This is a genomic window from Rhodoblastus acidophilus (assembly GCF_025961575.1).
Classification (GTDB): Bacteria; Pseudomonadota; Alphaproteobacteria; order Rhizobiales; family Beijerinckiaceae; genus Rhodoblastus; species Rhodoblastus acidophilus_C.
On record NZ_JAOQNX010000015.1, the window covers coordinates 1 to 53,668 of the forward strand.

The following is a 53,668-nucleotide window of genomic DNA, read 5'->3' on the forward strand; positions in this document are numbered from 1 at the left end:
ACACTCGAGCTTCACAGCTCAAAAGTATCGCGATGAACTTAAGATACGTGATCGTCGGTTTGTTCCTCATGAAAGACCTTCAAGTTTCCTCGAAGATCAACGCAAGGACTTCCGCCGTCCACGTTTCTCTTTCTTCCGATGCGATTGTCAAACAGCAGGGCCAAAGAATTTAAGCCTCACACCCTAAGGTGTCAACCCGATCCTTCAGCGACACGTCATCCCCGGCGACCTAGCCGGCCAAACCAAGAAGGTTCAGTTGAAGACGCGTCAGCGTCCGCCGCCAGTGACCGGCAGCGACGCCGTCGATGTCCGGCTTATAGGACCTCCCCGATCGAACCGTCAAGCGCCTTTTTCAAAAAAGTTGCATTATTTCGAAATTTGCAGATTAATGCGTTTGGAAACATGCACTTACGCACATCATGAAGCCCTTACGCTCCCGCTGCGCAAAAAAAAACGGCCGCGTCAGCGGCCGGATCAATCAGCGATCGGGATCGTTCAGTAACCGCCAAGCCTGAGGTTCTGCAGGCTCATCAGCGTGCTGGAGCTCATCATCGTGCCGGAGGAACTGGAGGAGTCGAACAAGCTGAGCACCAGATTTGCGCTTGAGGTCCCCGCCCCCGGGTTCTGGACGTCATACTGCGCCGTGAAGCGCTCAAGGAATTTCTGCACCTTGGCGCTGTCCTTGAAATCCGAATATTTGAGCAGCTTGTCAAAGCGCGCCGCCTGCGTGTCGACGTTCTGCACCGACGTATAGGACGAAATGCCCAACGTCGTCTGCACGACCTTCAGCAGGTTCGTGTCCGCGAGAATACTGTAGCCATCGGTGATGCTCGACGCATGGTCGCGAAAATAGAGGGCCAACTGCACGCCGGGGTTGGTCTGCCCCTGATTCGTCTCCAGCGTTTGCATGACATATTTGTCGACCACGCCCTGCTGCGCCGCCGTCTGCTGGGTGGTGGCTTTTCCAAGGGTGGCGAAATCGAAAACCTTCACCAGAGCGGTGATCTTGGGATTGTTAAGCTTGACGGCCAGCGCCTTGGAGCCGGACAAACCCTGCTCAAGCGCGGTCTGGATCATTTTCTTCGCATAGGTCATGTCGCCAAGGCCGAAGGCGTTCATGACATAATTGAACAGGCGGGTGTTTTTCACCAATTGCTCGGCGCTGGTGACCTTGCCGATATTGGCCTGGTAATATTTGGTCGCCTGCGACACCACGGGGTCCGCAGCCGTCAGCTTCTGATAGCGGGAAAGATTTTTGGAGATTTGCAGGTAATCTATAAAGGTGCTCACGATGGGGTCTCCGCAACGGGGTCGCGCGAGGTCAAGGACAGACCGAAGGCCTCCTGCGGAACTGGCGTGCAATCGATCAACCGCAGGCTTGGCCCACGCACCCGGTCTCCCGCAGAGGCCTGCGCCGCTATGGCGTGCAGCTCTCGCAGGCAGAGCGCCACGGAATCGGCCACCTGCATGTCGCGTCGCCCCTGAATCGGCGCATTGCGCAAGGCTCGGTGGATCGCTTCCAGGCGATTGATGATTTTTTCCATCACGGCGTCCGTCCTGTTCTTCTGGACGGAGCTTCCGCAAGCCCGGTTAATTTCGCTTCAACTTCCGCGAGAAAATGCGTTCGATCACGCTCCGAGAGCGCGGTGTGTCGGCGGAGCGTAAACGGCCGAGGCGCGGGAGAGATTGCGCTGGTCCATCTTGGCCGCCAAGGTTTCGGCGAAGGCGCTGGCGATGCCGCTCGCGCGCGGCTGCGCGACATCCATAGCCTGCGGGGCCGGTGCTGCGACGGGCGCCGGCGCGGCGGCCGGTTGGGCGTATTCCGCGCGCGGCTGCGGCTGCGGCATGGTGTTCTGCAAGATGTCACAAAGCTCGTTGATGGAGCGATCCAGCGAAACGAGCGCGCGATATTCAGGAACCTGGAGCAGGCGCTGACGCATTTCCTCCCGAAGCGCGCGCATGGACTCGAGAATTTCGTGGGGCATCGAATCAATCCTCCGTATCAGACGCCCCAACAATCCGCGTGAAAACTGGCGCGAGGCTTTCGTTTCCTACGAAAGCTTCGCAAAAGGATTCGGTTTTTTACTGGAACGGACGGGATGAGCCCGTCCAAGCCGCCCAAAGGACCGCCGACCTCATGATCGCCACCTGTTTCTCTGCGTCGGACGACATTTCAGTCGTTGCGAACAGCCCCGCGATTCTGCGCCTGCGCCTGCTTGAAATGCAATTCGCCGCCGCCGGCCCGCTGCCGGAGTCGCAGCGTCAATCGACCTATGACCTGATCGGCGCGCTGAAGCGCACCATTGCGGAAAAGCCCTGCCTCAGCTTCGCCGATGTCGTCGCCAAGCTGAAAACCTGCGACGAGTTGCGGCGCGACGGCATCGGCGAACGGGCGGACGATTCGCAACTGGACATGATGCGCAACGCCTTCGCCGACCTTCGCGACCAGGCGCGCCAGCTTCAGCCGGCCGCCTAATCCGAGCGCCCCATGGCCCCGCGTGACCTGACTGCTGAGAAAATCTCGCTCGGCCGCCCCTCCATTTTCGACCTGTTCCGGCGCAAGCCGCGCGGCGAAGTCACGTATAGCGTGCTTTCGAACGGACCGGCCGCCTTCGCGGACGAGCGCCGCGACGCGCCGCGACGGCGGACGCGCCTGCGCTCCGGCAAGGTTTTGGACCGCGCCAACGCCTTTGTGGTGGAAACCTCGATCCTCGACCGCTCCGCCGGCGGCCTGCGCCTCCGCCTGGCGCGCGACTGCGAGGCGCCCGAGATCTTTCATCTGTTCGACGACGAAACCGAGAGCATCTTCGCCTATCGCGTGATCTGGAGACGTCAGAACACGCTGGGCGCCCGCATGCTGCCGGGCGGCCCCATTCCGGCGACGCGCCGGCAGATCATCGAATTGCGCGGAAAATTCTACGCCATCAAGGATTGACGGCCCGCGACCTCGCCAGGCGCGGCCAGCGCCACCTGAGCCCGCATCACGCAAAAAGGCCGCGCGGGGGAGGCGCGGCCTTTCGCAAACGGGATGCCCCGGTCAGTTGAGCGTCAGGCAATAGCCGAGGTAACGCTTGGAATCGATGGGGTCGTAACCCAGGCGGTGGCGCAATTTCTTGCGCAGCTTGCTGATGTGGCTTTCCACCACATCCTCTTCGACCTCATCGTCAAAAAGACCATAGATCGCATTGAAAATCTGGGTTTTTGTCACCCGCTTCGATTGGTTCTGAACCAAATATTCGAGGATGCGGCGTTCGCGGCGCGGCAGCGGCAGCGCGGTGCCCCCGACCTCGGGGTCGCGGCCGTCGAAATAGACGCGCATTTCGCCGACGATCTTATATTCGGGCTGGGCCTCCTTGCGGCGGCGGATGGCGCCGACACGGGCCATGATCTCGCGCACATGAACGGGCTTGCGGACGACATCGTCCATGCCGGCGGCGAACAGCTCAAGAGTCTGCTCTAGCGACGGCGAGTCGTTCAGAGCGATCACGGGCGCGACGCAGCGTTCGCGGATCAGGCGCGGGAAGGCCTCGCGGTTGGAGCAGTCCCCGATGAGGAAGGCCTCGACCGCCTGGAGATCGGGTTTGTTGGCGCCCGACACCCATTCCTCGAATTCGTCCGGGCGCAGGCCCGTCGAAGCCACGCCTTCCCGGTCGAAACTGGTCGCGTAACCCGACTTTACGATCTCGCGATCATCCACAATGACGAACATGCCATCCCCCGTTCCCGAAAATCCATTTCAGTCCCGCGTGCGCCGCAGCGAACACACGCTCAAGTTGTGGCAATATGGTTAACGAAGGATTAACAATGGCAAAGCTGTCCCATAAAAGGGCACGCTAGGATCGCTCCCTTATGATTTGGTTGATATTTTTTGGAGCATTCTCACCAGGTTTCCGGTGACCGCCCACGGCGCCACACCTAACTGCCGGTTGTGTTTATGCGTACGCGTTCCGCTTCCTCGCCCCACCAGGGCGATTTCGCGTCGGTTCTGGCCTCGCTGGAGGGGGAGACGCGCGATTTTTTCCGCCCGGTCGCCGGCGTCGGAGGACTCTGGACCAAGAGCTGCGGCGAGGTCTATGACGCGGCGACCATCGCCAGCGCCTATGCCGAGCATCAACCGGCCGTCGCCGAACACAGGCCGGACATTCCCGATTTCGCCGAGATCGCCGCGGAAATCGCCGCCGCCCGAGACGCGGCCGAGCTGCACCGGTTGCGCAGGGTGATGGCGCGCGCCGCCCATCCGGATCGCGTCCCCAGCGAAAGACGCGCGGAAGCGGAGCGGCTGATGGCGCGGGTCAACGCCGCCATCGACGAAGCGCTCGCCTGCACTTAAGCCCCGCCCATCCCGCAAAACTTGCGCGCATTGTCGGTCCAGCCGCCGAAACCGCTGCGCACCATATTGGCGATGACGGCGCAGACATATTTCTTCTGCGCGTAATTGTTGTCGGGCCCGGCGTTGTAGCGCGCCACCGCGAGGGTCCAGCTCGTTTCCTTTGCGTAAAGCTGTTTCAGGAATCGCGCGGCATAGGCGACATTGAGCCGCTCGTCGAACATGGCGGCCAGCGAGGAAAAATTCTGACCGTGATAGCGGTGGTTGATCTGCATGCAGCCGATGTCGATGAATTTCGCGCCGCGCGCCTTGGCCTCGCTGAATTTCGCCATGGCCTCCGGCAGGCTCGCGGAGGAGACCGCGACCCCGTCGACATTCATCGCATAGGGCTGCAATTGGCCGCGCGCGCCCGTTTCGGTGAGACCCACCGAATAGAGCACGTAGAGCGGAATGTTTTCGGCGCGCGCGGCGCGCGCCATCTCGCGCTCGCAGGGGCCGAGCTTGGGCTCCGCCGCCGCCACGCTAGAGATAAAGACCGCGATCGCCGGCAGAGCCGCGCGGATCGCGGGAAACATCGCTCGGTTCATTCCCACTGTCCTGAGATTGGCGCCCCGAAGAGGTCTGACGCTGCCGGGTCGATTCGGATTCGCCCTGCCCCCCCGAGGCGCCGAAGGACGAGCCGGACATTTGCGGCGAAGCCCCCTGGCCCGACGGCCCGCCTTGCGCGCCGCTGGACGAGGAGTCGCCGGACATGCCCGCGGCGCTCGAACTGATCGCGACGCCGCCGAGGCCGAGGCCGGCGTCATGGAGCTGGCTTTCCAGCGCGACGCTCTTGTCCGAAATCATGCGGGCGGTTTCGCCGCGATCCGCGACAAAAGACAGCTCCAACCGGTCGCCGGAGCTTTTCATCTTGACCTGGAGACCGCCGAGGTCCTGCGGCGTCAGCGTGATCTCGAGGTCGCGGCGCAGGGCGGGCGTGGGCGTCGGCGGCGGATCGCGCAACTGCGTCGCAGCCGAAGAAGCCGAAGCCTGCACGGCCGCGCTCGAAGCGGGCGCTTGCGCCGCCGCGGGGAGACTGAAGGACGCGACCTGCGCGAAAGACGCAAGCGGCTCGGCCGCCTGCCCCCGGACATTGGCGTTTTGCAACGCCGCCTTTTCAAAAGACGTCTTTTCAACAGAGGCTTTTTCGCGCGACGCCTTGTCGCCGGACGAATCTTCGCCGGATGCGTTCCCACCAGACGCGCTCCCGCCGGGCGTGTTGTCCCCGGGGCCGGCGTTCCTGCCGGAAAAGGACGGCGACGAAGCGGCGCCGCTGAGCTTGGCGTCGACCGGAGGCAACCAGCTCTGCTGCGACACCACGTGAACCGACGTCGTCTCGGCGGGCTCGGGCTCCGAAGCCGTCGCCTCCGTCCGGGGTTTCGCGGGGCTCGCAAGGGCGGCGCCGATGCGCGCGACCGAATCGCTCGCCGAAGGCGTGGCGGCTGCGCCGGCAAGCGCCGTCGCGGAGCCGGCCGCAGCGGCGGCCGCAACCGAGGAAGCCGGCGCGGCGAGCACTTGCGCGATCTGCGCCGCAGCCTGCTGAGCCGTCGCGACGGCCGCGTCCGGCGCCTGAACCGGCGGCGCAAGACCTCCGGTGGCGGGGTCCGTGGTCGAAGCCGATGGCGCCGACGCGCCCGATCCCGAATCGCTGTCGGATATCGCCTTGGCCGGCGCCGCCGTGGGCGTCACAGCCGCGGCAAACGCGTTGGACGGTCGCGCCGAGAAGTCGGCCCGGAAAGGCGCCTCTTGCTGGACCGCCGCATCCTGGCGGGACGCGGGGACCGAGAATTTTGCCGGCGCATCGGCGCGGGGCGCGGGCTCGGCGCTCGCCGTGTCCTGCGTCGTCTGAGCCAGCGCCGCGCTCCCCGGCGCCAAAGTCCCGGAAAATATCTGAGGTGAAGCCGCAGCGGCGGTCGAGACCGTCGCCGTTGACGCCGACGCACTGGCGGACGTCGAGGCGGCGGCGGTTGAGGCGTCGGACGTCGAGGCGGCCGACGCAAGCGTCGGCGCCTCGCTCTGGCCGGCCCCAACGGCGGGGGACGCGGGCGCCGCCGTCGCATCCAGCCAGGCGACGGCCATGCGGCTGACCAGCCGCCCGCTGGCGGCGAGCGGAGAGGCCTTGGCGTTGTCCTGGACGTCGAGCAATTGGGACAGGCATGAGGCTGCGGAGTCGCCGTCCGCCGCCGCGAAGGCTCCGGACTCTCCGGGGTCTGCCGTCGATGTCGAGGCGTCGGCCTCCTCGGCGGTTTGCGCCAGCGCCGCGTCGAAGGCGGAGACATCGGCAAAAGCGTCGCGTGACGTCTTGCGCGACAACGCCAACGCGCCGGCGTCCTGCAACATCGTCTCCGCCGTCCTCATCATCTCTGCCTCGTCATGGTCTTCCTGACGCTGGCGATCACCGCGTCACCCTGGGTCAAAAGCTGTTCCGCCCGCGTCAGATCGGCGTCGACCGCAGTGGCGTCGCCGGGAGGCGCTTCCTTGAATCCCTTGGCCGGCGGGCGATAGATGCGCCCGGACACATAGGCCGCCGCGTCGTGGAGCGGCTGGTCGCCGGGCGGCAGTTTGGCGCGATCAACCCCGTCGAGGAGCCGCGCGCTGGTCGCCGGATCGGCGTCGCCGACAGCGGCGAGCGCGCCATAGACGATCGCGCGCTGACGCTCCTGCGAGTCCTCCGGACTCAGGTCGCGGGCGCGGCGCGCCGCCATCCGCGCCAGATCGACATTGCCAACCACCGAAGCATTCTGCGCCACCGTCAGATAGATGTTGCGCTTGGTTTCTGGCGTGAGGCTTTCGATGAACGCGTCGAGCTGGCTCCATTCCGACAGTTTGATCGACACGGCGACGCGGGCGACGCCGAGCATGAACTGCCGCAGGAAATTCTCGGCATAGGGCGAGGCGCGGAACCGCGCCCAATATTGCCGTCCCAACGCGGCGAATTTTTCATATTGCCGCTCCTCCGCGAGCAGGCCCACTTCGCGGCGCAGCGCCGCCTCCTCCACCAGCCCGCCCGGCGCCAGCAGCCGCGCAATGTCGAGCTTGGCGATCGCGCCATCGCGGTCGCGCGGCGTCATCAGGACGGATTGCACGAAGGCCACGGATGAGCCCAGGGAGGGATCGAGCGCCAGCGGATCGAGCGTGAGCATCACGTCGCGGTCCGGCCCCTCGACATTTTCGAGATAGGCCACCGCCGCCTTGACGACCGGCGCGTCCGAGGCGGGGAGTTTTTGCGAGGCCAGCGCCTTGCGGCCTGCGGTCGGATTGCCGCCGCTGAGAAGATAGACGATCAGCGCGCGCGCATTGTCTTTCTTCTCCCAGGTTTCCGCGGGCGCCTCGAAGATGACGCGGCCGAGCCGGCGCAAATGCTTGGGCATTTCCTTGAAAGCTTCGCCGTCGCCGGCGGAGACTTTTTCCTGCAGGTCCTGCAGGCGCCGCACCATGAGTTCGATTTCGCTGGGCGGCGATATCGGCAGCGGCTCGATCACCACCTTCTGCTTGCCGCCGCCGCCGCCGCCATGCCCGCCGCCTTCCGGGGCTTTCCCATGCCCGCCCGCGGCGGCTTCGCCGTCCTTCGCTTCCTTCTCGGCGGGTTTGTTGGCCTCGCCATGGGCTTCGCCCTCCTTCGGCGCGGCGCCCGCCTCGGAATGTTCGCCTTCGGGCTTGGGAGCGGCGCCCTTGTCGGCGCCGCCGCCCTCCGGCGCCGCCGGCTGGGTCCCGTCCGGCTGCGCTCCATTCGCATTGGTCCCCGCGACCTGCGTTCCGCCCTGGGGCGGCGCCTGCATCATCCTCCAGAGAAAATAGCCGCCGCCCCCGCCGCCGAGCAGCAGCAGCGCCGCCGCCGCGGGAACAAGGATGCGGGCCTTGCCCTTCAGCCGCGGAATGAATCGCTTGAGCCCTTTGCGCGGCGCCTCGATGCTCTCCTCGCCCTCCGGCTTCGCACCCTCGGCCTCCGCCGCCTTCTTCTTCGAAAATTTGGGCAGGGAGAATTTCGGCAGAGAGATTTTCGGCGCGGAGATTTTCGGCAACGCGATCTTGGGCAACGCGATTTTCGGCAGCGCGACCTTGGGCAGCGAAATCTTCGGCAGCGAAATCTTGGGCAGGGAGAACTTCGGCAGCTTCATGACGACGCCTTGCGCAGCAGGATTTCGATGCGGCGGTTCTCCGGCGCCTCGGGCTTGGCGGCGTTCACCGGCTTGCGGTCGGCATAGGCTTCGATCCGCTCCAGGCGCCCGGCGTCGAGACCGCCGCGAATTAGCATGAATTGGGCCATTTGCGCGCGGGACGCCGAGAGCCGCCAATTGTCCGACGCGCCCGTGCGGAACGGCCGCGAATCCGTGAACCCGCGCAGGACGACGCCGCCGGGCCGGTTCTTGAGCATGCGCGCGATGCGCTCCATGAGATGAACCATTTTCGGATTGGGCTGCGACGAGCCGAGTTCGAACATGCCGAACTTGTCATTGTCGGTCAGGCTGATCAGCAGGCCCTCGCGCGTCGCCTTGACCTCGAACCGCGGCTGGTTGTCGCCGATCTCGTCCTTGGCGGCGACGGCGAGCTGCTTTTGCAGCGCCTCGGCGTCGGCTTTTTCCGCCGCCTCCTGCGCGGCCTCCGCGGCGGCGGCCTGCTGCGCCGGCGTCTGCGCGGGCGTCTGCGCCGTCTTCTGGCCGGGTTTGGCGCTCTCCGCCTTGACAGGAGACTCCGATTTCCCGCCGGAGGGGGCGGGCGGCGCCGGCGGCGTCTCGTCCTCGGGCTCCTCGGCGTCGTCGGCGGCGCCCTCGGCGGCGCGGAACGGATCGCGATAGGCGTCGGCCGATCCGGCTTCCGCAGCCGAGCCCGCCTTGTTCTTTCTTTCCATGGGCGCCTTGCCGGCGATCTGCTCGAGCGCGGCATAGGGGTTCTGGAACAAAGTGTCCTCGTTCATCAGCGCCTTGGCGTTGATGTCCTTGAGCGGCTCCTTGCCCTTCTGCTCCATCTTGCCCTGCTGCTGCCCCTGGGGCGGCGCCATGTCGGGCTCGCCCTCGTTCACGGGCGGCTTGTCGTCGGTCGGCTTTTCGTCGCGGATGCCGCGCTTGTTCTTGGCGAAATCCTCCATCTTCACCGGATTGAAATAGCGGGCGATGATGGTCTGGCTGTCCTTGTTGGTCGAGTTGAGAATCCACAACACCAGGAAGAACGCCATCATCGCCGTCACGAAGTCGGCATAGGCGATCTTCCAGGCGCCGCCGTGATGGCCGTCCTCATGCGCGCCGTGGCGGCGAACAATGATGATTTCCTGTTGTTCCGCGTCTTCACTCACCCGGCGCGCTCCCGGCGATTTGAGTCACGTCCTGGCTGGCGTCCGGACTCACGTCCTGGCTCTTGGCGCGGCTCCGGCGCCGGGCCGGCGGCTTTTCCGCGGGCGCGTCGGGATCGGCGGGCAGCGCGCCCAAAGCCTGCATCCAGGCGCCGAGCTGCGTTTCGATCACCGTGTCGTCGACGCGCACGCGCACGTCGAGCCCGTCGCTCACCGAATAGACGATCGACGCCGGCTGGTCCGCGAATTTCTCCTTGAGCGCCTCGAGCAGGTCCTGCGGACCGCTGATTTCGAACAGCGAGCGCCGGCGCGACGAGAACAGAACCTCGATGTTCTGCACGAGCGAATCGGTGACCCGCGCGATCACCGCCTGGGTCAGGAACGGCCGCAGAATGTTGGCGACGGCTTGCGCGCACCGGGCCTCGAAATCGGCGATGGCCGCGCGATGCGCCTCCGCCAGGCGCTGGCCCTCCTCCAATTGCCATTTCGCCCGCTCGCGCGCGAATTCCAGCGCGCGGCCGCTCTCGAGCCGCGCGCGCTCCTCCGCCCATTCGCGCCGGGCCGCCTCGCGCCCCTCCTCGAAGGCCTTGAGCATGCTCTGTTCGAGTTTAGGCGAGGCGGCGACGCCGGGGCGCGGCTCGTCCGGCGGCGCGACCTCAGGCGCCGGCTCCTTCCGGCGCAACAGCGGCGACACCCGCGCCGCCTGTTCGTCCGCCGTGCGCTTGCGCGGCGGCGGCCAGGGCAGAGACGGCGCGGTCTCGGCTACGGAGGGCGACTGCTGTCGCGCGAGATATTCGGCGAACGGAACCGGCTTCATGCACGCTCTCCGTGACGGATCCACTGTTTGAGAATTGCGGCCGCCTGGGCCTCATCGAGTTCGATCATCTGTTCCAGCCGCTTCTGCGGACTGCGTCCGCGCTTCAGGTTCAGATCTTCGAGCAACGCCTGCTCCTCGGCGCTCTCGCCGATCAGATTGGGCTCGATCTTGCCGTCGGGACCGGCGAGTGCGGGGCCGCCCGCCAGCGCCAGCGCGCCCTCGCCGGCGATCGGCTCGCGCAGCTCGATCAAGGCGCGCGTGGCCGGACGCAGGCCGACGAACACCACCAGCGCCGCGACGCCGAGCAGAGCGAGCGCCGTCATGATGCTGCCGAACTGGCGCAGCAGCACGTCGACGATCCCGAGCGGCGGCGAGGGCTCCAGCTCCTTGCCGCTGTCAACGAAATCCACCGCCGAGACTTTGATGACGTCGCCGCGCTCCTTGCGCAGGCCCGCCGCGGACGACACCAGCTGCTCGATCTCGGCCACCTGCTTGTCGATCGCCTCCGGCGTCGCCTTGTCGCCGAGCGTCGCGGCGACGCCCTGGCGGTTGATCAGGACGGCGACCGAAAGGTTTTCAATCGCATAGCCGTTGGAGACCGTGTTGGTGACCTTGGAGGAGAGCTCGAAATTGGTCAGCTCCTCCTTCTTGTTGCTTTCCTCATTGGCCTGCTTGCCGTCGCCCGAGGAGGAATTCGGCTGCGGCACGTTGCGGCCCACCGAGGTCGGCGACTGCGTGGAAGAATTCTGCGAATTCTGCGTTTCCTTGATGGTGCGCACCGAGCGCTCAACCCGCGAATCCGGATCATAGGTCGTCTGCGTCGTCTCCTTGCGATCCGTGTTCAGCCGCGCGGCGACGCTGATCTGGAAATTGCGCAGCGACAGATAGGGGGCCAGAGTCCGCCGGATGTTGTTCTGGATCTCAGCGGAGACGCTTTTTTCCAGCGTGAGCATCTTGCCCGGGCCGGCGTCGGCGCCGTCGGAGCCCGAGGCCAGCAGCGTGCCGTCGACATTGAGCACGGTCACCTGGTCGACCGTCATGGCGGGAATGGCGGAGGCGACGAGATGGCGGACCGCCTGGGCGATCATCGCATTGTCCTGGCCCTCCGTGCGCAGCACGACGGAGGCCGAGGGCGGCTGTTTGGCGCGGCGGAACGAGCCTTCGTCGGGCATCACCAGATGCACGCGCGCCGCCTTCACGCCGCGCATGGTCTGGATGGTGCGCGCCAGCTCGCCCTCCAGCGCGCGCAGCCGCGTCACCTCCTGCATGAACGAGGTGAGGCCGAGCGAGCCGAGCTTGTCGAACAATTCGTAGCCGGTGCCGCCCGAGCGCGGCAGACCCTGCTCGGCGAGCAGCATGCGGGCGCGGGCGGTGTCGCCATAGGCCACATAGACGGTGGCGCCGTCGGCGGACACGTCGAAATTGACGCCGGACTCCTTGAGCGCGGCGCCGATGCGGGTGACGTCCTGCTTGTCGAGGCCGGCGTAGAGGATCTCGTTGGTGGGACGGCTGAGATAATAGGCGGCGACGCCGATGAGCCCGAACACGATCACGCCGATCGCCGCCAGCAGCGACAGGCGGCGCGGCCCGAGCGCAAGCAGGTTCGAAATTAATCGGTCGAATTGTTCGCGGGCGCTCATACCCTATTCCAATGAAAGGTCATTTTCGATCCGCATCATCGGCGGTTAAACTTGCGTGGAGGTTTTGCCTCATGTTCCGGGGCGGCCGCGCCGAGGTTCAGCGGCCGAACCCCCGGCCGATTTCGGCGCTGATCGTCGCAAACAGCGCCGTCCAATCGTCGCCGTCGGGGCAGCGGAACAGCCGCATGGTCGGGTACCAGGGCGAATCCGAGCGCGCATTCATCCAGCGCCATTCGGAAATGTGGCGCAAGGCGACCCAGACCGGACGGCCCAGCGCCCCCGCCAGATGGGCGATGGAGGTGTCGCAGGTGATGACGAGGTCGAGATTGGCCATCACCGCCGCGGTGTCGATGAACGCATCCGCGCCGGCGTCGAAGGCGTCGCCGAACAGCTGGACCCGCGTCGCCAGCGCCTGCGGCAATTCCTCCTGGCCCGGGTCTTTCTGCAGGCAGAAGAACTGCGCCGGCGCCGTCGCCAGGGGCGACAGTCTGCCGGCGGGAATCGACCGGCGCGGATCGACGCGGAAGTCGACATTGCCGCGCCAGCACAGGCCGATCTTCGGCCCGGCGCCGGCCATGCGCTCGCGCCAGAACGCCACCCGCTCGGGTTCGGCTTGCAGATAGGGGATTGGCGCGGGAATCGAGTCGCGCCGCGTCGCGCAGGCGCGCGGCAGGCTGCTGATGGCGAGCGTCGCGTCGAAATCCCCCGCGAGATCATGCTCGTCGCGCCAGGCGATCTCGACGCCGCTCGACGCCAGCAGCCGGCGCATTTTCGCCGGTCCCGCGAAGGTCACGGCGGCGCCGGCGCGGGCGAGCAGCACGATGTAGCGGAAGAACTGGATGGTGTCGCCGAGGCCATGGTCGTTGACGACCAGAATTTTCCGTCCGGCGAGGCTGCCGGGATCGGCGAGATCGAAATGGGCCGGCGAGCTTGCAACCGGGCGCCGGCCTCTGTCCCAGCGGTATTCATAGCCCTCCCACCCCTCGGCGAAGTCGCCGAGCAGCAGCTGCAGGCAGCCGCGATTGCTCTGGCCCTCCGCCGACTCAGGCTCCAGCGCCAGCGCCCGGTCGAAAGCCCGCATCGCCTCGTCGAACAGGCCGAGCTCCTTGTTGACGATGCCGAGCCCGCAATAGGCCAGCACGTAATCCGAGCGCAGCGCCACCGCGCGCAGATAGGCCTGGCGGGCTTCGCGATAACGCCCCAGGCGCATCAGCGCATTGCCGAGATTGAGATGGGCGTTGGCCATGGCGCCGTCCAAAGCGATGGCGCGCCCGTAGGCCTCGATCGCCTCCTCGAGCCGTCCCAGCGCGAAATAAGCGGCGCCGCGGTTGCAATGGGCGCCGGCGTGGGTCGGCCGCAGCGCGCAGGCCCGTTCGAGCCGCGCCAGCGCCTCCTCCACATGCTCATGCTCCAGCAGCAGGACGCCGCTGTTGAACCAGCCCAGCGCGTCGTCGGGCTTCAGCTCCAGAGCGCGATTGTAGAAGGCCAGCGCGCCCGCGGCGCGCCCCTTGCGCTGCAGAATGCAGCCGCCGGCGAACAGGGCCTCGGGAAAGTCGGGCCGCAGCCTGAGCGCCTGGTCGAGCAGGTCGATGGCGGCGTCGAGGCGGCCCGCCGCCTGTTCGGCCATGCCGAGGCGATAGAGATGGTCCGGCGCGCCGATGGCTGCGCCGCGCGGAGAGGAGGGCGACGTCGCGCGCCGCGATTGGATTTTCGAACGCATGCGACGAAAACAACCACGACAAGCTGGCGCGAGGCTGAGTCGCTTGCCAAAAAGAAAGGCCGCGCTCTCGCGAGCGCGGCCCTGATGTTGGAAGCAAAGGGTCCCGATTACTGGAACAGCTTCAGGATCATCTGGCTCGACTGGTTGGCGATCGACAGCGACTGCACGCCGAGCTGCTGCTGCGTCTGGAGCGCCTGGAGGCGGGTCGAAACCTGGTTCATGTCGGCCTGCACGAGCGAGGCGACGCCGTTCGACAGGTTGGTCTGCATGGTCGAGATGAACTGCTGCTGCATCTCGATCGTCTGGGTGTAGGAGCCCAGCGTCGCCGAGGCCGATTCCATCTTGGAAATCACGGCGTTGACTTCGTCGAGCTTCTCGCTGAGCGTGCCCTTGGTCCGGGTCGAACCGGAATAGGTGTCCTGGGTGTCGCTGGTGCTGACGGTGATGCTCAACAGACCCGCGGTCACCGAAGCGCCGCCGGATTGGGTGGTGTTGAGGACGCCCGCGGTGCCGGCGGCGCTGTCGGTCATCTGCAGCGTGCCCATCGTGGTGGCGTCGATGGCGATGCCGGTCACGCCATTGCTGTTGGTATAGGCGTTGGCGATATTGGCGGTGGTGGTGGTGCCGTCGAGCCAGTTCTGGCCGTTGAAGGTCGCGCCGCCGAAGATGGTCTTCAGCGAGGCCACCTGGTTGGCGACGTCGGTGCCGATCTGGGTCAGGTCAGCGCCGGAGGTCTGGGCCTCGGCAAGGTCGTTCTTGATCTTGTTGACGACCGACATGGCCTGGGTCATGGCCGTGGTGAAGGTCGAAACCATCTGGCCGGCGACCTTCAGCGAGGCGCCGACCGCCTCGAGCGCGCCATTGTCGGAATCCATGGTCTTGGCGATCGACCAGTAGGACGAATTGTCGGACGCATTCTGGATCGCCAAGCCGGTCGAGAGCTGGCTCTGCGTCGTCGACAGATTCTTCTGAGTCGAAGCCAGGTTTTGCAGGGCGGTCATCGCCGAGGCGTTGGTGAGCAAATACGACATTGTGGATTGTTCCTGTACGTTGGTTGAAATTTGCTAGGAACATCCCGGGCTGACCGGAACAACAGAGGCGGCCTCATGCCTTCGAGCCTCACATGGGCTCAACTCGTTGTGCATGAGTTGCAACCTAACCGGGAAAAATTGCCAAGGCGTTAATGCAGGGAAGGTTTCGCAACTTCCGGCCAAACGCCTGGAAAACCCGCGGTTTTTTGCCGCATGCGCCGTCAGGGCCCGCCGAGCGGCCCAAAATCGTTAACTCTGCCCGCGCCGTGACCGACGCAGGAGCAGGCGGCGCCTTCCCAAAAGTTGCGCTTTAATTCACCGAGCGCACCAGGCTGCCGATGAGCATGTTCCAGCCGTCGATCAGCACGAAAAACAACAGCTTCATCGGAAGGGAGATCATCGAGGGCGGCAGCATCATCATGCCCATGGACATGGTGAGCGTGGCCACGATCATGTCGATGATCAGGAAGGGCAACAGGATGAGAAAACCCATTTCGAAGCCGCGCCGCAGCTCGGAAATCATGAAGGCGGGAATCAGCACGCGCAAATCGGCCTTGGTGCGATCGGCGATCTCGAACGAGCCCTTCGACAGATCCTCGAACATGCGCAAATCCTTTTCGCGCGTCTGATTCGCCATGAACTGGCGGAACGGCTCGACGATTTTCGGAAAGGCCTGCTCCTCGGTGATCTGGTTGTCCATCATCGGCTTAACGCCATCCTTCCACGCCCGGTCGAAGGTCGGGGCCATGACGAAGAAGGTCATGAACAAAGCGAGGCTGATCAGCACGAGATTGGCCGGCGCGCTCTGCAAGCCGATGCCGGAGCGCAGAAAGGAGAGCGCCACGGCGAAGCGGGTGAAACTCGTCACCATCATCAGCAGGCCCGGGGCAAGCGACAGCACGGTGAGCAAAGCGACGAGCTGGATGATCCGGCCGCTGGCGAGGCCGCCGACGGAATTGAGCGCGGAAGCAAGATCGCTCGGCGGCGTCGCGGCGGGGGCGGCGGCCGGCGCGGCGAGCGCGGTCGCGGCGGAGGCGAGAAGGACGACAAGCGGCAGGACACGGCGAATCATTGCACCACCAGCGCCTTGATGATGAATTTCTTGACGGCGCCCTGCGAGCGCGTCTGCACGCGTTCGTTGATGTCGGCGCGCAGATGTTCGAGGCCGGCGACGCCCTGGATCTGCTCGAGCGTCTGCGTGCGCAGGAAGGCGAGGATGTCGGCGGAGATTTCCGCCGCCAGCGCGTCGCCGCGCGGAAGCGTCTTGCCCTCGAACAGGATCGCCCCTTCGATGCGCACCCAGACCTCCTTGGGCGAGGCCAGATTGGTGACGGCGGGCGGCACTTCCAGGCTGCCCATCTGCACGAGCGGCGCCGCCTCCTCCTTGCGTTCGACGGGCTTGGCGCCCTCCTTGGCGGCCGGCCCGGGCGGGACGGGCTTGTTCATCATGCCGACGCCCGCGCCGACGCCGCCGGCGATCACCCCGGCGACGACAAAGCCGATGGCGTTCTGCGCCATGGTCATGCCGCCCTTTTCCTTGCCGGCGTCTTGCGGCTTCGGCTTTTTTTCGGCCATGCGCGCGCCCTCAGAACGGTTTTGCGGCGTCGAAGAGCTGCTGCCCCCAGGAGGGCTGCTGGACGTCCATGATGCGCCCCTTGCCGCCGTAGGAGATGCGCGCCTCCGCGATCTTCTCGTAGGAGATCATGTTGTTGGCGCTGATGTCGCGGGGACGGACGATGCCGGCGATCTCCAGCTGGCGCATCTCGAAATTGACCCGCACCTCCTGCGTGCCGCTGATCACCAGATTGCCGTTGGGCAGAATGCGGGTGACGACGGCCGCGACGGCGAGCTGCATCTTCTCGGAGCGATCGATGGTGCCCTGCCCGTTGGACGAGGAGGACGCATTGAGGTCGCCGGCGGCGTTGACCTTGTGCTTGTTGGAATCCAGGCCGAACGCCCAGTTGAAGCTTCCGGTCTCCTGGGCGGTCTGCGAGCGCCCGCTGGTGTTGCCGAAGCTCGCCTTGTCGTTGATCAGGATGCTCACCGTGATGACGTCGCCGATTTTCGAGGCGCGCGAATCGGTGAACAGATTGGCGGCGCCGTCCTGGAACAGCGAGCTGCCGTTGCTGGCCCTGGGCATGTCGATGTTCATCACCGAGGGATCGGTGCGCGCGGTGAGACCGCTGCCGACCGGCGACATGCTGGGCTCCTGGAACAGGTCGTATTTTCGGGCGCAGCCGCTCGCGGCGAGCAGCAGGGTCAAGGCGATGGCGATGCGATTCACGATTTCTTCTCGTCGGATTTGGCGGCGGCGCCGGACAGCAGATCACTGAGGCGCGCGGCGCGCTCGGCGTTCATTTCTCCCAGCACGGCGCTGGCGACCGCGGGCTTCAATTTGAGCAGGATGGCGGTGGCGGAATCGTCGTCCATGGCGGAAATCTGCGCGGAGGCCGCCTCGGGCTTCATCTTCGAATAGATGGCGGTCAGGCTGTCATTGGCGCGCGCCAAAAGCTCCTCGCGCTTGCGCACCCAGTCGCGCACCTCGGCCTCCTTGGCCTCGAGTTCCGCGATCTTGACGACCATCTGCGCCTGCAGCGCCCTGATGCGCTCCTCCTGCCAGGCGAGCCGGGTCGCGGCGGCCGAGCTGGCGACGGCGCCGCAGAAATTCTCGGCGCCCTTGGGCCCCTCGACGACGGGCGGCTTGGGCTGCGGCGGAACCGGCTTTTTCAGTTGGACTTTGCGCAGGCCCGGCAGATCGGGATCGGTTTTCGGCGGCTCTTTCTTCTTGTCCTCGCCGCCGGCGCCGCCATGTTCGCCGCCGCCGCCACCGTGCTCGGCGGCGAGGGCCGGCGCTCCGACGAGGGCGCAGGCGAGAAAGACAGCAAGGAGATTTCTGCAGTTCATGGAGCGGGTCTTCCTTCGCCCGCACTTTCGCCTTGCAAGCTTGCGCCGCGCTGGCGCATCGCCATCCTGTTAACTATTGGATAACGATGTCCGCCTGCAGCGCGCCCGCAGACTTGATCGCCTGGAGAATGGCGATGATGCCCTGCGGCTTGACGCCGATCTGGTTGAGGCCGCGCACCAGGCCGCGCAGCGACCGTCCGCCGATCATGGCGACGGAGCCGCCGGACTGGCTGGCGTCGATCTGCGTCTGCGGCGTCACCACCGTCTTGCCGCGCGAGAACGGCCCGGGCTGCGACACCTGCGGCGTCTCGGTGATGCGCACGGTGAGCGTGCCCTGGGTGACGGCGACCGGCGTGATCTGCACGTCCTGGCCGATGACGACGGTGCCGGTGCGGGCGTCGACGACGACGCGGGCGGGCGCGTCGGGCTCGACCATGAGGTCGCCGATCTCGGCGATGAAATGGGTGGCGCCCACGCCCGGCGGCACCTGCAAGGTCACCGAGCTCGGGCTGTCCTCGCGCGCCGTGCGCCGGCGGTAGGTCGCGGCGCTATAGGCGTTGATGGCGTCGGCGATGCGCACGGCCGTGCTGTAATCGGGATTGCGCAATTCGAGGCTCAGCGTCGCCTGGTCGCCGAACCGCGTCATCAGCTCGCGCTCGACCGTTGCGCCGTTGGGCACGCGGCCCGCGGTCGGCACGCCCTGGGTGAGCGATTCCGCCTGCCCCTGCGCGGCGAAGCCGGTCACCGCCACGGCGCCCTGCGACACGGCGTAGACCTGCCCGTCGGCGGCGGTCAAGGTGGTGAGCAACAGCTGGCCGCCCATCAGCGAAGAGGCGTCGCCCAGAGACGCAACGGTGACATCGAGCCGCGTGCCCTTGGCGGCGAAGGGCGGCAATTCCGCCGTCACCATCACGGCGGCGACATTGCGGGTGCGCAGATTGACGCCGCGCACGTTCACGCCCATGCGGTCCATCATCGCCTGCAGGGATTGTCCGGTGAACGGGGAATTCTGCAAGCTGTCGCCGGTGCCCTGCAGGCCGACGACGAGGCCGTAGCCGACTAGCTGGTTTTCGCGCACGCCCTTGACGGAGGCCACATCTTTGATGCGCACGGCCCCATGGGCGACGCACGACAGCGACAGGAAAAACGCCAGGAGCGCCGCGTAAAATTTCATTTCAGCCGCCGTTCACCAAAACCGTTCCGTCCGCCTGAATGGCGCCGGACACGACGATTCCGCTCTCGATGTTGCGCACCTGGACGACCTGGCCGACATAGCCATTTTGCAGCGCCTGCGCGTTGGTGACGATGGTCAGCCCGTCCGCCTGGTAGACGAGCTGGACCAATCCGCCCATCGACACCGCGCGCGGCTCCTCGACGGCGACGGCGGGAATCGCCTTGCCCGGAAGCAGCGTGCGGCGCGCGACCTTGCCGACGAGCTGGCCGCGTTCGACAAGAATGCCGGTGAGATCGCCGTTCGGCGCCGGCGTGTCGCTCAGCATGGACTCGGTGATGCGGTCGCCGGGATAGATCACCTGGGCCGGCACGACCATGTCGCGCGGACCGGCGCCGGCGACGGACGGCGCCGCAAGCGTTGCGGCCAGGACGACGAGCCGCGCGAGGCGAATCATGGTCAAGAGGTCCTCAGATTGGCGATGGTTCCGGCCATCGAGCTTGCGGCTTCGAGCACCTTGGAATTCATCTCATAGGCGCGCTGCGCCTGGATCATGGTGGCGATTTCCGAGACGGGATCGACGTTGGACGCCTCGAGATAGCCCTGCTTGATCTTGCCGATGCCGGGGTCGCCGGGCACGCCGGTCACCGCCTGGCCCGAGGCCGCCGTGGGCTGGAACAGATTGCTGCCCAGCGCCATCAGGCCGGGTTCGTTGACGAAGGTCGCGAGGGTCAACTGGCCGATTTGCTGCGGATTGGTCTGGCCGCCGATGGTCGCGGAAATGATGCCGGTTTCGCTGACCGTGATCGCGGTGGTGTTGTTGGGCACCACCATGTTCGGCATGATCGGATAGCCGTCGGTGTTGACGATCTGACCCTGCGCGTTGGTCGAAAGCGAACCCGCGCGCGTGTAGAGCGTCTCGCCGCTGGGCGACTGCACCTGGAACCAGCCCCGGCCGGAAATGGCGAGATCGAGCTGGTTGTTGGTGCTGGTCATCGAGCCCTGGATCTCCAGCGGCCTGATCGCGGCGGTGCGCACGCCCAGGCCGATCTGCGCGCCCTCGGGCACCACGGAATTGGCGCCGCGATTGGCGACGCCCTGAAGCCGCTCCGCCTGATAGAGCAGATCGGTGAATTCCGCCCGCGACCGCTTGAACGCGGTGGTGTTGATGTTGGCGATATTGTTGGCGATGACTTCGAGGTTCTGGTTCTGGGCGTTCATGCCGGTGGCGGCGATCACAAGGGCGCGCATGAATGACTCCGTAGCGTTTTCAAGCGAAGTGGATTCCGGTTCGCGTTAAGAAAACGCGTCAGACGTAAAAGCTCTCAAATCTGCATCTGGCTGATCTGCTGATAGGCGGAGACCGCCTTGTCGCGAATGGCGACGGCGGTTTGCAGGGTGCGCTCCGCCTGCATCACGCTCTCGGTCACCTGCTGCACGCTGACCTTGCCCTGGATGCCCGACATCGACACTGATTCGGCGCCTCTCAAGGTTTTCATTGCGTCGCCGGCGGCGGCGGCCATCGCCTGGCCGAAATCGGCGCCCGCGCTGGCGGAGGCGGCGGCGGTGACGGGAGAGGACGGGGCGAGACCGCGCGCGACGTCCATGGCGACAGGCAACAAAGCTCCGATCATGTCAGGTCCTCAAGAGATCGATGGTTGCGGAAAGCATCTGGCGGGATTGCTTCACGATTTGCAGATTGGCCTCGTAAGACCGATTGGCTTCGCGCATGTCGGCCATTTCGAAGAGCAGATCGACATTGGGCATTTTCACATGGCCGCTGGCGTCGGCGGCGGGATGTCCCGGCAGATGTTCGGTGCGGAACGGGGTGGTGTCCGCGCCGATCGACTTGACCTGCACCAGGTTCTCGCCGCTGGCGCGATCGAGTTCGCTCTCGAAAGTGATGGTCTTGCGCGAATAGGGGTCGGCGCCGGCGGTCGAGCCGGTCGAATGCGCATTGGCGATGTTTTCCGCGACGATGCGCAGACGGGTCGACTGGCTGTGCAGGCCCGAACTGGCGATATGCATGGAGGAGACAAGAGGATCGATCGCCATGGTCAGGCCTTCACCGCATTCATCAGCATCTGGTGGAACGAACGGACGACGCCCACGTCGAGCGCGTGGGCGCTGTTGACTTCGCCGGCCTTGAGCATTTCCTGCTCGAGGTTGACGGAGTTTCCGGAATAGACGACGTCCCAGCTCTCCGTCGGCTTGACCCGCGATTTCGAGCCCGCCAGCGCATCCGGCTTGATGTGGCCCGGCGCGGTCGCCGCCATGGGCAATTGCAGATGCGACAGCACCGAGGAGAAGGGCGTCACGTCCTGCGCGCGATAACCGGGCGTATTGGCGTTTGCGACATTCGAGGCAATGGTCGCCTGCCGTGTCGAAAGCCAGCTCGCCCTTTGCGACGCAAGCGAAAACAGCGCCAGGGTCTCCACGAACCACCCTCCTGATGTTTGTTAAGCTGAACAGAAGATTAGGCGCGCAATCTTGCCTCAGGCTGGCTCAGGGGTCTGCTCGTGGTCGGCGCCGCGCGCCGCGACCATGCGGCGGAAGGCGTCGAACAGACGGCGCATATGCGCGGATTTGTAGGGGAAGGTGACGGGATTATCGAGATCGTGCGCGATCATGGCGGTGCCGATCTCGAAGATCAGCAGGCGGCCGTCGGCGGCCTCCGCGCAATCGATCTGCAGATAGTCGAGACCGAGGCGCCGCTTCAGCCCGTCGAGCGCCGCCGCATGCCGCGCGGCAAACGCTTCAAAGTCGCGCATAAACATCTCTTCCTCGGCGCGATGGGCGGGATTGTGCAGCATGTCGGCGTTGAGATAATGCACCATCCAGCGCGACGACACGGCGTAATGGATCGGCCAAGCCTGTCCGTCGACCAGGGCGATTCGAATCTTGCGAAACTTGCCGTCGGCGCCGGAATAATCGACGAAGGGCGCGACATAGAATTCGTCGCCGGAATGGCCGCGCAGGTAGGCGCCTAGCGCCGCCGCGGTTTCGATCTTTTCCAGCTCTTCGCCGGCATGGGAATCGACGGGGCGGATGATCAGCGGATATGAACCGCCCTCCCCGGCCGCGAGCGCGGCGCGGGCGATGCGGCGGTTTTCCGGGAAATGCAGCCCCTCGACTTCGCGCAGCAAACGCCAGGCGCCGTCGCGCGTCAGGCGGGCGATGGCGGCGGGATGGTTGAGGATGGGGCTCGGCCAATAGGGCGCGGCCTCGTCGATCAGGCCCAGGATCTTCTGGTTGGCGCAGGATTCCGCCACACCGACCAGGGCGACGTCATGGGGCGGCAGCCGAAGGAAATCCGCCTCGCTCTGGACATAGAGGAAATCGACATTGATCGGCGCGTCCTCCAGCAGGAATTCCACCGGCGTGTTGGCCATGAAATCGCCGGGGGCGAGCAGGACGAGGAGACGGGTCGCGCCGGGGATGCGCGCGTTTTGCGGGTAGAGCTTGCGGCGCGCCAGCGCCTCGCCCTGCACGCGCAGCCGCGCCGCGCGCGACCCGCGCAACAGCTCGACCGTGGACAGATCCATCAGCGCATTGGCGTCATCCGGATTGGCGGCGATTCGCGCCTGCAGCGCCTGCGCGATCGGCGCCAGCGATTCGCCGCGCATGGCGCGGCGCGTCAGCGCGGCCAGGCCGATCAGCGGCGGTTCGATTGAAACGGAAGACGAGGCGCAAGGCGAGGCGGACATCAGGAAGCTCCAGAATCGGGCCTCCGACGGTCGCAGCGCCCTCCGCTATTTTGCCGCGCGGGCTTGCTCCAGGCTGGCGCCCGTGCGCAAGGGCTCGTGCTGCGGCGTCGCCGCGCGCCGCGTGAGAATGACCCGATTGTCCGAATGCGGCTTGAATTCCGAGGAATAGCCGATCACGCTTTCGGCCGCGCCGAGCACGAGAAAACCGTCGGGCGAGAGCCTTTGCGCCATGCGGTTGAGCACGTCGCGCTTCTGGTCCGGCGCGAAATAGATCAGCACGTTGCGGCAGAAGATCACGTCGAACTGGCCGAGCGCGGAAAAGTCGGCCATCAGATTCTGCTGGCGGAAGTCCACGCGGGAGCGGATGTGCTGGCTGATCACCCAATTGTCCTTGCGCTTGGTGAAATAGCGCACGAGATGCTGGGCGGGCAGGCCGCGCTGCGCCTCGAAATGGGTATAGACCCCGTCCTTGGCCTTTTTAAGCACGGTTTCGGCGATGTCGGTGGCGACAATGTCCACCGTCCAGCCCGCGAGATTGCGCGCCTCCTCATCGACGATCATGGCGAGCGAATAGGGCTCCTGCCCGGTCGAGCACGCCGCCGACCAGATCCGGATCTTTCTCTGCCGGGAGCGGTGCTTCAGCAGTTCCGGCAGGATGGCGTTGCGAAATCCATCGAACGGCTGGCGATCGCGAAAGAAGAAGGTTTCGTTGACCGTCATGGCCTCCGTCACCTTTTTCGCGAGCGTCCGGTCGGTCTCGATCATGGTGACGAGTTCGCCGAGATCGCTCAGGCCGGCCTGCTCGATCACCGGGGTCAACCGCGCCTCGACGAGGTATTTCTTCTCCTTGTCGAGCGACAGGCCCGAGGATTTCAGCAGAAAGGCTTGTAACGCTGCAAAGGCCTGGGACATGACGCATACTCACTCAAGGACACACAAACGCCTGGAACCCATGACCGCAGGCGCGATCAATGGGCTCGCCTCTTTCCCCGCTCCAAGCAGGATTTCCGAAAAGTGGCGGCCGGTTCTCGGATCAACAATCCTGCAGGAACACAGGGAAGGCTGAGCATGATTCGTTGGCGAGCCAACGAATCATGCTCAGCACAGACCGACTTCCTCGAATTTTGATTTCACGATCTGCTTGTTGAAGGGCTTCATGATATATTCGTCGGCGCCGGCCTGCATGGCCTTGGTGATGTGCTTCACATCGCTTTCCGTGGTGCAGAACAGCACTTTCGGCGAGCCGCCATTGGGCAGTTGGCGCAGGTTGATCAGGAATTCCAGACCGTCCATCACCGGCATGTTCCAATCGAGCAGAATGGCGTCGGGCATGTCGGCGTTCACCGCCGCCAACGCCTTCTGACCGTCCTCGGCCTCGCAGGTCTTGAAGTTCAGCTCTTCCAGGATTTTCTTGGCGATGCGCCGGATCATCGGCGAGTCGTCAACCACCAGCACGTTCTTCATCGTTCAGCTCCGTTGCAATTCGAAAACAAGCTTGCCTGCATTTTCCGCGCGTCGTCGCGCGAAGCGCCTCTGCTTCGCGCGGCTATTTGTCGTCCGAGAAGTCGAAGACGGCGTCGACATTGAGCAGCGGCAGGATCTGTCCGCCGACCCGGTTGTAGCCCGAGGCGAATTTCGCCCGCTGCCGTCCGATATGGGGCGGCGGCGCGATGGCGTTGTCCGGCGTCAGCGTCAGCACGTCGCCGACCTCGTCCACGAGAAGGGCGAAGGCCTCCTTGTGATGTTCGATGCCGATGGCGAGGCTTCCCGGCCCGCCCGCTTCCGGCTCCAGGCCGAGGCGGCGGCGCAGGCTCACCGCGGTGACGATCTTGCCGCGCAGGTTCACCAGCCCGACAATGTCGGCCGGACCGCCCGGCGCCGGCGTCACCGAGCCGATGCGGAAGATGGTCTGCACCTGGGTGACCGGCAGGCCAAAGGTGTCTCCGGCCACCTTGATCGAGAAATAGCCATCCAGCGCATTCCCGGCGGTCTGGAGACCGTCGCGCAACACTTTCGAGGGTTCGTAGCTCATGCGGCCGCTCCGGCGAAAAGATCTTCGTCTTGCATGTCGTTCTGTTGCTCGATGCAGGCGCGGATCAGATCGAGCAACTGATTGCGCTGGAACTTGCCGACCGCGCCGGCCATGCCGGCGGCCGCCGCCGCGCGCTGGATCTCACGCGTCGCATAGGGCGCGAGCGCGATCATCGGGAAGGCGGCGCCGGCTTCGCGCAGCCGCTCCGCCAGTTCGTAGCCGGCGACGTCGGGAAGCTCGACATCGATCAGCGCCGCATCGAAGGGACCGGAATGGCCGACCGCCGAGACGCCCTGCGCGCCCGTCCCGGCCTTGACCACTTCGAAGCCATGCGCCTGAAGCGTGGAGGCGAGCATGTCGCGGAAGAAGGCGGCGTCGTCGATCAGCAGCAGCCGGCTCTTGCGGTCCTTGGGCCGCTCGGCCTGCGGACGCACAATGTCGATGAAATGCGCGATGTCGAGCAGTTCGACCACCTTGCCGTTGATCTCTGCGGCGCCGACAATGCCGGGCTGGTCGCCGGCGATCTCGACGTCGAGCTTCTCCTCGATAATGTCGACGATGGCGTCGATGAGCAGGCCGAAGGGCTCGCCATCCGGGCTGACGACGAACACGGTGTTGTCGCCTTCCTTGACCATCACGTCCGGCGCGGCGGAGACGATCGGCATCAGGCGGCCCTGGTGCTGCATCAGCATCATGCCGTTCGAGAATTCGATCTTCTCCGAGGAGACCGTCTCGATGCGGGCGATGTTGGACAAAGGCAGGACCTTGTCCACGCCGGTTCCGGCGCGGAAATAGACCAGCCTCGTCCGGTCGCCGACGCGCAGCGAGCCGCTTTCGACATGGGCGGCCGAGCCTTCGCGCGACTGCTCGAGTCCGAGCGCCTGGCAGACGCCGTTGGGATCGAGGATCAGCACCACCGAACCGTCGCCGAGAATGGTGTGGCCGGAGAAGGAGGACAGATGCGACAGCGAGCCGCCCATCGGCTTGACCACGATTTCCTGCACGTCCACCACCGCGTCGACGGTGATGCCGAAAGCATGGGCGCCGACGCGCATGATCACGGCGAGCTGCTCGGCTTCGGCGGTGCGGTTTTCCGGCGGGGCGAGATGCAGCAGTTCGGCGAGGCTGCCGATCGGCAGGACCGCTTCGCGCAGCTGCAGGATTTTCGAGCCCTGCACCAGTTCGATCTTGTGTTCGCCGCCGTTGAGGCCGACGGCCTCGACCACGGAATGCTGCGGCAAAGCGAAACGCTGGCCGCTGGCCTCGACGATCAGCGCCGGCGCGATGGCGAGCGTCAGCGGAATCTTCAGCGCGAATTTCGCGCCCTTGCCGGGCGTCGAGGTCAAGGCGACGGAACCGCCGATCGCCTGGATGTTCTCGCGCACCACGTCCATGCCGACGCCGCGCCCGGACACATTGGTGACCTTTTCGGCGGTGGAGAAACCGGCCGCGAAGATGAAGCGGTAGATCTCCTCGTCGCTCATCCGCTCCAGCTGTTGGGCCGAAGCGACGCCGAGCTGGATCGCCTTCTTCTTGATCTTGTTGATGTCGAGGCCGCGCCCGTCGTCGGCGATCTCGATGGTGATCTGTCCCGCCTCATGGGCGGCGGAGACGCGCACCGTGCCGGCGGCGGGCTTGCCCACGCGCAGGCGCTCCTCGGGCGTCTCGATGCCGTGGTCGGCGCAATTGCGCACCAGATGGGTCAGCGGATCGCGGATGAGGTCGATGAGCTGGCGGTCGAGTTCGGTGTCGGCGCCCTCGGTGACCAGATTGATCTTCTTGTTCAGATCATTGGCGAGGTCGCGGATCATGCGCGGCAGGTTGGAGAACACCCGCTCCACCGGCTGCATGCGGGCGCGCATCACCGCGTCCTGCAGGTCGGTCGTCATGGTCGACAGCCGCTGCAGCGGCGATTTCAGCGTCTCGTCTTCCTTGTGCCGCGTCAGCTCGATGAGCTGGTTGCGGGTCAGGACCAGCTCGGAGACCAGATTCATGATCCGCTCGAGCGTATTCAAATTGATGCGGATCGTGTCCGCGCCCTTGGCGCGGCCCTCGCCGGATTCGCCGGCCTTGGCGGCGGCGGGGTGGGCCGCATCCGACGCGCCCTTGGCGGCGGGGGCGGTGGGCGCGGGCTCCGGCGCCTTGGCGGGTTCGGCTTTCGCCGCAGCCGCCTGTTCGCGGCGGACGTCGAGCTTGGCGGCGCGCAGCGAAGCGACCAGCGCGTCGAGCGATTCCTGAGTGGCGGGGCGCGTGACGACTTCCGCCGCGGGCTCGGCCGGCCATTCCTCGGGCGCGGCGGCGACCGGCTCCGGTTCGGGTTCCGGTTCGGGCTCGACAACCTCGTCGACCACCGGCTCCGGCTCGGCTTCCGCCACGAGGGGCGCTTCTGCGGAGGCCGCAGCGTCGGCGGCTTCGCCGCCTTGGCAGATCGCCACCTGGCGTTCGAGCAGCGCGATCATCTCGCTGTCGTCGCCATCGGGCTCCTGGCCGGTTTCCTCGAGATCGCCCAACAGCACCTTGACCTGGTCGACGGCGGTGAGAATGGCGGAGACGACATCCGGCGTCGCCGTCGCGCCTTCGCGCAGACAGCCGATCAGGCTTTCGGCGTGATGGGTCAGCCGCTGCAGACGCTCCAGGCCGAGGAAGCCGCAGGTGCCCTTGATGGTGTGCACCAGCCGGAAGATGCTGGAGATCAGCGCCGCATCTTCCGGATTGCGTTCGAATTCGACGATCTGCGCCGAGGCCGCTTCAATCTGCTCCGCCGATTCGGCGAGGAATTCCATCAACATTTCATCCATGGCGCCAATCCATCAGCTGTTCTTGTTGCGGGAGCGGGACGCGCCCGCGGATGAGGGGCCGCCCTCGTTGATCAGCCGGTTCACATAGGCCAGGCCGATCCGCATCTGCTCGGCGGTGGCCTCGCAGGATCCGACGATCGAATCCGGATAGTCGGGCCGGGTGGATTCCTCCGCCAGCGTGCGCTGCGCGTCGACGACGATCTCGTTCAGGCGCATGAGGACGGATTCGAATTTCTTGCGCAGCGCCGGATCGACCTTTTCATAGGCCTCCAGGGCGTGCTTGGCGTCGGGCAGGGTCGACTGCGCGAAATATTCCGTATAGGTCCGCGGCTGCCAGGCGAGCGCCTCCTCGGTCATCTCCGGCATGGTCGGCAGGAATTCGAGCAGGAGCAGGATTTCATTGAAAACATTGAGGTAATCGTTCGCGAGCCCGGTCGTCGGATTGACGATCCCGAGCGCGGGCTCGGCGACCGGGGCAGGCGCTGAAAAGTCGTCGTCCTTCACCTGAAGCATAGCCACTCCGCGACACCCGCATAAGTTGTGTTCAAGATGATTTGCTCGCAAACCGATAATAAACGGTTACCATAGACGCGCCGAACACACCCTCCTGGTTGTAAATTGCAAAATTGTTGCAAGACCGCGACCAACACATGCAACTCTGCGTTGAGCATCTGTTAACAAAGTCACGCCAAGATGAAGATGCAGATCAGGCGCGCGACGCCGGCGGCGCCGGATGAGCGATGGCGGGAGACACGTCAATGAAAATATCAGGAGCGAAGCCGCCAAAATGCTGAAGCAACAGCCGGCCACCCAGCCCATTCGCGTTCTCGTCGTGGACGATTCCAGCTTCATGCGGAACGCCATCACGCGACACATCCATCGCGACGCCCGCTTCCGCGTGGTGGACACCGCCACCAACGGCCGCGAGGCCGTCGCCAAGGCGGAGCAGATCAAGCCCGACGTCATCACCATGGACGTCGAAATGCCGGAAATGAACGGCCTGGACGCGCTGAAGCAGATTCTGGCGAAATCGTCGATTCCCGTGATCATGGTGTCGTCGCAGACCGACGCCGGCGCCAAGACCACGATCCAGGCGCTGCAGCTCGGCGCCATGGATTTCATTCCCAAGGCCGGCGGCTTCGAGCAATTGCACGAAAAGCTGCACGCCGTGGTGGGCGCCACCCGCGCCCGCCAGCGCCCCATGGTCGCGCCCTCGCCGGCCCCGGCGCCGCGCCGCGCGCTGCCGATGCGCGTCACGCACAGCAAGCCGAAACTGGTGGTGATCGGCTCCTCGACCGGCGGCCCGCGCGCTTTGTGCCAGGTGCTCCAGGGCCTGCCGAAAAATTTTCCCGCCCCGATCGTCATCGCCCAGCACATGCCGCCGCAGTTCACGGCGGCCATGGCCAAATGGCTGAGCGACGTCTGCGCGATCAGCGTGGTGGAGGCCGCCGACGACATGCCGCTCCAACCCGGCGTCGCCTATGTCGGGCCGGGCGGCATGATGTTCCGCATTGTCAACGGCAAGACGAAGATTTCGCCCGCGCAGGGCGAGAGCCTTTACAAGCCGAGCGTCGACGTGCTCGCCGAAAGCGCGGCGTCGGGCTATGGCGGCCAGGTGCTCGCCATCATGCTGACCGGCATGGGCAATGACGGCGCCAAAGGGTTTGGCAAACTCAAGGACGGCGGCGCCTTCGTGGTGGCGCAGGACCAGGCGACATCGTCGGTCTGGGGCATGCCGCGCGCCGTGACCGAGAACGGCTGCGCCGACGAGGTTTTGCCGGTGGGCGACATCGGCAAGCGCATCAAGACGATGTTCGGTCTGGCGTGAAGAAAAATCCCTTCTCCCCTCGCGGGAGAAGCTGGCCCCGAAGGGCGTCGAAAGGCGCCCGTCTTTCGACGGGCTTTGGCGCTGGATGAGGGGGCCGCGCAGTGAATAAAAAGGGCGTCGTTCGACGCCCTTTTGCGCAAGCCGCCTTCGCCCTCGAGGGAAAAGGGCGCCCCTATTTCGCGTCCGGCGGCGCCGCCTGCGCCAGCGAGCGCACGCTCGCCACCACGATCCAATATTCCGCCATGCGCCGGATCGCGATGATCTTGCCGATCTCCGGCATGTCGTCGCCGACCCTGATGCGGCGATAGCCTTCCGATGTCTCCAGCAGCGCGCTGTCGGGGTTGAGCTCGACAATGCGCAGGTCGCGGCGCGCGGTTTCCGCTTTCGCCGGCGCGCGAATCTGCGTCGCGCCGATCGGCGTCATGTCGATCTCCAAAACCTTGCCGGTGCGCTTGGGATCGCTCTGCGCCGGCGCGCCGCGCAGCGCCGCCTCGACGGCGCGCACCCGGTTGGGCTGCGCGAAGAGAGCGAATTCCTCCATCGCATTGACGCGCGGGGCCTCGCCCTGATGGTTGACCATATAGGCGGCGAACCAGACGGAACCGGCGGCGCACGCCAATCCCACGCCCTTGAGCGCCAAATCGCTCGTCATTTCATTGCTCCATCTTCCAAAATTCTCGAAAGGGTTCAACCAGCCGGCTTGTCCGACTGCAGCGCATTGGCCAGTTCGCGGAACGCATCCAGGCTCGGCGGGTCCTCGCGGGACTGGTTCATCGCTTCGTAGATTTTCGGCGTGAACCCGACCGCCTGGTCCATCAGCGGGTCCGATCCCGCCTGGTAGCCGCCCATCAGACGCAGATCGCGCGAGGATTCGAACCGCGAAATCATCGCCCGCAGCCGCATCACCAGCGCGCGCTGGTCCTTGGTCCAGACGTGATGGGCGAGGCGCGACACCGACGACAGCACATTGACGGCGGGATAGCGCGCCTGGTCGGCGATGGCGCGGTCGAGCACGATATGGCCGTCGAGCGTGCCGCGAATATTGTCGGCGACGGGATCGTTGTGATCGTCGCCGTCGACCAGCACCGAAAACACGCCGGTGATGGCGCCGCCGCCAATCTCCCCGGGCCCGGCGCGCTCAAGAAGTTTCGGCAATTCCGTGAACACGCTGGGCGCATAGCCGCGCGCCACCGCCGGTTCGCCCGCCGCCAGCGCCACGTCGCGCGCCGCATGGGCGAAGCGGGTGATGGAATCCACGATCAACAGGACGGACTCGCCCTCGTCGCGCAAATGCTCCGCGATGGTCATGGCGGTTTTGGGGGCGAGGCGGCGCATCATGGCGCTTTCGTCCGCCGTGGACACCACGGTGATCGCCAGCCGGCGATTGTCGCCCAGCGCCTCTTCCAGAAATTCACGCACCTCGCGGCCGCGCTCGCCAACCAGCGCGATCACCACGCTGTCGAAGCCGGGGGAGCCCGCGAGCATGGCGAGCAGCGTCGATTTTCCCACGCCCGAGCCGGCGAAAATGCCGACGCGCTGCCCCGCGCAGAGCGGGGTGAAGAAATCGATGACGCGCACGCCGCTGCGGATCGGGTTTTGCACGCGTTCGCGGCGCATGGCGGCCGGGGGCTCCGCATCGATGGGCAGCGACCGCTCGCCCTCCATGAGAGGCCCCTCGCCGTCGATCGGCGCGCCCAACGCATTGATGACGCGCCCCTTCCAGGAATGATGCGGCTTCAGGCGCAAAGGCCGGGTGCGAAAAGCGAGATTGCCCACCCCGCCCTCAACGCGCGCGTCAAAGGATTTGACGGTCACCCCGTCCATGTCGATCTTCACGACCTCGCCGGGCGAGGTCCGGCCCTCGAGGTCGAGCCCGACGACATCGCCCAGTTTCAGATAGCGCGACAGGCCCGCGACCCGATAGGCCGACGGGCCGACCTCCGTGACCACGCCGCCGACCCGCACGGGATCGAGGCGGAGATCGGCTTCGAGGACCTCGCGATGCAAACGCTCCAGGGCTTCCATGCGCTCAGCCTCCGTTCGGCGAGCCGAGGCTCTTGATGGCGTCGTTCAGATTGGTCTCGGTGTTTTCGACCGCCCGGGCGGCGCTTTCGAAGGCGCGCTGGATGTTCACCATCCGGGCGATCTCGAGGATCGGATTGACGTTCGAGCCCTCGGTCGAGCCCTGCAGCACGCCATTGTTGTTGAAATCGAGCACCGGCGTTCCCGGCCGGTCCGACTTCACCGCCGAATTGTCGACCCGCGTCAGCTTGGCCTCGGGATCGAGCAGATAAAGGCCGATGGCGCCGAGCTGGCGGCCGTTCTGGCTGATCATGCCGTCGGAGGCGATCACCGGCGCGCCGGCGGAGCCGTCGAGCGTGATGCCGGCGCCGCCGGCGTCGAGCACGGGATAATTGTTGACGGTGAGCAGCGCGCCGGTCGCATCCATGTGCATCCGCCCGTCGCGCGTATAGGAGATCCCGTCCGGGGTCTTGATGGCGAAAAAGCCCTCGCCGCGCACCGCAATGTCGAGCGGATCGCCGGTGCGCTGGATCTCGCCCGTCTTGCGCGAAATATAGCTGTCGCCGGTGACGGCGAAGGCGACGGGCGTCGGCGCGTGGCGCGACAGATGCGAGGCGAAGCTGATTTCTTCGGCGCGGAAGCCGGCGGTGTTCACGTTGGCGATATTGTGGGCGATCGTGTCGATGCGCTTTTGCAGCGCCGATTGCCCCGAAAGCGTGACGTAAAGACTCGATTGCATGACGCCGAAGTCCGACCTTGGTGAATGCGAAAACGCGTGCTTGCGCCGAACATTAACCATGGCGCTGGCGCGAGGCTGACTCCCCGGGCGTCAGCCTCGCGCCAGCCCGGGCAGGCACTAATGGAGGCCAAGCTTCAAGCGGAGAGCCCACGTGAATTTCGTCATCGGTCTGGCCATTTCATTCGGGTGCATGCTCGGCGGCTACGTCGCCATCGGCGGCCATTTGCACACGCTGATGCAGCCCTATGAGTTCCTGATTCTGGGCGGCGCGGCGCTCGGCATTTTCGTGGTGCAGAACCCGATGCCGGTGATCAAGGATTCCGGCTCCGCCATCATGGAGGCCATTCTCAGCAAGGGCCCGAAACAGAAGGACTTCTTGGACCTTCTCACCCTTCTGCACGCCCTGATGCGCGAAATGCGCGGCAAGTCGCGCGGCGAGGTCGAAGCCCATATCGACAATCCCGCGGAATCCCCGATCTTCCAGGCGCACCCCAAAATCCTGGCCAACAAGCTGCTCACGAATTTCATCTGCGACTACGCCCGCCTGATCATCATCGGCACGGCCCGCGCCTTCGAGATCGAGGCGCTGATGGACGAGGAAATCCAGACGCTGACCTATGACAAGCTGAAGCCGTACAACTCGCTCACCAGCGTCAGCGACGGTTTTCCCGCGCTCGGCATTGTCGCGGCGGTGCTCGGCATCATCCACGCCATGGGCGCGCTGGACCAGGGGCCGGAAGTGCTCGGCGGCCTGATCGGCGCCTCGCTGGTCGGCACGTTTTCGGGCATTTTCGCCTCTTATGGCATCCTCGGGCCGCTGGCCGCTCTCATCAAGACGACGCGAACCAAAATGCTGAGGCAGTTCGTGCTGGTGAAGCAGACCCTGCTCGCCTACATGAACGGCGCCATGCCGCAGATCGCGGTCGAGTTCGGCCGGAAAACCATCCCCGCCAAGGAGCGCCCCACCATCGACGAGGTGGAGAGCGAGACCACCGGCGGCGGCGAGAAAGCGGCGGCCTGATCCATGAACACGACGGAAACCCGCGGCGCCGCGGACCGGCTGCTCGACAATCCCGGATTGACGGTCGAGCGTCTGCCGATGCTCACCATGATCTTCGACCGGCTGGCGCAATCCTGCGCCGAGGGCATCCGCCCCTATGCGCCGGCCGTGGTCTCCTGCTTCGTGAATTCGATCTCGACCGATCACGTCTGGGACGCGCTCGACGCCTATGACGGCAGCATCGCCGCCATCTTCTACTCGCCCGAGCTCGACGCGCGCATCCTGATCGGCCTCGACCGGCGCTGCATCTTCTCGCTGATGGAGGTGCTGCTCGGCGGCGACGCGCAGGAGGCTCCCTATGACGAGGATCGCGCCTTCTCGACGCTGGAGACGCGCGTCGCCCAGACCGTGTTCGAGATCGCCTCGGAGGCGCTGCGCTCCGCCTTCGGCCCGGTGATCGACACCACCTTCAGGCTGGAGCGGGTGGAAACGCGCATGGACTTCACCATCATGGGCCGGCGCAACGTGCTGGCGGTGATCGCGAAAATCCTGATCCAGGCCATGGACATCGGCGGACAGATGTTCGTCGTCATTCCCCAGCCCGCGCTCACGCCGATCCGCCAGCAGCTTTCGCGAGACCTGTCGAGCGACGGCTCGGCCAGCGACCCGCGCTGGCTGAAGATGATGCGCCAGGGCGTGCAGAAGGCGGAAGTCAAGGTGGTCGGCGTGCTCGACGAATCCGAGGCGACGCTCGGCGAGATCTCCAACTGGAAGGTCGGCGACGTGCTGCCGCTCAAACCCAGCGCCCTCACCCAGGTGCGCTTCGACTGCAAGAACCAGCCGCTGTTCTGGTGCGAACTGGGGCAGGCCAAGGGGCTGTACACGTTGAAAATCGCGGACCGCGTCAATGTCGAGGAAATGCCGCTGGCGCAATTCCTCAAGACGACGGCGGTGACCGAGAATGCAAACTGATTCAAGAAGCAAACGGCGAAACATTCCATGACCGACACTGACGACTTCCAGCAGAGCACGATCGCCGAAACGCATCAGGGCATGGTCGACGACCTCAGCCGCCATGACACGATCCTGCGCATTCCCGTCACCGTGCAAGTGGTGCTCGGCTCGGCGAAAATGCCGGTCGCGCATCTGATGAAGCTTGGCCGCGGCGCCGTTGTGGCGCTCGACCAGCGCGTCGGCGAACCGGTCAATGTCGTCGTCAACGGCCGCATTGTCGCGCGCGGCGAAGTGGTCGTGGTCGACGAGGACAATTCACGCTTCGGCGTTTCCCTAACGGAGATTGTGGGCTCGGCGGATGCAGACGCCTTCAACTGACGATTCCGGCCGCTATCCGACGCCGCACCGGGCGAGCGGAGTCGCGCGCCCGCTGTTCGGCGCCGAGAAGGTCGCCGCGCTGCTGCTCGCCATGGACAAACAGGTGGCGGGGCGCCTGCTCAAGCGCTTCGATCCGCTCGAACTGCGCCAGGTCACGCGCGCGGCCGCCGAACTCGGCTCGGTCAATCCCGCGACCATCGAACATCTGATCGCGGATTTCACCGAACAGTTCACCGCCGGCGCCGAGCTTCTGGGGTCGGCGGGCGAAGCCGAAAGCCTGCTCGCGGGCGCCCTGCCCGAGGACCAGGCGGCGGAAATCCTCTCCGACGTGCTCGGCAATTCCAACAAGGCGATGTGGGACCGCCTGTCCGCGGCGCCCGAAGCCGCGCTCGCCGCCTATCTGCAAAAGGAGCACCCGCAGACCTTCGCCTTCGTGCTGTCCAAACTGTCGTCGGGCGCCGCCGCGAAGGTGATGGCGCTGACCCCGCGCGAGATGCGCAACAGCCTGATGAAGCGCATGCTGTCGCCGCGTCCGGTGATGGACCCGATGATGCGCCTGCTCGAGCGCACCATGCACGAGGACCTGCTGCTCAATGTCGCGCGCAACACCGGCGGCGACACCCATTCCAAGATCGCCGACATCATCAACAAAATGGAGCGTGACCAGATCGACGACGTGCTCAACGCGCTCGCCGAGGACCGGCCCAAGGACGCGGAAACCCTGCGCGGCCTGCTGTTCACCTTCGAGGACATCGCCAAGCTGTCGCAGAAGGCGCGCACCGCCGTGTTCGACAAGGCGCCCGCCGACCGCGTGGTGCTCGCGCTCAAGGGCACGGATGCGACGTTCCGCGAGATGATCCTGTCCTCGATGGGCGCGCGCGCCCGGCGCATGGTGGAAAGCGAACTCAATGGCGGCGGCCCGGCGCAACAGCGCGACGTGCTCAAGGCCCGCCGCGCCATCGCCGACATGGTTCTGGAAATGGCCGAGCGCAACGAGATCGAGATCAATTCCAGCGGCGAAAGCGACGCCGTGTTTGAGTAAGCGCGATGTCAGACGCGCCCGACAAGGAAAGCCAGACAGAAGAACCGACGGAAAAGCGCATCAGCGATTCCATCGAGCAGGGCAACACGCCGCATTCGCGTGAAGTGACCTTGTTCGCGGGCCTGCTCGCCAGCCTGCTGTTCTTCACCTTCTTCCTGCGCTCGGGCGCCGGACCGCTGATCGCCGCGCTGCAAAATCTGCTCGACCAGAGCGGCCAATACCAGGTCGGCGCCGGCCGCAACGCCTTGCACCTGCTCAACGCCTGCATGCAGGTCGCCGGATTGTTCCTGCTGCCGGCGGTGATCCTCATCATCGCCATGGCGCTGGTCTCGACCTTCGGCCAGAACGTCCCGCGCATCTCGCCGCAGCGCCTGGCGCCGAAATGGAACCGCGTCTCGCCGATCGCCGGCTGGTCGCGGGTGTTTTCGTTTCGCGGCCTCACGGAACTGCTGAAGAGCGTCCTGAAACTGCTCGTCGTCGGCGTCATCGCCTTCGTGCTGCTGAAGGCCGAGATCGGCGGCGCCATCGCCACCATCCAGTCCGACCCCGCCGGCCTCGGCGATCGCCTGCTCGGCCTGGCGCGCAAGCTGCTCGGCGGCGTCACGCTCGCCATTTTCGTCCTCGCCGCCGCCGATCTGGTGTGGACGCGCATCCACTGGCGGCGCGACCTGCGCATGAGCCGCCAGGACGTGAAGGACGAAATGAAGCAGTTGCAGGGCGACCCGATGGTGAAGGCGCGGCAGCGCTCGGTCGCCATGGAGCGCTCGCGCAAGCGCATGATGGCGGCGGTGCCCACGGCGACCATGGTGATCGCCAATCCCACCCATTACGCCATCGCGTTACGCTACGTGCGCGAGGAAGGCGGCGCGCCGAAAGTCGTCGCCAAGGGGCAGGACCTGATCGCGCTCAAGATTCGCGAAATTGCTGAAAAACATGAAATTCCAGTTATTGAAGACAAGGCTCTCGCAAGGTCCATGTACGACCGTGTCGAAGTAGACATGATGATCCCTGCGGAATTCTACCGCGTCATTGCGGAATTGATTCACTTCCTCAACAGGACCGGCGCAGCGGCCCGAAAACAGTAAAGGCAAGCGTATGAAGCCAACCCCCATCCCGCGCGCGTGCGAGCGAGCCCTCGCCGAAGCGCTCGCCGATGTGGCCACGGAACTGCGGCTGGTGAACGTCATCGACCTGATTGGCTATGTCCATGGCGAACGCACCGCCAATATTGAGGACCTCGTCCATTCCTCGGCCGAACTTTATTTCAAGCAGGGCGCGCTGCGCTATGCCTGCGCCGCCGAAGCCGACGTCAAATGGAATGCGCCGCCCAGCGTGTCGCTGGGCATGGAATTCCGTTGGCGCGGCGCCACCGCCTTCTTCCGGCTGCAACTCGACGGCGCCAGCGCGGCGATCGACATCCAGCATCTCGCGCTGGACACGCCGGGCGCGCCGGAGGATTTGCCGAAGCGCTTCGCCTCGGCGCTGGCTGATGCGCGGCTGCGGCCGCTGCGGCAGTGAGAGGGCGGCGCAAGTCCGTACGATACGAGAACGCGCGCAGCCCGATGTCGAAACCGCTCCATGTCGTCATGACCGGACTTGTCCCGGTCATCGACGCGGCGCCGCAGTGGGCGCGGCCGCAGGATGATGACCTGTGGCTCGGCGTGGCATGACGTACTTTATTAATTTTGAGTGATTTAGATCGGCCTCAGCGCGGCGTCTCGTTGCGCGGCATGTAGGAAAAATCCTGAATCAAGACATCCTTGACCACGCCATCGCCCAGCCGCGCATTGAGGGCGACGGCGAGCTTTTTCGTCAGCCCGTCCATGTCGTATTTTTCCAGATGGCGGAAATCGAGATGGGGGTCGCCATAGAGCGTGCGGAACGCCTCGTCCATCAGCACCGCGTCGGGGCTGATGGCGATTTTTTCCGCCTTGGAATCGAGCCCGTAGAGGAATTGCACCAGCACATAGCCGAGCAGCGCGCCGTCGGCGATGACCGGCACGTTGATCACCTTGGACTTCCGGTATTCATAGGCGTGTTCCGCCGCTTCCGCCTTTTGCGGCGAGGCCTTGGCCTCCTGCCATTTCGACGCGGCGTTGCCGGCGAGCACCGCGATCGCGCTCGCCCACACCGCCAGGGCCAGCATCTTGATCATCGCATCCGCTCCCTTCGCTCAGACGCCTTCGCGCCCATAGGTCCCGTCGGACTCGGCCTCCTGCAGGGCGCGCGACACCAGAGCCGAGATTTCGTCCATCGCCCGCAAATGATGGGCGAGGAACTGGCGGTTTTCCTCCAGCTTGCGCACGAGGCGCTCGACGCCGTCGTGTTCGAGCCGCTTGAGATCGCCTTGGGCGACATTGCGCAGGACGCGGTTGAGCTCCAGCAGCGCCTGATGCTTGCGCGTGTTGAACTCGGCGAGCTGCACGACGCGGTTCTCGCGCAGCAGCGCGGTCTCCTGATCGATCACGGCCTCCACGCGGGCGATGACATCGGCGAAGGCGGCCTGGACATTGATCTGGCCAATGGCGTGACGGGGAAGGTTCGATGGTTTCACGGGCTAGATCTTCATCCTGGAATCGACGAACGGAGGGGCCGGCTGGATCTTGTTGACGGTCGAGGGCTGCAACAGGTCCTGATGCGTGGCGAACAGGCGGTCGGCGATGTGCAGCGATCCGGATTTCGCCACTTCCTCGGCGATCTTCTCCGACATCATCGAACGCCACACGTCGCCCGCCGTGCCGGAGCCGTAGACATCGGGAGCGTCCTTGGGCAGCATTTCCTCGATCATGCCCTTGAGCAGCACACTCTCCAGCCCCACCGCCGCCTTGCGTTCAGGAGTCATCGCCGGCGTGACGGTGGCGGCCGGATTGCGGTAAGCGTAGCTGCCGGTGTCGACGGGCGGCGCCGCCTGCCTCAGCGTCGCCGAAAACATCTCGGGCGCGGCGCCTGTTTCCAGGGCGCGGGAGGCGGCGGAGGCTTTTTGGGGATCGGCCGCGCGCGCCACGTCGACAATGAGATCGGATACCGGTGAAATCGCCATTTCTTTTCGCGCGCCCTCGAACCTTGACCAAACTAGCGGCTTAAACTTACGGGAGGCTTGAGCGCAATTTTTGCTTTTGCGCGTTTTCTTCACGCGAACCGGCATCCACGCTTGAAAACGCTTTGGCCGCGAGACGCTCGCCGATCTCCAGCAACTCCAGCTTCTCGTCCTCGCGCGCGATCCGGCGCGCCGCCTCGTCGACGATCTTCTCCAGCGCCTTCTTCTGCGCCGTGCGCTTCATCAGCTGCGACTTCTGTTCCTTCTCCCGCTCATTCAGCTCGTGTTCGCGCCGCTGCGTCTGGATGAGGTGGCGGCAGGCGAGGCCGAGGATGAACGGATCGTCGCGCGCGCCGAGGATTTCGAAGACTTCGCGCCGCTCCGCCTCGATTTCGCTCTTCTTGCGCTGGATTTCGGCCAGCTCGGCCTCCTCCTTCTGGTGAAGCTGTTTCTTCACCTGCAGCAGGCGGTTGAGGCTTTTGTGTCTCTGTCGCATCAGCTTCCCTTGACGGCCCAGTCGGCGAAATCCGCCATGAAGGCGGGGATCATGGAATTGACGATGAAGTAGAGCAGGATCAGGCCGCCGGCGACCAGGAACGGACCGGAGATGAAATAGACCGGAACCTGCGGCGTCAGCCGGTTGAGCAGACCCACGGCGAAATTGGCGATCACGCCATAGACGATGAAAGGGCTGGTGACGCGCAGCGCCATGACGAAGGTGCGCGCCAGAGTGTCCGAATAAGAGGCCAAAGCCGCTTGCGGCCGCAGCACGGTCCCCACCGGCATCACCGAATAGGAGGCGACGAGGCCGCGAATCAGCTCCCAATGCAGGCCCATGACGAAGATCAGGCAGATCGCGGTCACGCTCACCAGCACGCCGATTCCGGGCAGGGCTTCCGCCTCGTTGATCGGCGCGCCCAGCGGATTGCTCAGACCGATGTTCATCGAGGCCGACATCATCATGGTCTCGAGCGCGAGAAAGAACAGCCGCCCGAGCAAGCCGATAAAGCCGCCGATCATCAGCTCCGAGAAAATCGCGCCGACCAGCCCGGCGAGGCCGTTCAGCGCCAAGGGCTTGCCGCCGGTGAGCGCCGGCGCCAGCGCGAGCGTCAGCGTCAGCGCGATGAACAATCTGACGCGCACGGGCGTGCGCGGGCTGGAAAATCCCGGCGCCGTCATCAGGCAGGCGCCGATCCGGCAGAACAGCACGAACACCGAAGCGAGCATCTCCGGCGCGGTCTCGATCACGAAATCGTCCCCAGCGACTTGATCTCGATGCCGCGCGCCAGCTCCAGATGCGACAGCACCGGCAGGGTGGCGAACAGCCGTTCGATGATCATGCGCACATAGGGGCGCGCTTCCGGCGCAGCCACCAGCGCGAATTGTTCGCCGGCGTCCATGAGCTTGCGAATGGCCTTGGACGCCTGTTCGCCGAATTCCTCGACAAGCCGCGGATCGATGTCGAATTCGACGACATCCCCCTTGGCGTCGCGCTTGAGACTCTGGTGGAACACCATGTCCCAGCGATTGCCGAGCCGCAGGATTTTGAGCACCGTCCCCTGGGCGAGATCGCCGCAAATCTGCTGCGCCATGCGCACCCGCACATGTTCGGCGATCTGTTCGGCCCGACGCGCATGCGGCGCGATCTCGGCGATGGCTTCGAGGATGAGATGCAGGTTGCGGATCGAAATGCGCTCCTGCAACAGAAGTTTGAGCACAGCCTGCAAGCCCGAATAGGAAATCTGCGCCGGGCTGATCTCGTCGAGGAGACGCTTGTATTCGGGGCCGAGCCGGTCGAACAGCGCGCGCATGTCCTTGTAGGAGAGGAGTTGCCCGAGATTGTTGCGCAGCACTTCGGAGAGATGGGTGAGCAGTACCGACATATTGTCGATCGGGTTGAAGCCGAGCCGCTTCGCCTCGGGGACGAAAGCTTCGGCGATCGACCAGGCGCGCATGCCGAAGGCGGGCTCGCGCACCTCCTCGCCGGGCGTGTCGGGGCGACGGCCGTCGCCGCTGATCACCAGGAATTCGCCGATGCGCACCTCCTGCGAGGCCACCACCGCGCCGTGAATCTTGATCTGATAGCTTTTCGGCGGCGCAGTGAGCGAATCCGAAACCTTGATTTCGGGCACGACAAATCCGTATTGCATGGCGAATTTGCGCCGCATCCGCGCCACACGCGTGGACAGCTCGTTTTGCGACAGCAGCAGGCGGGCGGCGAGCTGTTTTCCCAGCACCAATTCGATCTCGTGGGTGCGCAGCGATTCCTTGACCGAATTCTTCGCCTCAGCGGCGGCCGCCTCCTCCTGGGCGCGCGCCAGCGCTTCGTGCGCCGCGCGCTCCTTGGCGAGTTTTTCCGGGATGGTCTTGCCGAGATAGGCGAGCGCGCCCGCGAGCGCCGCGAAGGGCAGGAAGGGCAGCATCGGCATCAAGCCGAGGAAGAACAGCAGCGCCGCCGCCACCAGCATGGCGCGCGGATAATTGCCGAGCTGGTTGAGCACGGCCTTTTCGGTCGAACCGCGCGTGCCGCCCTTGGACACCAGCAGGCCCGCCGCGAGCGAGATGATCAGCGCCGGAATCTGCGACACCAGGCCATCGCCGACCGACAGTTTGGTATAAACGTCCGCCGCCGCGCCGACCTCGAGATTATGGCGGGTGACGCCGATGACGATGCCGCCGAACACATTGACCGCGAGAATGATCAGGCCGGCGATGGCGTCGCCGCGCACGAATTTCGACGCGCCGTCCATCGCGCCGAAGAACGAGCTTTCCTCCTCGAGGTCGCGGCGGCGCTGCTGCGCCTCCTTCTCGTTGATCAGGCCGGCGGAGAGATCGGCGTCGATGGCCATCTGCTTGCCCGGAATGGCGTCAAGTGTGAAGCGCGCGCCGACTTCGGCGATGCGCGACGCGCCCTTGGTGATGACCATGAAATTGATGGTGATGAGGATGGTGAAGACGACAAGGCCGATGACGAAATCGCCGCCCATCATCAGCTTGGCGAAGCCGCCGATGATATAGCCGGCTGCGTTCACGCCATGGGCGCCGTCGGCGAGAATCAGGCGTGTCGTCGCAATGTTGAGCGACAGCCGCAACATGGTGGAGACCAGCAGGATGGTCGGGAACGAGGTGAACTCGAGCGGCTTCTCGATCCACAGCGCCACCATGAGAATCAGCACGGACAGGGCGATGGAGAAGGCCAGGCCCATATCGATGAGGAAGGCGGGAATTGGCAGGAAGAAGACGCAAAGAATGCAGATGATGGCCGCCGCGAAGGCGATATCGCGCCCGCCCTTCCCGGCGGGTTGAACCGGAGCGATCGCGGCTGCTTGCGTCATGTCTCATCCTCGTTGAATCGGTGGACCGAAGATGGACGGGCAAGCTTGCGTCAAACTTCCGCTCAATAACCCTTCTCGACGCGTCCGTAGACCTGTTCGGTGAAGGAGAAGACCTGCGCGCCGATCAGCGGGCCGCTGAGCGCCAGCGCCACCAGGACCACGACGATCTTCGGCACGAAGGTCAGCGTGGCTTCCTGGATTTGCGTGAGGGCCTGGAACAGCGCGATGGCGATGCCGATCACCATGGCCGCGCCGACGGCGGGGCCGGTCGCGACCAGCACCGTCCAGATGGACGCGCGCAGCAGATCGAGGGCGTCAGCTTCGTTCATGGCGTTCGATCAGGAAATGGTGACGCCGGTTCCCAGCGTGACCGTCTGGCCGTTGGTCAGCGTGGCCGTCGAGCCGCTGGAGCTCACCGTGACGGAGGAAATGACGCCGCTGACCGAGCCGTCCGAAGACTGCACCGTGCGCCCGATCGCCGATTCCGCCTGGTTGATCATCGTGTTGTTCAGCAGCGAGGTGAGCGTGGTGTTGGTCTGCACCTGCTGCTCGACGGCCGAGAACGAGGCGAGTTGCGACAATTGCTGGGTCGGGTCCATCGGCGAGGTCGGATCCTGATATTTCAGCTCCGTCATCAGCAGTTGCAGGAACTGGTTGTAGTTCATCGTGCTTGAGGCGGCGGCTGTCGTCGCGGCGCTCGAGGTCGAACTGCTCGTTCCGGTCGTGTTGGTGGTGTTGGAAACGGCGGGTACGGTCATGGTGCGGGCTCCTCGACTGCGCTTCAGGCCGCGTTGGCCGGCGCCTTGTCCTTCATCAACTCGGTTTCGAGCGCGAACATGCCTCGGATCGTCTTCATCGCCTCGAAGACCCTCCCTCCATCGACCAGCGCGTCGGCGCCGCGCAGGCCGTCGGCCAGCGCGCCGCCGCCGATCGCCTCGCGGGTCGCCGCCGACATTTCGTTGAACAGGCGCAGGGTCTCCGGCGAGGAATCCCGCTCCATCAGCAGGGTTTGCAGCACGAAATAGAGTTGGCGCAACGGCGTGTTGGCGTCGTCGGGCTGGAGCACATGGGCTTCGAGCAGAAAGGTCGCGTCGTTGAGCAGCTCGATCGTGGCCTTGCGCTCGACCTTGATGACGGCGCCATTGATGTAGAGTTTTTCGCCCGCGCGCAACTTCAGTAGCATGAGTCCCTCACAGCAGTCCGTCGCGGATGATCGCGTTGATCTCGATGAGATCGGCAAAACTCTCGGCCGCGCCGATGCGCAGGCGCTCGATCTCCTTGATCGTCCAGATGCCGATCGAGATCAGTTGCGCACGCAGCGCCTCCGGCAGGTCGTTGCCATTGCTCGAGAGGTCGTCGAGGAAAATGGTCCAGAGGCGATGGGTGTAGACCAGCGCATCCTGCGCTTCCGCCGAGCGGACGCCAGCCTCGTCGGCGCGGCGCAGCAACTCGACGGCGCGATCGAGCGCATCGCGTTCGCGCGCGCGCATCTCCTGGGGAGAATCTTCGACAACTTCTGCATAGGTGAATTGGTACATCGATCAGTCCTGCGCCGTTCAAACTATAGGAAGTTGACCAGGCTCAGCTTGTGCAGCTGCGCGGTCAGCGAAAAGGCGACCTGCAACTGGTTCGAGAGCGCATTGACCTGCGTGCCGACCAGATAGGGGTCGACCGTCTCCTTGGCGTTGATCTGCGTGGTCAACACATCCTGCTGGAGGCTGATCGAGGAATTCGCCTGCTTGAGCGTGTTCTGCATCGTCCCCAAGGCGGCATTGGCTTCGATCAACTGGTTGTTGCCGGTGTTCAAAGTCTTCTGCGCCGCGGAGACCAGCGCGGAATAGGTGGTCTGGTTCAGGGCGAGATTGCCGAATTCGGCGAACATCACCAGGCCCTTGGCCGTGTTCTGGAACGCCGGATCATTGGCGGTGATCGAGGTGGTCACCGTCTGGCTCGTGCTGATCCGGTTGGTCAGCGGCGTCGCCGAGGCCGAGGACCAGTCCTGCGACCAGTTGGCGCCGGTGAACAGATTGGCGAACGGGCCATTCAGGAAGTTGGTCATGTCCGTCGCGGTGATCGTGCTGACCTGCGGGTCGTTGACACTGAAGCCGAACGTGGCCTGGAAAGCCGCGCGCACGGAGGCCTGGGCGCTGTCCGTGTAGGACTTCATCGGCGCCGTATCGGTGTTCTGTCCGCCGAACGCATAGACCCCGCCGGCGTCCGAATTGGCGCTGGTGGTGAAGCTGTCCAAAGCGCCTTGCGCCGCCTTCTGCAAGGCGTAGGAGCCGGTTGTGGACGGCTGGACCGAAGTGGCGTTCACCGACTGCGCCAGCGCGGTCGATGCGACCTGCTGAAGGTTTCCCAGCGCGCTCAGAGCGGTGTCGAGGTGAGTGGACACAAGCGCGTTGGATTGCGTCAGCGCATCGAGATCCGCCACCTGCTGGTGCAGCGCCACCACGGCGCCCGATCCCGCGCCCAAGGACAGTCCGATGTCCGCCAGACGGCCGGTGGAATTCTCCACCTCGAGCACCGTCATCTGGCTTTGCATGCGCGTGACGCTGCTGGCAAGGATGTTCGCCAGGGTGGCGCTAGAAACGGAGTTCACGGTCATGTCACGACACCGCCTGGAGAAGCGCGCCGAACATGTTGTTGATCGTGGAAATCAATTTAGCCGACGCTTGATAGGAGTTTTCATATTCGAGCATCATCGACATCTGCGAGTCGATGTTGACGCCGGTCGCGTTGGACAGCGCCTGCGACGCCTGGGACAGCAAGGTCGCCTGATAGGTCGCGTCATTGGAGGTCGTCTGATACTGGGCGTTCAGCCAGCTCGCCGATTCCGAGGCATAGGTCTTGACGCTGTTGGCGGTCGAGAGCGCCGTTCCCGAGGGAAAGGTTTGCGACGCGCTGATCGCCGTGATGTCGGCGAGCAGCGCCGCATTATATCCGGAGGCGCCCGTCGTGTTCTGCACATAGGCGGCGCCGTTGATACCGCCGTCGCGGATCAGGTTGTAGCTGCCGCCCTGGGCGGGGTCCACCGCGGTGCTGACCGAGATGTCGCCAGCCAGCCCGGGAATGGCCGTCGAACCGGGAAGCGCCGGGCCGCCGCTGTAGGTGAACAGGCCGGCGAGCTGGCCGCCCGTGCTTTGGTTGGTCTCGGCGAAAGCGTTGATGAGGCCGCCGGCGAGCGCGTCGAGCTGCGACTGGTAGGTCGGCGCGATCGTGTCGCGCAATTGCGCATAGCCCGCCAGAGCGCCGGATTGAATCGGCATGACGGCGTTTGCGCCGGTCACCGGCACGCCGTCGACATAGACCGCCGCGCCCGTCGTCGAGGCCGAATAGGCGGTCGTCGCCTGCATCGACACGTCGCGCGGCGTGGTTTCGAACAGGGTGACGCCGCTGTCCGTGTAGATCGACATCGAGCCGTTGGAATTGCCCACGGTGGTGATGCCGATTTCCTTCGACAGGCTTTGCAGGATGGTGTCGCGCTCGTCGAGCGCGTCGGTGATGTCGGCGCCGCTCGCGGTTCCCTGGACGATCACGCTGTTGACCGACTGGAACTGCGTGAGCAGCGTGTTGATGGTCCCCACCGAGGTGGCCATGTTCTGGTCGGCGGTCTTGCGCACGTTCTGTGTGACGGTGGTGGCGTCGTTGAGCCCGTTGACGAGCCTGTCGGCGGCGGTGACCACGGCCGCGGCGGCCGACGCATTGCTCGGCGACGACGAATAAGTCTGCAAGGCCGAGGTCAACGCCTGGAGCAGCGTCGAGGGCGATTGCGCCGCCGTGGTCGAGTCCGTCGTGGTGGTGGCGTCGGCGGCGGTCTTTTGCAGAAGCGTCACGCCGTCGGACAGCGCCTGCGCCGCCGCGCTGCTCGAGGTTCCCGAGAGCATGGCGTTGAACAGCGAGGCGCTGGTGAGGTTCCTGACCGACTGGATGACCCCCGCGCCGCCATAGACGGTGACCACATTGGCCACTTTCGCGGAGACATAGCCCGTCTTGTTCTGCGCATTGGAGACATTGCGCGCGACGACCGCCTGCAAGCCCGCATTGGTGGCGAGCGACGTCGTCGCGGTGTTGAGGGCGTTGGTGAGGCCTCCCCACATGGCTTTTCATCCGTCCTTTTTGTCAGACCTGCAGGTTGACCAGCGTGTCCATCAATTGCGCGCTGGTCGAGAACACCTTGGAATTGGCCTGGTAGTTGCGCTGGGCAACGATCATGTTGGTGAGTTCGGTCGCCACATCGACCGTGGATTGCTCGAGCGAACTCGACTTGATCGAGCCGAACTGCCCGGTGCCCGCGGTGCCGACCGTCGCCTGTCCCGACAGCAGGTTGGGCGAGAACACATTGCCGGAGCCGACCAGAAGGTTTTCCGGGCTCGCGACATTGGCGAGCGGAATCGTGTAGGCGGGAATGGTCGAGCCATTGGCGAGCTGGTAGGACAAGGTGCCATCCGTGCCGATGTTGACGGACTTGACGGCAGAGGCGGCGTTGCCATTGACCTCCGATGTCGACACCGTATAGGCGCCCGCGAGTTGGGTCATGGCGGAGAGGTCCAGCGCCATGGTGTTGCCGCCGGAGCCGGGGACCGAAATGCTCAGCGAGGCCGCCGCGGACAATTTGCCGGACGCGTTGAAGGACAGCGACGTATTGCCGATCGACGTGGCCAGATTGTTCGCGTCATAGGCCTGGACGTCCCAGCTGTTCGCGCCCGTCTTCAGGAAATAGACGTTGATCGTCTGCGCAGCGCCCTGGCTGTCGTACATGACGATCGAGGTTTTTTCGTTGTAATTGCTCGAACTGGCCGTGCCGGTCCCGGCCGTGTCCGTGGACGGCAGGTTGGCGGTGAAGGTCCCTGTCGTGCTCGGCGTCGCCGAGAGGCCGGAGGACGCAATATTGACGACCTGCATGCCGTCGAGCGAATTGGACGCCATGGTCGGCGTTCCATTGGCAAGGCTGTAGCCCATCAGGTAATAGCCCGCCGCATTCACCAGATTGCCGCTGGCATCCGGAACGAAAGAGCCGGCGCGGGTGAGATAGTTCTGTCCCGAGCTGTCGGAAACGACGAAATAGCCCTGGCCCTTGACGGCGAGGTCGGTCGTCGAGCTCGTCCCGGAAATCGTGCCCTGTCCGGCGGCGGCGACGCGGGTGGTGGTGGTCACGCCGCCGACCTGCGTCTGGCCGACGCCGGCGCTGTTGACGAGCGTCGAAAACTCAGTGTCCGCCTGCTTGTAGCCGACGGTCGAGGAATTGGAGATGTTCTGACCGATATTGCTCAAATAATTGGATTGCGCATTCATGCCAGTCACACTGGCGTTCATGGCGTCATAGAGACCCATTGTGCTGCTCCTGCCCTTTGGCTCCCCCCTTTTTTGCGCTTGCATGCTTGCGCGAAGCTGGCATCCGGCGCCCCCCGGGCGAGCCGCCGCATGCTGACGAACGCGTTAACGGCGCGCTCATAATTGTTCATTATTTTCTGCGGCGAAGGCGGTCGCGCGGACCGCCAGCTTTCCAGGTCCTGCCCCCCATGCAAGTCACTCTCGTCGCGGCTGATCAGGATCTCCAGGCCTCGATCACGTCGATGCTCGAGACGCGCGGCCATGAGGTGACATCCTTCGCGCAGGCCCGCGAGGGGCTGGACCATCTCGAACGCGACCAGAGCATCAACGCCTTCGTCGTGGTCAACGCCACGGACGCGAGCGCCGGCGCCGAGATCTGCTGGGACGCGCGGCTGCTGTCGAGCTTCGAGCGGCCGGTCTATGTCTGTCTGGTCGCGCCGCCGCTGTCCTCGCAGGAGTTCATCGAGGCGCTGGATTGCGGCGCCGACGACGTGCTGCAATTGCCGATCTCCGCCGACGAGCTTTATGCGCGCCTGCGCGCCGCCGAGCGCCTGAACCAGATGCAGCACAAGCTCATCGAAATGGCGACGCGGGACGGCCTCACCGGCCTCTACAACCGCCCGGCCTTCTTCCAGCGCGCCGCGACATTGTGCGCGGAGCATGGCGCGCCCTTCGCCGGCGTGATGGCCGACATCGACCATTTCAAGGCGATCAACGACAGCCACGGCCACGCCGCCGGCGACAGGGCGATCCGCGCCGTCGCCGACTGCCTGAAGAGCCAGAGCGACATTGTCGGGCGGCTCGGCGGCGAGGAATTCGCCGTCCTGCTCGACATCGGCGATCCCGCGGAGGCTTGGCGCAAGGCGGAGCGGATGCGCCGCCAGATCGCTATGCAGGAGATCGATCTCGACCGCGCCGCCGTCAACCTGTCCTGCTCGTTCGGCATCGCCATCGGCGAGCCCGGCGAGGAGATCGACGACCTGCTGCGCAAGGCGGACGCCGCGCTCTACGCCGCCAAGCGCGCGGGGCGCAACATGGTCGCGCTCTACGATCCCGACACAATGGCGGTACAACCGCGCGCCAAGAGCGTGGTGCGCAGCGCCAAAACCTCCGCGCAGCGCCGCGCCGCCGGCTGAGGCCTTGACGCGCGCCGAAAATGGCGCCCATCGAAGGGCCATGACCTTCAATCTCTCCGCCTGCTGTCTGCGCGACAACGCCGCGCTGCGCCCGCACAAAACCGCGCTGATCCTCGCCGGCGCCGACGGATCCCAAACCCTCACTTTCGGCGAATTGGACCTCGCGGTGCGCCGCCTCGCCGCCGGCTTTTCCAGCCTCGGCCTGCCCAGGGGCGCGCGGATCGTCATCCGCCGCGGCAACGACCTTTTTTACGTCCTGAGCTTTTTCGCCGCCATCGCCGCCGGCTATGTCGCCCTGCCCTCCTCCGCCCAGCTCACCGTGGACGAGGTCGGCCATCTCGTCGCGGATTCGCAAGCCGACCTCCTGATCTGTTCGGAGACCCTGCAGGCGGCCGGCGGCGTGCGCGTGATCGGCGACCCCGAACTTTTGCGCCTCGCCCAACACCCGCCCCGCGACTATGCCGACACCGACCCAGACGACCCGGCCTATCTGATCTACACCTCGGGCACGGCGAGCAAACCCAAGGGGGTTTTGCACGCCCAGCGCGTCGTGCTCGGACGCGACCCCATGCTCGACGCCTGGGAAGGTTTTGGCGAAGACGATATCGTGCTGCACGCCGGCGCGATCAACTGGACCTACACGCTCGGCGTCGGGCTCATGGACCCGTTTCGGCGGGGCGCAACATCCGTGCTTTACAACGGTCCCGCCGACGCCAGCCTGTGGCCAAAACTGATCGCCCGGTTCGGCGCGACGGTTTTCGCCGCTGTCCCCGGCGTCTACCGCCAGATGCTGCGCCACGATGATTTTGTCCCCCAAAACCTCGCCAGCCTGCGCCATGGCCTTGTCGCCGGCGAAGCCCTTCCACCCGCGCTCGCCCAAACTTTTTGGGAAAAAACCGGCAAGCCGCTCTATGAAGCCTTGGGCATGAGCGAAATCTCGACCTACATCTCCACCGGGCCTTCCGTCCCCTATCGGCCGGGATCGCCGGGAAAACCGCAGCCTGGGCGACGCGTTGCAATCCTGCCGCTCGAAAGCGGGGAGACGCCCCTGCCCCCCGGCGAGAGCGGTCTGATCGCCGTGCATCGCTCCGATCCCGGCCTGATGCTCGGCTATTGGCGCAATCCCGAGGCCGAGGCCGAGGTCTTTCGCGGCGAATGGTTTGTCGGCGGCGATGTCGCGCATGTCGACGACGACGGCTACGTCTGGCTGCACGGGCGCGCCGACGATCTCATGAACGCCGGCGGTTTTCGCGTCTCGCCCGCCGAGGTCGAGGCCGTCCTTTGCGCGGCGCCGGGCGTCGCCGATGCGGCCGCAGCCGAACGCGAGGTGCGGGCGGACGTGCGGGTGATCTGCGCTTTTGTCGTCCGCGCGCCCGGCGCCACCGTGGACGAGACGGCGCTCAAAATCCATTGCGCGCAAAAACTCGCGGGCTACAAGCAGCCGAAGAAATATGTGTTTCTCGACGCGCTGCCGCGCACCCGCAACGGCAAGATCGCCCGCCGCCTGCTCTAGAGGATTTTATGACCGAACTTTACGCCGTGATCGGCAACCCGATCTCGCACAGCAAGTCGCCGCTGATCCACAAGGGTTTTGCCGAAGTTTTGGGCCAGGACCTGGATTACATCGCCATCGAGGGACCGCTCGGCCGCTTCGCCGAGACCGTGGACGCATGGCGGAAAAAAGGCCTACGCGGACTGAACATCACCGTGCCCTTCAAGATGGACGCTTTCGCCTACGCCACGCGGCGCGACTCGGCGGCGGAAGAAGCCGGCGCCGTCAACTGCCTGACGTTCGAGGGCGACTCAGCCGAAGGCGCCAATTATGACGGGATCGGCCTCGCCCGTGACATCGAGGCCAATCTGGGTTTCGCCGTGGCCGGCAAAAACGTGCTGGTGCTGGGCACGGGCGGGGCGACGCGCGGCGCGCTCGGTCCGCTGCTGGCGCGAGGGCCAGCGCGCCTGACGGTGGCGTTCCGCACGCCCGGCAAGGAAGCAGAGCTGCGCGCTTTGTTCCCGGAGGCCAAAGCGCTGGATTTTGCAGCCTATGCCGATTTGCGCGACGCTTACGATCTCGTGCTCAACGCCACCTCGGCGACGCTGAGCGGCGAGGCGCCGCCGGTTGCGCCGAAAAATTTTGCGCGCGGCGCGCTGGCTTATGATCTGGCCTATGGCAAGGGCCTGACGCCGTTCCTGCGCTTAGCGCGCGAAGCCGGCGTCGAAAAATGCGTGGATGGCGTGGGCATGCTGGTCGAGCAGGCGGCGGAGGCTTTTCAAAAATGGCGAGGCGTGCGGCCGGAAACGAAAGCGATGATCGAAAGGATCACGGTTCCGCTGGTGTGAAAGTGAAACGCGCGCCCCGCCCGTCACCAAGGTGAAAACGTCAAAGCCACCAGATTTTGTTCATGTTTTGTTTTCACGTGAAACATCTTTCGCCGACGATTCCATTCAAGCCGTTGTCGTAAAACGCAAAACGGCTCCCGGCCGCAAAAGCGCGCGCAGGCGCCGCCTCAACATCTCGTGCGCAACCCTCGGGTTGTGGGCGTGAAAAATGGCCGGTTTTGCGCAGGAATCATCACGATTTTCATAGAATTCGCGCGCTTTTTCACCATTTCGAACGCTCAGCCTGCAACCACAGATGGAATTCCAGGTGAGCGCCGTCCCCTCGCCCCGCTTGCGGGGAGAGGGTTAGGGTGAGGGGCTGGGGCGTTGGCCTCGATGTCATCAGGAAAGCTGTCTCGACGACGTCGAGGATCGCGCCCCTGCCCGTCTCCCCCCAAGCGCACGGCTGTCAGGGGAAATTGTCGGTTCTACAGATAGGCGAACGTCCGCATGACGATGCAACTTCATGTCGTCCTGGCCGGGCGTCGTCCCGGCCATCCACGCGGCGCCGCAATGCGAACTGCCGGAGGTTTTCCCCAGCGGGCCGACGTGGATGCCCGGGACCAGCCGCGCCCCAAGCGGGGGAGTAAATCAAATCCCCCGCCCCTCGACCTCCCGCGAAAGCGCTTCCACCTCATGCGCCAGCCCGGCATCCTGCGGGTCCAATTCGGCGGCGCGCCGCAAAAGATCGAGCGCCTCCGCCTTCCGGCTGTCGCGCAACAGTTCCGACAATTGCCGCATCGCCAGAAAATCGCGCGGCTCGATGCTGAGCGCCTTGGACAGGTCGAGCATGGCGGCATCCCGGTCGCCGTCCTCGACCGCCGATTGCGCGCGCCGCCGCCAAGCCTGCCCCCAGTCGGGATAGAGCGAGACCACCCGATCCAAAAGTTTCGCCGCGACATCGGCGTTCTGCGCCCGCAGGGCGGTCTCCGCGCGCGCCATCAGCAGGTCGGCGGTCGGCGAGCCTGAACGGCTCCACAGCGCGGCGATCATGCCGCGCAATTGCGCGGCGGTTTGCGGGTCTTCCGCCTGCCGCAGCTTTTGGAACAGCCCATCGAGGAGGTTTGCGCGCGGCGGCGCGCCGGCCTGCGCCGCGCTCAATCCGAGTGCGAGAAAGGCCACAAGAATGCGTCTCATGAGGGCAGTCAAACAGATTTGCGCGCCCGGGCCAACAGCTCCAGGGTCGCCGGGTCGGGCTGTCCGCCACACAATTTCGCGAGCGCCTCGGCAAAAATCGGCTCCTGCGGCGCGGCCTGGGCGAACAAGGTCATGGAGGAGCGGAATTTCGCATCGTCCGGCGCGCCGAAAATCTCGCCAAGACCGCGGCCCTCGACGGCGCACACCCATTTGGCGCACGCACGCAAGCGCGGCCCGAGACTCGGATGGGCGAGATAGGCGCGCGCCTCCTCCAGCGAGTCCAGCGCATAAAACTGGGCCATCTGGGAAAAGCCGAGCCCGGCGAGTTGCGGGAAGATGAACCACATCCAATGGCTGCGCTTGCGCCCGGAGCGCAATTCCGCCTCGACCCGGTCGAACACGTCAGCTTGGGCGTCGACAAACCGCTGGAGATTGAAGGCGTCCGTCATGTCGAAAACCCGCCCCGTTCGGCGAGCGCGCCAATGTCGCGCGCCTCGTGCAGAACGCGCAGGACAATGACCTCGTTTTCCTTCGGCTGATAGTAGATCGCGTAACGGCTTGAAAAGGCCACGCGCAGATCAAGGCCAAGCTGCAGACGCTTCGGGTGTCCGAGGGGGAACTCGGAAATGCGAACAAAAGCGTCTGCGATTTTCGCGATCAATCGGTTTGCCGCGGCTTCGGAGCTTTCGCTGGCGACATAAGCCCAAATTTCCGCAAGATCGGCTTCCGCCGTGTCGGTCAGGCGGAGGTCGAGCGGCCCGCTAATAGCTTCCTCCCGCGTTCGATGATCGCATCGGGATCGAAAGCCTTCACCCGGCCGGCGGCGACGTCGGACAGCCCCTTGTCGATATCCGCGCGGAGCGCCGCAAGGTCCTGAAGCTGAAGCAAACGCTTGGATTTCCAATCGCGCAAGGCGTCGCGCACCACCTCGCTGGCCGAGGCGTAATCGCCTTCAGCCACGGCGGCCTTGACCACCGCGGCCATTTCCGCCGGCAGAGTGATCGTGAGTCGTTCGATTTCCGCCATGCCCGAGCGCCTCTGCCCCTCTCACTTCATCACACTTATGATGCGAGGGCGCGCCGGCAATTTCAAGACGCCCAACGAAAAACCCCGGCGCAAGGCCGGGGTTCTCAAAATTCTGTGCGAAGCCCAAAAACCTCAGCCCTGGCGGGCCTTGTAGCGCTTCTGGGTCTTGTTGATGATGTACACGCGGCCCTTGCGGCGGACCAACTGGTTGTCGCGATGACGCGTACGCAGCGACTTGAGCGAGTTACGGACTTTCATTGTCTACCCCGGATTTGGCCGGGGTTCTCCCTCAGCCGGAAATTGGAGCCGTGCTTCTGCCAAATTTTTGCGGCGCGATCAAGCCCCCCGCGCTCAGCGCGCTCAGCTTTTGTTGCAGGTGTTCAAGCCGAGCACGGTGTAAAGGCCGCACCAGCCGACAAGGCCGGTGATGAGCGGCAGCACGCCGATCCAGCCCCAGGCCGTCTGCGGGCCGACAAAAACCAGTGAAATCAGCGCAAGGCCGATGATGATCCGCACAAGGCGATCGAGCTGGCCGACATTTCTCATGGCGCGTCTCCTCTGTAAAAAGCCATGCGCCTGTCTAGCCCGGGCGTGACGTTCGGTCGGTGACTTCGGTCACGAACTCGACAAATCTTCCAGACCGGCGCGGTCGCCGATCTCGATGCGGCCGCGCGCAAGCCGCACCAGCCCCGCCCGCTGGAACAGGGCGAGCTGCCGGCTGACCACCTCGCGCGCCGCGCCAATGTCTTCCGCAAGCTCCTGGTGGGTCGCCTCGAAGCAGGACCCGCTCCCTGCGCGCAAAAGCACGGCGCCGGCCAGCCGCGCATCCACGCGCAAAAAAGCGATGG

64 protein-coding genes (1 of these 64 cut by a window edge) are annotated in these 53,668 nt (G+C 65.1%); 13 read left to right on the forward strand and 51 right to left on the reverse strand.

Annotation, left to right across the window (positions count from 1 at the left end):
* Nucleotides 1-495: 495 nt before the first annotated feature.
* From M2320_RS11790 to M2320_RS11800, 3 genes are all read right to left on the reverse strand, one after another.
* Nucleotides 496-1,290 carry a DUF1217 domain-containing protein gene (locus tag M2320_RS11790; protein WP_264597444.1) on the reverse strand — a complete coding sequence of 265 codons (795 nt, stop codon included), beginning with the start codon at nt 1,288-1,290 and terminating at the stop codon, nt 496-498.
* Entirely contained in the window at nt 1,287-1,544 is a 258-nt protein-coding gene (locus tag M2320_RS11795; RefSeq protein WP_264597445.1) for a hypothetical protein, read from the reverse strand. The genes M2320_RS11790 and M2320_RS11795 overlap by 4 nt, the downstream gene beginning before the upstream one ends.
* A gap of 84 nt (nt 1,545-1,628) precedes the next feature.
* Nucleotides 1,629-1,985, reverse strand: a complete 357-nt coding sequence (locus M2320_RS11800; RefSeq protein WP_264597446.1) for a hypothetical protein — start codon at nt 1,983-1,985, stop codon at nt 1,629-1,631.
* A gap of 152 nt (nt 1,986-2,137) precedes the next feature.
* On the opposite strand from M2320_RS11800, the gene M2320_RS11805 reads away from it, so the two are divergent.
* Complete coding sequence (locus M2320_RS11805; RefSeq protein WP_184428393.1) at nt 2,138-2,476, forward strand: hypothetical protein; 339 nt, start codon at nt 2,138-2,140, stop codon at nt 2,474-2,476.
* A gap of 12 nt (nt 2,477-2,488) precedes the next feature.
* Nucleotides 2,489-2,935 carry a PilZ domain-containing protein gene (locus tag M2320_RS11810; protein WP_264597447.1) on the forward strand — a complete coding sequence of 149 codons (447 nt, stop codon included), beginning with the start codon at nt 2,489-2,491 and terminating at the stop codon, nt 2,933-2,935.
* Between the two features lie 102 nt (nt 2,936-3,037).
* Here the strand turns inward: M2320_RS11810 and M2320_RS11815 are convergent, their stop codons facing one another.
* Entirely contained in the window at nt 3,038-3,709 is a 672-nt protein-coding gene (locus M2320_RS11815) for a response regulator transcription factor (protein ID WP_184428391.1), read from the reverse strand.
* 225 nt (nt 3,710-3,934) lie between these two features.
* Here M2320_RS11815 and M2320_RS11820 point away from each other — a divergent pair, with 225 nt between their 5' ends.
* A complete protein-coding gene (locus M2320_RS11820; RefSeq protein WP_264597448.1) occupies nt 3,935-4,330 on the forward strand; it encodes a hypothetical protein in 396 nt (131 codons plus the stop codon).
* On the opposite strand, the gene M2320_RS11825 is transcribed toward M2320_RS11820, so the two are convergent.
* The 24 genes from M2320_RS11825 to M2320_RS11940 all read right to left on the reverse strand — a co-directional run bounded on the left by M2320_RS11825 (nt 4,327) and on the right by M2320_RS11940 (nt 27,986).
* Nucleotides 4,327-4,914 carry a transglycosylase SLT domain-containing protein gene (locus tag M2320_RS11825; protein WP_425540677.1) on the reverse strand — a complete coding sequence of 196 codons (588 nt, stop codon included), beginning with the start codon at nt 4,912-4,914 and terminating at the stop codon, nt 4,327-4,329. The two genes, M2320_RS11820 and M2320_RS11825, sit on opposite strands and share 4 nt — an antisense overlap.
* Nucleotides 4,850-6,727, reverse strand: a complete 1,878-nt coding sequence (locus M2320_RS11830) for a flagellar hook-length control protein FliK (RefSeq protein ID WP_264597449.1) — start codon at nt 6,725-6,727, stop codon at nt 4,850-4,852. The genes M2320_RS11825 and M2320_RS11830 overlap by 65 nt, the downstream gene beginning before the upstream one ends.
* Nucleotides 6,724-8,484, reverse strand: a complete 1,761-nt coding sequence (locus M2320_RS11835; protein WP_264597450.1) for a hypothetical protein — start codon at nt 8,482-8,484, stop codon at nt 6,724-6,726. The genes M2320_RS11830 and M2320_RS11835 overlap by 4 nt, the downstream gene beginning before the upstream one ends.
* Nucleotides 8,481-9,656 (reverse strand): MotB family protein, encoded by a 1,176-nt coding sequence (locus M2320_RS11840; protein ID WP_264597451.1) that lies wholly within the window; start codon nt 9,654-9,656, stop codon nt 8,481-8,483. The genes M2320_RS11835 and M2320_RS11840 overlap by 4 nt, the downstream gene beginning before the upstream one ends.
* Nucleotides 9,649-10,470: a hypothetical protein gene (locus tag M2320_RS11845; RefSeq protein WP_264597452.1), complete on the reverse strand. Its 822-nt coding sequence runs from the start codon at nt 10,468-10,470 to the stop codon at nt 9,649-9,651. Before M2320_RS11845 ends, M2320_RS11840 begins: the two co-directional genes overlap by 8 nt.
* A complete protein-coding gene (gene fliF, locus M2320_RS11850) occupies nt 10,467-12,110 on the reverse strand; it encodes a flagellar basal-body MS-ring/collar protein FliF (RefSeq protein ID WP_264597453.1) in 1,644 nt (547 codons plus the stop codon). The genes M2320_RS11845 and fliF overlap by 4 nt, the downstream gene beginning before the upstream one ends.
* A gap of 97 nt (nt 12,111-12,207) precedes the next feature.
* Entirely contained in the window at nt 12,208-13,830 is a 1,623-nt protein-coding gene (locus M2320_RS11855; protein ID WP_264597454.1) for a tetratricopeptide repeat-containing glycosyltransferase family protein, read from the reverse strand.
* Between the two features lie 107 nt (nt 13,831-13,937).
* Complete coding sequence (locus M2320_RS11860; RefSeq protein WP_264597455.1) at nt 13,938-14,861, reverse strand: flagellin; 924 nt, start codon at nt 14,859-14,861, stop codon at nt 13,938-13,940.
* Nucleotides 14,862-15,171: 310 nt separating this feature from the next.
* Complete coding sequence (gene fliP, locus M2320_RS11865) at nt 15,172-15,933, reverse strand: flagellar type III secretion system pore protein FliP (RefSeq protein ID WP_264597456.1); 762 nt, start codon at nt 15,931-15,933, stop codon at nt 15,172-15,174.
* Nucleotides 15,930-16,436, reverse strand: coding sequence for a flagellar basal body-associated FliL family protein (locus M2320_RS11870; protein WP_264597457.1), 507 nt, complete (start codon nt 16,434-16,436; stop codon nt 15,930-15,932). Before M2320_RS11870 ends, fliP begins: the two co-directional genes overlap by 4 nt.
* Nucleotides 16,437-16,446: 10 nt before the next feature.
* Nucleotides 16,447-17,145 carry a flagellar basal body L-ring protein FlgH gene (gene flgH / locus M2320_RS11875; protein WP_264597458.1) on the reverse strand — a complete coding sequence of 233 codons (699 nt, stop codon included), beginning with the start codon at nt 17,143-17,145 and terminating at the stop codon, nt 16,447-16,449.
* On the reverse strand, nt 17,142-17,765 hold the full coding sequence (locus M2320_RS11880) for a MotE family protein (protein WP_264597459.1): 624 nt from the start codon (nt 17,763-17,765) through the stop codon (nt 17,142-17,144). The genes flgH and M2320_RS11880 overlap by 4 nt, the downstream gene beginning before the upstream one ends.
* A gap of 73 nt (nt 17,766-17,838) precedes the next feature.
* Nucleotides 17,839-18,939 carry a flagellar basal body P-ring protein FlgI gene (flgI, locus tag M2320_RS11885; RefSeq protein WP_264597460.1) on the reverse strand — a complete coding sequence of 367 codons (1,101 nt, stop codon included), beginning with the start codon at nt 18,937-18,939 and terminating at the stop codon, nt 17,839-17,841.
* Nucleotide 18,940: 1 nt separating this feature from the next.
* Complete coding sequence (gene flgA, locus M2320_RS11890; RefSeq protein ID WP_264597549.1) at nt 18,941-19,393, reverse strand: flagellar basal body P-ring formation chaperone FlgA; 453 nt, start codon at nt 19,391-19,393, stop codon at nt 18,941-18,943.
* A gap of 2 nt (nt 19,394-19,395) precedes the next feature.
* Entirely contained in the window at nt 19,396-20,187 is a 792-nt protein-coding gene (gene flgG, locus M2320_RS11895; RefSeq protein WP_184428374.1) for a flagellar basal-body rod protein FlgG, read from the reverse strand.
* 74 nt (nt 20,188-20,261) lie between these two features.
* Nucleotides 20,262-20,570: a flagellar hook-basal body complex protein FliE gene (locus tag M2320_RS11900; RefSeq protein WP_184428373.1), complete on the reverse strand. Its 309-nt coding sequence runs from the start codon at nt 20,568-20,570 to the stop codon at nt 20,262-20,264.
* 1 nt (nt 20,571) lies between these two features.
* Complete coding sequence (gene flgC, locus M2320_RS11905; protein ID WP_264597461.1) at nt 20,572-20,991, reverse strand: flagellar basal body rod protein FlgC; 420 nt, start codon at nt 20,989-20,991, stop codon at nt 20,572-20,574.
* 2 nt (nt 20,992-20,993) lie between these two features.
* Nucleotides 20,994-21,374: a flagellar basal body rod protein FlgB gene (gene flgB / locus M2320_RS11910; RefSeq protein ID WP_264597462.1), complete on the reverse strand. Its 381-nt coding sequence runs from the start codon at nt 21,372-21,374 to the stop codon at nt 20,994-20,996.
* Between the two features lie 57 nt (nt 21,375-21,431).
* On the reverse strand, nt 21,432-22,643 hold the full coding sequence (locus tag M2320_RS11915; RefSeq protein WP_264597463.1) for a hypothetical protein: 1,212 nt from the start codon (nt 22,641-22,643) through the stop codon (nt 21,432-21,434).
* Between the two features lie 45 nt (nt 22,644-22,688).
* Entirely contained in the window at nt 22,689-23,555 is an 867-nt protein-coding gene (locus M2320_RS11920; protein ID WP_264597464.1) for a CheR family methyltransferase, read from the reverse strand.
* Nucleotides 23,556-23,741: 186 nt separating this feature from the next.
* Nucleotides 23,742-24,107, reverse strand: coding sequence for a response regulator (locus M2320_RS11925; protein WP_155446146.1), 366 nt, complete (start codon nt 24,105-24,107; stop codon nt 23,742-23,744).
* Between the two features lie 82 nt (nt 24,108-24,189).
* Complete coding sequence (locus M2320_RS11930) at nt 24,190-24,675, reverse strand: chemotaxis protein CheW (RefSeq protein WP_264597465.1); 486 nt, start codon at nt 24,673-24,675, stop codon at nt 24,190-24,192.
* A complete protein-coding gene (locus M2320_RS11935) occupies nt 24,672-27,473 on the reverse strand; it encodes a hybrid sensor histidine kinase/response regulator (RefSeq protein WP_264597466.1) in 2,802 nt (933 codons plus the stop codon). The genes M2320_RS11930 and M2320_RS11935 overlap by 4 nt, the downstream gene beginning before the upstream one ends.
* A 12-nt stretch (nt 27,474-27,485) precedes the next feature.
* Nucleotides 27,486-27,986, reverse strand: a complete 501-nt coding sequence (locus M2320_RS11940; RefSeq protein WP_264597467.1) for a hypothetical protein — start codon at nt 27,984-27,986, stop codon at nt 27,486-27,488.
* Between the two features lie 274 nt (nt 27,987-28,260).
* On the opposite strand from M2320_RS11940, the gene M2320_RS11945 reads away from it, so the two are divergent.
* Complete coding sequence (locus M2320_RS11945; RefSeq protein WP_264597468.1) at nt 28,261-29,301, forward strand: protein-glutamate methylesterase/protein-glutamine glutaminase; 1,041 nt, start codon at nt 28,261-28,263, stop codon at nt 29,299-29,301.
* 172 nt (nt 29,302-29,473) lie between these two features.
* On the opposite strand, the gene M2320_RS11950 is transcribed toward M2320_RS11945, so the two are convergent.
* The 3 genes from M2320_RS11950 to flgF are packed head-to-tail and all read right to left on the reverse strand — an operon-like array spanning nt 29,474 to nt 32,062.
* Nucleotides 29,474-29,953, reverse strand: coding sequence for a hypothetical protein (locus tag M2320_RS11950; protein ID WP_264597469.1), 480 nt, complete (start codon nt 29,951-29,953; stop codon nt 29,474-29,476).
* Nucleotides 29,954-29,988: 35 nt separating this feature from the next.
* Nucleotides 29,989-31,326, reverse strand: coding sequence for a flagellar protein export ATPase FliI (fliI, locus tag M2320_RS11955; RefSeq protein WP_264597470.1), 1,338 nt, complete (start codon nt 31,324-31,326; stop codon nt 29,989-29,991).
* A 4-nt stretch (nt 31,327-31,330) separates the two neighbouring features.
* Nucleotides 31,331-32,062 (reverse strand): flagellar basal-body rod protein FlgF, encoded by a 732-nt coding sequence (gene flgF, locus M2320_RS11960; RefSeq protein ID WP_264597471.1) that lies wholly within the window; start codon nt 32,060-32,062, stop codon nt 31,331-31,333.
* A 151-nt stretch (nt 32,063-32,213) separates the two neighbouring features.
* Between flgF and motA the strand changes: the two genes are divergently transcribed.
* The 6 genes from motA to M2320_RS11990 all read left to right on the forward strand — a co-directional run bounded on the left by motA (nt 32,214) and on the right by M2320_RS11990 (nt 36,954).
* Nucleotides 32,214-33,083 (forward strand): flagellar motor stator protein MotA, encoded by an 870-nt coding sequence (gene motA, locus M2320_RS11965; protein ID WP_264597472.1) that lies wholly within the window; start codon nt 32,214-32,216, stop codon nt 33,081-33,083.
* 3 nt (nt 33,084-33,086) lie between these two features.
* Nucleotides 33,087-34,034: a flagellar motor switch protein FliM gene (locus tag M2320_RS11970; protein ID WP_264597473.1), complete on the forward strand. Its 948-nt coding sequence runs from the start codon at nt 33,087-33,089 to the stop codon at nt 34,032-34,034.
* 81 nt (nt 34,035-34,115) lie between these two features.
* Nucleotides 34,116-34,394 (forward strand): flagellar motor switch protein FliN, encoded by a 279-nt coding sequence (fliN, locus tag M2320_RS11975; RefSeq protein WP_264597550.1) that lies wholly within the window; start codon nt 34,116-34,118, stop codon nt 34,392-34,394.
* Entirely contained in the window at nt 34,375-35,436 is a 1,062-nt protein-coding gene (locus M2320_RS11980) for a flagellar motor switch protein FliG (protein WP_264597474.1), read from the forward strand. Before fliN ends, M2320_RS11980 begins: the two co-directional genes overlap by 20 nt.
* Before the next feature lie 5 nt (nt 35,437-35,441).
* Nucleotides 35,442-36,521, forward strand: coding sequence for a flagellar biosynthesis protein FlhB (flhB, locus tag M2320_RS11985; RefSeq protein ID WP_264597475.1), 1,080 nt, complete (start codon nt 35,442-35,444; stop codon nt 36,519-36,521).
* Nucleotides 36,522-36,531: 10 nt separating this feature from the next.
* Complete coding sequence (locus M2320_RS11990) at nt 36,532-36,954, forward strand: hypothetical protein (protein WP_184428356.1); 423 nt, start codon at nt 36,532-36,534, stop codon at nt 36,952-36,954.
* A 187-nt stretch (nt 36,955-37,141) separates the two neighbouring features.
* On the opposite strand, the gene M2320_RS11995 is transcribed toward M2320_RS11990, so the two are convergent.
* The 13 genes from M2320_RS11995 to M2320_RS12055 form a co-directional block, all read right to left on the reverse strand.
* Complete coding sequence (locus tag M2320_RS11995; RefSeq protein WP_264597476.1) at nt 37,142-37,591, reverse strand: hypothetical protein; 450 nt, start codon at nt 37,589-37,591, stop codon at nt 37,142-37,144.
* A gap of 18 nt (nt 37,592-37,609) precedes the next feature.
* The gene (locus M2320_RS12000; protein WP_264597477.1) at nt 37,610-37,990 is read right to left on the reverse strand and encodes a flagellar protein FlgN; all 381 of its coding nucleotides are present in this window, start codon (nt 37,988-37,990) and stop codon (nt 37,610-37,612) included.
* Between the two features lie 3 nt (nt 37,991-37,993).
* Nucleotides 37,994-38,476, reverse strand: coding sequence for a rod-binding protein (locus M2320_RS12005; RefSeq protein ID WP_264597478.1), 483 nt, complete (start codon nt 38,474-38,476; stop codon nt 37,994-37,996).
* A 46-nt stretch (nt 38,477-38,522) separates the two neighbouring features.
* Entirely contained in the window at nt 38,523-38,969 is a 447-nt protein-coding gene (locus tag M2320_RS12010) for a hypothetical protein (RefSeq protein WP_264597479.1), read from the reverse strand.
* The gene (locus tag M2320_RS12015; RefSeq protein WP_264597480.1) at nt 38,969-39,721 is read right to left on the reverse strand and encodes a flagellar biosynthetic protein FliR; all 753 of its coding nucleotides are present in this window, start codon (nt 39,719-39,721) and stop codon (nt 38,969-38,971) included. The genes M2320_RS12010 and M2320_RS12015 overlap by 1 nt, the downstream gene beginning before the upstream one ends.
* Nucleotides 39,718-41,808, reverse strand: coding sequence for a flagellar biosynthesis protein FlhA (flhA, locus tag M2320_RS12020; protein WP_264597481.1), 2,091 nt, complete (start codon nt 41,806-41,808; stop codon nt 39,718-39,720). The genes M2320_RS12015 and flhA overlap by 4 nt, the downstream gene beginning before the upstream one ends.
* Before the next feature lie 62 nt (nt 41,809-41,870).
* The gene (gene fliQ / locus M2320_RS12025) at nt 41,871-42,137 is read right to left on the reverse strand and encodes a flagellar biosynthesis protein FliQ (protein ID WP_264597482.1); all 267 of its coding nucleotides are present in this window, start codon (nt 42,135-42,137) and stop codon (nt 41,871-41,873) included.
* A 9-nt stretch (nt 42,138-42,146) separates the two neighbouring features.
* The gene (flgD, locus tag M2320_RS12030; protein WP_264597483.1) at nt 42,147-42,566 is read right to left on the reverse strand and encodes a flagellar hook assembly protein FlgD; all 420 of its coding nucleotides are present in this window, start codon (nt 42,564-42,566) and stop codon (nt 42,147-42,149) included.
* 23 nt (nt 42,567-42,589) lie between these two features.
* Entirely contained in the window at nt 42,590-42,991 is a 402-nt protein-coding gene (locus tag M2320_RS12035; protein WP_264597484.1) for a flagellar biosynthesis repressor FlbT, read from the reverse strand.
* A 7-nt stretch (nt 42,992-42,998) separates the two neighbouring features.
* The gene (gene flaF, locus M2320_RS12040) at nt 42,999-43,346 is read right to left on the reverse strand and encodes a flagellar biosynthesis regulator FlaF (protein WP_264597485.1); all 348 of its coding nucleotides are present in this window, start codon (nt 43,344-43,346) and stop codon (nt 42,999-43,001) included.
* Nucleotides 43,347-43,369: 23 nt separating this feature from the next.
* Entirely contained in the window at nt 43,370-44,416 is a 1,047-nt protein-coding gene (locus M2320_RS12045; RefSeq protein WP_264597486.1) for a flagellar hook-associated family protein, read from the reverse strand.
* 1 nt (nt 44,417) lies between these two features.
* Entirely contained in the window at nt 44,418-45,908 is a 1,491-nt protein-coding gene (gene flgK, locus M2320_RS12050; RefSeq protein ID WP_264597487.1) for a flagellar hook-associated protein FlgK, read from the reverse strand.
* Nucleotides 45,909-45,930: 22 nt separating this feature from the next.
* Nucleotides 45,931-47,142 carry a flagellar hook protein FlgE gene (locus M2320_RS12055; protein ID WP_264597488.1) on the reverse strand — a complete coding sequence of 404 codons (1,212 nt, stop codon included), beginning with the start codon at nt 47,140-47,142 and terminating at the stop codon, nt 45,931-45,933.
* A 188-nt stretch (nt 47,143-47,330) separates the two neighbouring features.
* On the opposite strand from M2320_RS12055, the gene M2320_RS12060 reads away from it, so the two are divergent.
* Genes M2320_RS12060 through aroE form a run of 3 tightly spaced genes read left to right on the forward strand, consistent with a single transcriptional unit; the run spans nt 47,331 to nt 50,618 of the window.
* The gene (locus tag M2320_RS12060; RefSeq protein ID WP_264597489.1) at nt 47,331-48,278 is read left to right on the forward strand and encodes a diguanylate cyclase; all 948 of its coding nucleotides are present in this window, start codon (nt 47,331-47,333) and stop codon (nt 48,276-48,278) included.
* Between the two features lie 40 nt (nt 48,279-48,318).
* Nucleotides 48,319-49,791, forward strand: coding sequence for a class I adenylate-forming enzyme family protein (locus tag M2320_RS12065; RefSeq protein WP_264597490.1), 1,473 nt, complete (start codon nt 48,319-48,321; stop codon nt 49,789-49,791).
* A gap of 8 nt (nt 49,792-49,799) precedes the next feature.
* A complete protein-coding gene (gene aroE / locus M2320_RS12070) occupies nt 49,800-50,618 on the forward strand; it encodes a shikimate dehydrogenase (RefSeq protein WP_264597491.1) in 819 nt (272 codons plus the stop codon).
* A gap of 630 nt (nt 50,619-51,248) precedes the next feature.
* On the opposite strand, the gene M2320_RS12075 is transcribed toward aroE, so the two are convergent.
* From M2320_RS12075 to M2320_RS12105, 7 genes are all read right to left on the reverse strand, one after another.
* A complete protein-coding gene (locus M2320_RS12075) occupies nt 51,249-51,794 on the reverse strand; it encodes a hypothetical protein (RefSeq protein ID WP_264597492.1) in 546 nt (181 codons plus the stop codon).
* An 8-nt stretch (nt 51,795-51,802) separates the two neighbouring features.
* Complete coding sequence (locus M2320_RS12080) at nt 51,803-52,243, reverse strand: DUF1810 domain-containing protein (protein WP_264597493.1); 441 nt, start codon at nt 52,241-52,243, stop codon at nt 51,803-51,805.
* The gene (locus M2320_RS12085; protein WP_264597551.1) at nt 52,240-52,560 is read right to left on the reverse strand and encodes a type II toxin-antitoxin system RelE/ParE family toxin; all 321 of its coding nucleotides are present in this window, start codon (nt 52,558-52,560) and stop codon (nt 52,240-52,242) included. Before M2320_RS12085 ends, M2320_RS12080 begins: the two co-directional genes overlap by 4 nt.
* A complete protein-coding gene (locus M2320_RS12090; RefSeq protein WP_264597494.1) occupies nt 52,533-52,820 on the reverse strand; it encodes a ribbon-helix-helix domain-containing protein in 288 nt (95 codons plus the stop codon). The genes M2320_RS12085 and M2320_RS12090 overlap by 28 nt, the downstream gene beginning before the upstream one ends.
* A 132-nt stretch (nt 52,821-52,952) precedes the next feature.
* Entirely contained in the window at nt 52,953-53,078 is a 126-nt protein-coding gene (gene ykgO / locus M2320_RS12095; RefSeq protein ID WP_088521155.1) for a type B 50S ribosomal protein L36, read from the reverse strand.
* A 102-nt stretch (nt 53,079-53,180) separates the two neighbouring features.
* A complete protein-coding gene (locus tag M2320_RS12100) occupies nt 53,181-53,366 on the reverse strand; it encodes a YgaP family membrane protein (RefSeq protein WP_184428338.1) in 186 nt (61 codons plus the stop codon).
* Nucleotides 53,367-53,435: 69 nt separating this feature from the next.
* Nucleotides 53,436-53,668 carry the end of a Crp/Fnr family transcriptional regulator gene (locus M2320_RS12105; protein WP_264597495.1) on the reverse strand. 415 nt of this gene lie beyond the right edge of the window, so the window shows 233 of its 648 coding nt (coding positions 416-648); the start codon falls outside the window, past its right edge — the gene reads right to left on this strand; its stop codon occupies nt 53,436-53,438.

Excerpts from the sequence above, each read along its gene's own strand:
- M2320_RS11795 (WP_264597445.1), bottom strand. The coding sequence starts at position 1,544 with ATGGAAAAAATCATCAATCGCCTGGAAGCGATCCACCGAGCCTTGCGC.
- M2320_RS11800 (WP_264597446.1), bottom strand. The coding sequence starts at position 1,985 with ATGCCCCACGAAATTCTCGAGTCCATGCGCGCGCTTCGGGAGGAAATG.
- M2320_RS11805 (WP_184428393.1), top strand. The coding sequence starts at position 2,138 with ATGATCGCCACCTGTTTCTCTGCGTCGGACGACATTTCAGTCGTTGCG.
- M2320_RS11810 (WP_264597447.1), top strand. The coding sequence starts at position 2,489 with ATGGCCCCGCGTGACCTGACTGCTGAGAAAATCTCGCTCGGCCGCCCC.
- M2320_RS11815 (WP_184428391.1), bottom strand. The coding sequence starts at position 3,709 with ATGTTCGTCATTGTGGATGATCGCGAGATCGTAAAGTCGGGTTACGCG.
- M2320_RS11820 (WP_264597448.1), top strand. The coding sequence starts at position 3,935 with ATGCGTACGCGTTCCGCTTCCTCGCCCCACCAGGGCGATTTCGCGTCG.
- M2320_RS11825 (WP_425540677.1), bottom strand. The coding sequence starts at position 4,914 with ATGAACCGAGCGATGTTTCCCGCGATCCGCGCGGCTCTGCCGGCGATC.
- M2320_RS11830 (WP_264597449.1), bottom strand. The coding sequence starts at position 6,727 with ATGATGAGGACGGCGGAGACGATGTTGCAGGACGCCGGCGCGTTGGCG.
- M2320_RS11835 (WP_264597450.1), bottom strand. The coding sequence starts at position 8,484 with ATGAAGCTGCCGAAGTTCTCCCTGCCCAAGATTTCGCTGCCGAAGATT.
- M2320_RS11845 (WP_264597452.1), bottom strand. The coding sequence starts at position 10,470 with ATGAAGCCGGTTCCGTTCGCCGAATATCTCGCGCGACAGCAGTCGCCC.
- fliF (WP_264597453.1), bottom strand. The coding sequence starts at position 12,110 with ATGAGCGCCCGCGAACAATTCGACCGATTAATTTCGAACCTGCTTGCG.
- M2320_RS11855 (WP_264597454.1), bottom strand. The coding sequence starts at position 13,830 with ATGCGTTCGAAAATCCAATCGCGGCGCGCGACGTCGCCCTCCTCTCCG.
- M2320_RS11860 (WP_264597455.1), bottom strand. The coding sequence starts at position 14,861 with ATGTCGTATTTGCTCACCAACGCCTCGGCGATGACCGCCCTGCAAAAC.
- fliP (WP_264597456.1), bottom strand. The coding sequence starts at position 15,933 with ATGATTCGCCGTGTCCTGCCGCTTGTCGTCCTTCTCGCCTCCGCCGCG.
- M2320_RS11870 (WP_264597457.1), bottom strand. The coding sequence starts at position 16,436 with ATGGCCGAAAAAAAGCCGAAGCCGCAAGACGCCGGCAAGGAAAAGGGC.
- M2320_RS11880 (WP_264597459.1), bottom strand. The coding sequence starts at position 17,765 with ATGAACTGCAGAAATCTCCTTGCTGTCTTTCTCGCCTGCGCCCTCGTC.
- flgI (WP_264597460.1), bottom strand. The coding sequence starts at position 18,939 with ATGAAATTTTACGCGGCGCTCCTGGCGTTTTTCCTGTCGCTGTCGTGC.
- flgA (WP_264597549.1), bottom strand. The coding sequence starts at position 19,393 with ATGATTCGCCTCGCGCGGCTCGTCGTCCTGGCCGCAACGCTTGCGGCG.
- flgG (WP_184428374.1), bottom strand. The coding sequence starts at position 20,187 with ATGCGCGCCCTTGTGATCGCCGCCACCGGCATGAACGCCCAGAACCAG.
- M2320_RS11900 (WP_184428373.1), bottom strand. The coding sequence starts at position 20,570 with ATGATCGGAGCTTTGTTGCCTGTCGCCATGGACGTCGCGCGCGGTCTC.
- flgC (WP_264597461.1), bottom strand. The coding sequence starts at position 20,991 with ATGGCGATCGATCCTCTTGTCTCCTCCATGCATATCGCCAGTTCGGGC.
- M2320_RS11915 (WP_264597463.1), bottom strand. The coding sequence starts at position 22,643 with ATGTCCGCCTCGCCTTGCGCCTCGTCTTCCGTTTCAATCGAACCGCCG.
- M2320_RS11920 (WP_264597464.1), bottom strand. The coding sequence starts at position 23,555 with ATGTCCCAGGCCTTTGCAGCGTTACAAGCCTTTCTGCTGAAATCCTCG.
- M2320_RS11925 (WP_155446146.1), bottom strand. The coding sequence starts at position 24,107 with ATGAAGAACGTGCTGGTGGTTGACGACTCGCCGATGATCCGGCGCATC.
- M2320_RS11930 (WP_264597465.1), bottom strand. The coding sequence starts at position 24,675 with ATGAGCTACGAACCCTCGAAAGTGTTGCGCGACGGTCTCCAGACCGCC.
- M2320_RS11935 (WP_264597466.1), bottom strand. The coding sequence starts at position 27,473 with ATGGATGAAATGTTGATGGAATTCCTCGCCGAATCGGCGGAGCAGATT.
- M2320_RS11940 (WP_264597467.1), bottom strand. The coding sequence starts at position 27,986 with ATGCTTCAGGTGAAGGACGACGACTTTTCAGCGCCTGCCCCGGTCGCC.
- M2320_RS11945 (WP_264597468.1), top strand. The coding sequence starts at position 28,261 with ATGCTGAAGCAACAGCCGGCCACCCAGCCCATTCGCGTTCTCGTCGTG.
- M2320_RS11950 (WP_264597469.1), bottom strand. The coding sequence starts at position 29,953 with ATGACGAGCGATTTGGCGCTCAAGGGCGTGGGATTGGCGTGCGCCGCC.
- fliI (WP_264597470.1), bottom strand. The coding sequence starts at position 31,326 with ATGGAAGCCCTGGAGCGTTTGCATCGCGAGGTCCTCGAAGCCGATCTC.
- flgF (WP_264597471.1), bottom strand. The coding sequence starts at position 32,062 with ATGCAATCGAGTCTTTACGTCACGCTTTCGGGGCAATCGGCGCTGCAA.
- M2320_RS11970 (WP_264597473.1), top strand. The coding sequence starts at position 33,087 with ATGAACACGACGGAAACCCGCGGCGCCGCGGACCGGCTGCTCGACAAT.
- fliN (WP_264597550.1), top strand. The coding sequence starts at position 34,116 with ATGGTCGACGACCTCAGCCGCCATGACACGATCCTGCGCATTCCCGTC.
- M2320_RS11980 (WP_264597474.1), top strand. The coding sequence starts at position 34,375 with ATGCAGACGCCTTCAACTGACGATTCCGGCCGCTATCCGACGCCGCAC.
- flhB (WP_264597475.1), top strand. The coding sequence starts at position 35,442 with ATGTCAGACGCGCCCGACAAGGAAAGCCAGACAGAAGAACCGACGGAA.
- M2320_RS11990 (WP_184428356.1), top strand. The coding sequence starts at position 36,532 with ATGAAGCCAACCCCCATCCCGCGCGCGTGCGAGCGAGCCCTCGCCGAA.
- M2320_RS11995 (WP_264597476.1), bottom strand. The coding sequence starts at position 37,591 with ATGATCAAGATGCTGGCCCTGGCGGTGTGGGCGAGCGCGATCGCGGTG.
- M2320_RS12005 (WP_264597478.1), bottom strand. The coding sequence starts at position 38,476 with ATGGCGATTTCACCGGTATCCGATCTCATTGTCGACGTGGCGCGCGCG.
- M2320_RS12010 (WP_264597479.1), bottom strand. The coding sequence starts at position 38,969 with ATGCGACAGAGACACAAAAGCCTCAACCGCCTGCTGCAGGTGAAGAAA.
- flhA (WP_264597481.1), bottom strand. The coding sequence starts at position 41,808 with ATGACGCAAGCAGCCGCGATCGCTCCGGTTCAACCCGCCGGGAAGGGC.
- fliQ (WP_264597482.1), bottom strand. The coding sequence starts at position 42,137 with ATGAACGAAGCTGACGCCCTCGATCTGCTGCGCGCGTCCATCTGGACG.
- flgD (WP_264597483.1), bottom strand. The coding sequence starts at position 42,566 with ATGACCGTACCCGCCGTTTCCAACACCACCAACACGACCGGAACGAGC.
- M2320_RS12035 (WP_264597484.1), bottom strand. The coding sequence starts at position 42,991 with ATGCTACTGAAGTTGCGCGCGGGCGAAAAACTCTACATCAATGGCGCC.
- flaF (WP_264597485.1), bottom strand. The coding sequence starts at position 43,346 with ATGTACCAATTCACCTATGCAGAAGTTGTCGAAGATTCTCCCCAGGAG.
- M2320_RS12045 (WP_264597486.1), bottom strand. The coding sequence starts at position 44,416 with ATGACCGTGAACTCCGTTTCTAGCGCCACCCTGGCGAACATCCTTGCC.
- flgK (WP_264597487.1), bottom strand. The coding sequence starts at position 45,908 with ATGTGGGGAGGCCTCACCAACGCCCTCAACACCGCGACGACGTCGCTC.
- M2320_RS12055 (WP_264597488.1), bottom strand. The coding sequence starts at position 47,142 with ATGGGTCTCTATGACGCCATGAACGCCAGTGTGACTGGCATGAATGCG.
- M2320_RS12060 (WP_264597489.1), top strand. The coding sequence starts at position 47,331 with ATGCAAGTCACTCTCGTCGCGGCTGATCAGGATCTCCAGGCCTCGATC.
- M2320_RS12065 (WP_264597490.1), top strand. The coding sequence starts at position 48,319 with ATGACCTTCAATCTCTCCGCCTGCTGTCTGCGCGACAACGCCGCGCTG.
- aroE (WP_264597491.1), top strand. The coding sequence starts at position 49,800 with ATGACCGAACTTTACGCCGTGATCGGCAACCCGATCTCGCACAGCAAG.
- M2320_RS12075 (WP_264597492.1), bottom strand. The coding sequence starts at position 51,794 with ATGAGACGCATTCTTGTGGCCTTTCTCGCACTCGGATTGAGCGCGGCG.
- M2320_RS12080 (WP_264597493.1), bottom strand. The coding sequence starts at position 52,243 with ATGACGGACGCCTTCAATCTCCAGCGGTTTGTCGACGCCCAAGCTGAC.
- M2320_RS12090 (WP_264597494.1), bottom strand. The coding sequence starts at position 52,820 with ATGGCGGAAATCGAACGACTCACGATCACTCTGCCGGCGGAAATGGCC.
- ykgO (WP_088521155.1), bottom strand. The coding sequence starts at position 53,078 with ATGAAAGTCCGTAACTCGCTCAAGTCGCTGCGTACGCGTCATCGCGAC.
- M2320_RS12100 (WP_184428338.1), bottom strand. The coding sequence starts at position 53,366 with ATGAGAAATGTCGGCCAGCTCGATCGCCTTGTGCGGATCATCATCGGC.